Source organism: Neobacillus sp. PVCKKU3, assembly GCF_058323225.1.
Genome location: NZ_JBLVQN010000045.1, coordinates 1 through 50,463 on the forward strand (window position 1 = coordinate 1; position 50,463 = coordinate 50,463).

A 50,463-nucleotide genomic window follows, 5' to 3' on the forward strand; every position below is an offset into this window, starting at 1 on the left:
TTTTTTTAAAGAGGAGGTCAAATATGAGTATAAGTTTTATAATTACGATACTCCTAATTGGATTTGTAGGATCATTTATTTCTGGAATGTTAGGAATAGGCGGTGCCATCATCAACTTTCCAATGTTGTTATATATTCCTGTCATGTTAGGAGTAGGTCATTTTACAGCACACGAAGTTTCAGGAATTACCGCAATCCAAGTGTTCTTCGCCACCATCGGCGGGGTCTTCGCTTACCGTAAAAGTGGATTTCTGAATAAAAAATTGATTGCCTACATGGGTATTAGCATATTAATTGGAAGTTTTATTGGAGGATTCGGCTCCACACATATGACTGAAAGCGGAATTAATATCGTTTATGGGGTTTTAGCACTGATTGCCGTTATTATGATGTTTGTTCCGAAAAAAGGGATTGATAATATTCCTTTGGAACAAGTTAAATTTAACAAATGGCTATGCAGCACTATTTGCATTTATCGTAGGGATTGGGGCAGGTATTGTAGGGGCAGGAGGAGCCTTTCTGTTAGTTCCGATTATGCTTGTGGTGCTAAAGATTCCTACAAGAATGACTATTGCCTCTTCTTTAGCAATTACGCTCATTTCATCGATTGGAGCCGTTTCGGGAAAAATCTCTACGGGGCAAGTGGAAATCCTCCCTTCACTCATCATGGTAGTTGCCAGCTTAATTGCTTCACCATTAGGAGCGAATGCTGGTAAAAAGATCAATACGAAAGTTCTGCAAATCATTATGGGGTTCTTAATATTCGCTACGGCAGTGAAGACATGGATGAATATTTTATAAACTGAGGTACTATTTAAGAGATATGTAATTTGAGTTCTGGAGAATTAAAGCATATAATTCCAATAGAAATAAACTGAATGAAATGGAGTATTGATATGAAATTATACAATTCTATTTTAGAACTGATTGGTCATACCCCAATTGTAAAGTTAAATCATTTACCCAATCAGGAAGGTGCTTCTGTTTATGTTAAATTGGAATCCTTTAACCCAGGAGGAAGTGTAAAAGACCGTGCTGCTTTTAACATGATTATGCAAGCAGAAAAAGATGGGAAAATTATTCCTGGCAAAACCGTCATCATTGAGCCGACCTCTGGTAATACGGGAATCGGTTTAGCCATGGTGTGTGCCGCAAGGAAGTATCGTTGTATTATTACAATGCCAAGTAATGCCACAGAAGAGAGAATTAAAATTTTAAAAGCATATGGTGCAGAAGTGCATTTAACTCCTTCGGAAAAAGGCATGCGTGGAGCGATTGAAGAGGCTTATCAAATTGCAGAAAATATTCCTGCCCACTTTATTCCGATGCAATTTGAAAACCCTGCCAATTCAGATGCTCATCGTGATACTACAGCGATTGAAATTTATGAATCATTTCAAGGGAATTTAGATGCTTTTGTTTGTACGGCTGGAACAGGCGGAACCGTTACTGGCACTGGTGAAGTGTTAAAAGAAAAAATACCAAATTTAAAGATTTATGTCGTTGAACCTGCCGGGTCTCCTGTTTTATCGGGAGGTTGTCCAGGGCCGCATAAAATCCCAGGTACAGGTCCTGGATTCATTCCTAAAATTCTAAATCAATCCGTTTATGATAAGATTTTATTAATTGAAGATAAAGACGCACAGAACATTGCACGCCGTGTAGCTGCCGAAGAAGGAATTTTAGTCGGAGCCTCCGGGGCAGCATCCATTTACTACGCTTTAGAAATTGCCAAAAAGCTTCCTTCTCAAGCAAATGTTTTAGCACTGGCGCCCGACACTGGTGAACGCTATTTATCATCTGACTTGTTCCCAATTTAAAAAGTGATATTGTCTGAAAAGCTGCTTCGGCAGCTTTTTTTTTTCTGCGAAGAAACACATAGCACTTAATGTCTATTAAAATTAATCCTTGTATATCTATAGGAATTTAAATATATTAGACGAGGAAGATAATGGTGCTTTAAAAGGTTGGTTGAAAAAAGGATAAAAAAACGAAGGTAGCGATAATCCGGCTACCTTCTATTTTAAATTTTATTAGCTTGCATTACTTTCAATATATGTCTCAAAAGCGGGATGAAATTCTTTTTTATAATGATTGTCAGGACACGATTTAATGACAACAGATTTTAATATATTTGAATGTTGAGTTTCCAACACTTTATGGCATTTAGGACAATGTTCAATAAAAAGACGTTTTAAAAAATGCATACCCAGCCTCCTATTCCTCTAATTCCTATGTTTATACTATGAATTATAAACTTTTTTCGTAAATTTTCAACAGGTTTAAATCTAGAAACAAAATTACAGTTGACAACATACCCTGTTGGGTATAATATATAACTTGTCAATGCTTGAATAAACGCTTGTTAATTCCAAACAGAAAACTGCAGTCAGAGGGAGGTAAAACCGGGGAAAAGAGCATGAAAGATATACTAAAAGGAAGCTGTTGATTTGCTAGTAAAAAGTCGATAAAGATGGGTTGACACCCACTTTTATTTTTAATATGATTATACCCGCTGGGGTAATCGAAAAATTCCCCAAATATACAAGGAGGAAACAAAAATGGAATATGTAAATTATCTTATCATTGCGGTGCTGTTGTACTTTGTGATCAAACGCTTTTTGCCAACAAAAGGTGTTAACAATATTTCTACAACAGAATTAAAAGCTGAATTAAATGACAATAGCAAACAATTTGTTGATGTCCGCACACCAGGCGAGTTTAAAGGAAACCATATTAAAGGTTTTAAAAATATCCCTCTTCAGCAGCTTGCGCAAAAAGCAGACAAAGAACTTTCAATGGATAAGGAAGTTGTTGTTATTTGCCAAAGTGGGATGAGAAGCGGGCAGGCTAGTAAGGTTCTTAAAAATATGGGCTATAAAGTAACGAATGTCAGAGGCGGCATGAGTGCTTGGTCTTAAACACTTAAACTAAATTGAAGGAGGACTATTAAATGAAACAAATGACAGTAAAAGAAGTTGAAACATTATTAAACGAAGGAAAGAAATTAAATATTATAGATGTACGTGAAGTGGATGAGGTTGCAGCTGGTAAAATTCCAGGTGCCGTAAACATTCCATTAGGATTAGTTGAATTCCGTATGCATGAATTAGATAAATCAAAAGAGTATATTATGGTATGCCGCTCAGGTGGCAGAAGCGGTCGTGCTACACAGTTTCTTGAAAGCTATGGATTTAACGTGATCAACATGGCTGGTGGAATGCTTGCGTGGGAAGGGAAAGTAGAATAAATTTTTTTAACTATAATAATACCATAGGGGGTAAAGGGAAATGGCAGTAAAGGTGATGACTTCACAAGAAGTTACGAAAAGAGTTTTTAATAAAGAAGAATTGTTTATTTTGGATGTACGTAATGAAAGTGATTTTAACGATTGGAAAATCGAAGGTGAAAACTTTGCGTATGTAAATATTCCTTATTTTGAATTGCTTGATGGAGTGGAAGAAATCCTTGATCAAATCCCAACTGATAAAGAAGTTTTAGTGGTTTGTGCAAAAGAAGGATCATCAGTGATGGTAGCAGAAATGCTCTCAGATGCCGGTTTAAATGTGTCATACCTTGAAGGTGGAATGAAAGCTTGGAGTGAACATTTAGAACCTGTTAAAGTGGGCGACCTAAATGATGGCGGCGAAATTTATCAATTTGTTCGAATCGGAAAAGGTTGTTTATCCTATATGGTGGTATCAAACGGCGAAGCAGCACTAATCGATGCAACACGTATGACCGAAATCTATCTTGATTTTGCTGAAAGCATCGGTGCCAATATTACACACGTATTTGATACGCACCTCCATGCAGACCATATTTCAGGAGGGCGTCAAATCGCCGAAAAAACAGGTGCCACTTATTGGCTGCCTCCAAAAGATGCCACAGAAGTAACATATGATTACCAACCATTAGAAAACGGAAATAAAGTAACAATTGGAAATACTATTATTAATATTCACGCATTGTACTCTCCAGGTCACACGATCGGATCTACTTCCTTTGTAGTGGATGAAAAGTTTTTGCTATCAGGCGACATCTTATTCATTGATTCCATCGGAAGACCTGACCTTGCAGGTTTGGCGGAAGACTGGGTTGGAGATTTAAGAGAAACTCTTTATAAACGTTACAGAGAATTATCAGAAGAGCTCATCGTCCTTCCAGCACACTTTATGATTATTGAAGAATTAAACGATAACGGCAGTGTTGCTGAAAAATTAGGAACATTGTTTGCCAAGAATCATGGTCTAAATATTGAAGACGAAAATGAATTCAGAAAAATGGTAACGGAAAACCTGCCTCCTCAGCCAAATGCGTATCAAGAAATTCGCCAAACCAACATGGGGAAAATCAATCCAGACATCGACAAGCAACGTGAAATGGAAATTGGACCTAACCGCTGTGCAGTTCGATAAAGTTGGATTAAAAACGTTAAACAAAAGGGAACCAGTTTAGGTTCCTTTTATTTTAAGAGTCTGTTAATATTCATTGTTGGTTTTCGTATAGGTACGAGAATTCACAAGCGGAGAATTTCCGGCTATTGTATAAAGAGGATGCTTAACAAGCAAATATAAGGGAAGAAATTCCGATTAACTGCTCTAAATAAGACAAAATCCAGAGATTTGGATCATATAAACGGAAAAACTTCCTTTATTTTTAAGGAAATAAGGGTATTTCCCAATTTAAACGGAATTTCTCCGTTTATTTTTCAAAACACAGTAAAATCAACATTCAGCTATAACAGAGCCTATTTAAAAGGAGGACACCATGGATATTAGCTTTATCATCACGATCTTCCTAATTGGATTTGTTGGATCATTTATTTCAGGAATGTTGGGTATTGGTGGTGCGATCATCAATTTCCCAATGTTATTGTACATTCCCGTTTTACTGGGAGTAGGTCATTTTACAGCCCATGAAGTATCAGGGATTACGGCCATCCAAGTGTTTTTTGCGACAATTGGGGGTGTCTTGGTATACCGTAAAGGAGGATTCCTAAATAAAACGTTAATTGCCTACATGGGAATCAGTATTTTGATTGGAAGCTTTATTGGAGGCTTTGGATCCACTCATATGCCGGAAAGCGGAATTAATATAGTTTATGGAATTTTAGCATTGATTGCCGTCATCATGATGTTTGTTCCAAAACGAGGAATTGATGATATTCCTTTAGAACAAGTAAAATTCAATAAATGGCTTGCAGCCTTCTTCGCCTTTGTCGTCGGAATAGGTGCAGGTATCGTTGGTGCGGGGGGCGCATTTCTGCTCGTCCCCATCATGCTGACTGTTTTAAAAATACCGACTAGAATGACCATTGCTTCTTCCTTGGCCATTACACTTATTTCATCCATTGGAGCTGTTACCGGAAAACTTACAACAGGGCAAGTCGCCATTCTGCCTTCCATTATCATGGTTGTTGCCAGTTTAATTGCTTCTCCAATTGGCGCGAATGTTGGAAAAAGAGTAAATACGAAAGTTTTGCAAATTGTTATGGGCCTTTTAATATTAGCTACCGCAATAAAAACATGGATGGAAATTTTATAAGCTTTTATTAGCAGTGAATGAATTACTTGAAATGGCAGTTAAGCATGGCTTCATTATAAGCCGTGCTTTTTTACATTCTAAAAAATGACATTATTTTGAAAAAACTATGTAGACAAATTATAGTAAATTTAAAGTATAATATGTAATATTACTACTAGAATTTTTGGACGGTCTGTGAAAGGTTACAAAGATGAGTATAATAAAGGATTTTTTGCTGCAGCTGACTCTTACAGTCATTCCCATATTTATTTACTCTACCTTTATTATGGAAAAGGTAAAGAGCGAAAAAAATAAACAAGTCATCATGACCATTCTGTGGGGGATTTCAATAGTACTATGCATGTCCTTTCCCGTAAGTTTTGGTCAAAATGCCAGGTTGGAGTTAAGAATTATCCCCCTTCTTATAGGAAGCCTATACGGAGGATTTTGGTCGAGTATTTTCCTCTCAGGCCTAATCATACTGTATCGACTTAGTTTCGGAATCAGCGTGGGTTTTTATAATACCGTGCTTGTCTTATTATTATTTCTTCCGGTTATCATGTTTTTTCAAAAGTCGTTCAAAAGGGCGAAAAAAGATAACAGGGTTAAAATTGCAGTGGGCCTTTCCTTTTACTACTGTTTAATTGGCCTTACAGTTTTTGGAATGTTAAGAGGTTTTACGTTTGAACATCTAAAAGTACAGATGATTCATTTGATTTTTGCAGTCGTATTTACCTGGTCCTTCACTTTGTTAATTGAAAAAATCAGGGAGATCCACCAGTTGCGGCTAGAGATGCAAGACTCAGAGAAATTGCGAGTGATCAGTGAGTTAACAAGTGTTTTCGCTCATGAAATTAGAAATCCGATGCAGGTGACTCGTGGTTTCCTGCAGCTTCTAGACGAGCCCGATTTGGCTCAAAAGAAGAAGGAATACATTCAACTATCCATTGAAGAGTTAGATCGAGCGAATGAAATTATTAATGATTTCTTATCTTTTGGAAAACCATCCAACCATAAAGAAGTAAGAGTCGATGTAGGGAACCAATTACATCGTGTGGTTAATCTTATTCACAGTTACGCCCTTGGCCATAATGTTGTGATAAGAACAGATATTTTTGAAAACGGTTGGGTTTATGCTAATCCTCAAAAATTAGACCAGTCCTTGATTAATATTTTGAAAAACGCAATCGAGTCGATGCCAAACGGTGGAATGGTGTGGATTTCGTGTGCTTCAAATGAAGATGGCTATTTTAAAATTAGTATTAAGGATCAAGGAATCGGGATGAGCCAAGAGCAAATCGACCGCCTTGGATCTCCGTATTATTCCTTAAAAGAAAGCGGAACGGGACTCGGAATGATGGTAAGCTATCAAATTATCCGTTCGTTTAAAGGTAAGGTCCAAGTGAAAAGCGAAAAAGGAGTGGGGACCGAATTTCTTATTCTTTTGCCTCTGCTAACCTAAGTGCTTGTTACATAATAATAGACTGCCCAAACCTATTGTCGTCATGACCATAGGTTTTTTATTTTGAAAAAATAAATATTTCAAATTCGAGATACTTAACTTGACGATAATTTAACCAGAAGTTATCATGACTACATAAAGTAAAACGAGTTACTAAAAATTACCTAATAAATAAAGATAACCTAAATTTCTATACCAGGGTTAACGGTTTTTCTACCAACAGATGCAAACGAAACAGATAGTGCATGGGCATATGCTCTTCAGCAAACAGAAAGACCTGTTGCATTAAACCTCAGCCGGCAAAACTTACCAGTGTTTAATGAAATAAAAGCAAATCTAGAGAAGCTTTCTAGGGGAGCTTATGTATTAGAAGAAACAAATGCCACACCAGATGTCATTTTAATTGGACCGGTTCCGAAGCATCTTTGGCCGTAAACGTAAAACAGAATTTGAAAAGGATAATTGCGAAAAGTGTCTTAAAACATTCTTGAGTGGACCATTAAAGAAATGGAAAAATTATTATTCAACACAGGAGGAGAACATAATAAAGGTAGGACATATTGGTTTATGAAAAATGGGACTTAACTGAGGGCAAAATTCGCAATGTCTTTATTAATGCGTTACCGTTGTTTAGCTAATGATACATTTTCAGGTAAAGTTGTAGCCGCATTAAGAAATGAATTTGGCGTACACGCTGTCGTAAAGAATTAAAATAAACGAATTTTTTAACAATAGGAGGAAAACAAAAATGAAATTTTTTATTGATACTGCAAACTTAGATGAGATTAAAAAAGCGTATAAAATTGGAGTTCTTTCAGGTGTTACAACCAACCCTTCATTGGTAGCAAAAGAAGGAGTTAAATTTGAAGACCGAATTGCTGAAATCCTAAATGCCGTTCCAGAAGTGGAGTCAGTTTCTGCCGAGGTAACACCTAATGCTTTAACTGCTGACCAAATGATTGCAGAAGCAGACGAGCTTATTAAAATTAACGGCGGCGATAAGAATATCACCATCAAGCTTCCAATGACCCTTGATGGACTAGAGGCTTGCCGCTATTTAACTAAAAAAGGTGTTAAAACCAACGTTACCTTGATTTTTAGTGTGAACCAGGCATTGTTGGCGGCACGTGCAGGTGCTACTTATGTTTCACCATTCTTAGGACGTTTAGATGATATTAATGAAGATGGTGTACAACTTGTCGCAAAAATCGCAGAGATGTTCCGGATTCAAAATCTAGATGCGCAAATCATTGCTGCATCCGTGCGTCATCCAGACCATGTTACCCGTGTAGCGATGGCAGGAGCTCATATTGCAACGATTCCATTCAAGGTCATTGAGCAATTGTCAAAACATCCGTTGACCGATCAAGGACTTGAAAAATTTGCTGCTGACTGGAAGACTGTATAAAAAGCTTTAAAAGCTAAGGGCCTTGTTAATGGGAGAAATCCTCTTGACCAGCCGGGTGTAGAGGTATACAAGAAAAATATGTTCGCGCTTCTAGGAAAACCAGGTTATGAAGCAGAAAGAGAAAAATTACAAAAACGTATTTCTAAATAATAGTAAATGAAAGCAACCTTGTTTCAAATAAGGTTGCTTTTTCGTTACCTATCATATCTGCTACCACTTGTTTAAAAATTTGTGAGTACGAAAGCTTTCTAAAATTTAGAATGTAAAATAAAAAAAAAGAAATAATAGGAGGTGTATCAATATGGGCTTTCTATCCAAATTATTTGGAAATCATCAGAAAAGGAGAATAAAAAAATGACAAATGTTAAACTAGCAGTTATTTATTACAGCATGGGTGGAACAAACTATCAATTAGCAAGATGGGCAGAAGAAGGTGCTAAAGAAGCAGGAGCCGAAGTAAAAGTATTAAAAGTACCTGAACTTGCTCCGCAATCCGCTATCGAGGGGAATCCGGTTTGGAAAGCTACAGTTGAAAAAACAAAAGATGTACCAGAGGTTAAATTAGACGACTTAGAATGGGCAGATGCAATTATATTCAGCGTACCAACTAGATTTGGTAATATGCCATCACAAATGAAACAATTCCTAGATACTACAGGTGGACTTTGGTTTAATGGAAAACTTGTAAATAAAGTTGTTAGTGCAATGTCATCAGCGCAAAATGCTCACGGCGGTCAAGAGGCAACTATTTTATCACTATATACAACGATGTATCATTGGGGTGCAATTGTGGCTGCTCCTGGGTATACTGATCCGGTTACATTTGGAGCTGGTGGAAACCCATATGGAACAAGTGTTACTGTTGGTCAAGATGGAAAAATGATTGAAGATGTTCAAGCAGCTGTAAAACATCAAGCAAAGCGTACTGTTACAGTGGCAGAATGGGTAAAAAAAGCAAATCAATAAACGGAATTAATATAAAATTAAGAGAGCTAATCAAAGAAAGAGAGGATTGGCTCTCTTTTTTTATTAGCCCAGGGTTAATAGAAGCGGTGCAAATTTACTGTTTAACAAGTGTGGCAATAACATATAAAATAGAAGAACCCTTGCCATAGCAAGGGTTTCTTTAGCGTCCCGAAGAGGATTCGAACCTCCGACCTACAGTTTAGGAAACTGTTGCTCTATCCTGCTGAGCTATCGGGACATATAAATTTGTGGAACGTTTATAATTATAATTCGAACAGCGAAAAAGGTCAATAAAGAAGTTTAGCGAATTGGTAGTTCCTTAATTTTTTTGGTGTTTCCGTTTCCTTTTTCCCGGAAAATTAACCAGACGATAAGACTTAGCGAGATTAACAGCCCTTCAAGCGATAAAATATAGTATGGATATGGCCCCAAGACGTCTAATAAACTTGCTGTTTTCGGTTTGTGGCTTAAATACATATAATTTCCGCCGACAAGTTTATTGATCCACATGATGATTGGCATCAACACATTTAAGAAAACAAAAAGCTTTACGACAGACCAAATAGTGGGGCGGTAGCCCTTAACCCAAGTGAAATAGAACACTACCCAGATGTCCATCAAATGCGTGTAAAAGAAATGAAAGAAACGAAAATGCGGGAAGTCAAAGTTTAAGGCTGGGGTGAAAATGGCCTGTGACGCACCCAAAAGTGCTGTGAACAATAAAATTTCGTATATGATTTTCTTTCTAGTTAGTAACAAAAGTACAGTCAAAATTAAGCTGATGCTGCAAAGTTCTAATGGAATGGCGTGACTAACGTCCCAGTCTCTGTTTATATACATCCAGAAATGATAGGTCAGTTCAATTAAAATTAACGAGAAAGCTGCCCCAATTTCTACTTTTCTCCATTTGTTTTTGTCGAAAAATTTTTCCCGATTTACAAAGATTGAAGTGGATCCTGCTAGTAAGATGGCAATGATCATCCAATGACTGATCGAGAACATTTCAAAATCAAAGTCTTTATAGCTGCCCCCGAACCAATCCAACGATACCATCTCCTTTTGCCATTGGTTTTTTAATACTTCTAAGTATATTATGACCATTTTATATTCTGCATGTAAGGACCTATCGGTTTGCAAATTATTATAAAAATTTACAATAATATTTCTGAATTTGTATCGTAGGACTTACATATTATGAAAATTGAAAACGTTACCAAAGTTGCGGGAATTAAGTACCTTTTGACTACTGGAAAATTTTGATATGTTTGAATAGTACGATTTTATTAGGAGGGATGCTCTTGTTAAAAGTATTATCTAAAACGGGTCTAACATTGGCATTGGCGGGAAGTATCGCATTGGCAGGATACCAGCCGGGCGGGGAAGCAAAACAGGCTTCTAGTACATATAGTTTAAGTTTGGCGCATTATGTAGGTGCGGCTCCGGAACTAGCTGAAAAAGCTAAGAAGCTGGGAAAAGATCTTTCAAAGGTTGACCCTGCGGAAAAACTGGCGAATCAAGGGGCAAAATTCCAGCAGGCTGGTGACAATCATGTTGCCTACCGTGACGCAAAAGGTGATGTGCCAGTACTTGTTATTCTAGCTAAATATAAAGATGGGGACGAGCCGATTGGGGACCTGCAAGGACAAGTGCCAGCGCATTACTATGAGGATTTGATTTTTGGTAATGAGTATAACCCTTATGAATTAGATTATTTCAAACAATATGCGGAATTTAATGGTGTGAAAGCACCGACCAATCGCACGATGCAAAATGCCTATAAGGAATCCAGTAATGATAGAATCAATCTTGTCCATGACGGTTCTGAAATGGTTTGGGTTGAACTGCCTAAAGGTGCTTCCTATTATTTAGATCAGGAAGGTACGTATGCTGAAAGTGGTAAATACGTTTTAGGTAACGTAAACGGTGATGCCCACACAGGTGAATTTATCCGTGACCTGTTGAAGGCTGCTGATGACCAAATTGATTTTTCAAAGTACGCTGTAAAGGGAGAGGTTCCAAATGTATTCGTTATCCATGAAGGAACGGGTGCGGAGTGGAGCGCTGACCCTGCTCAATTCTGGTCACATAAATGGAGTCTATTAAGTGCGTTGTATTATGGCAAATACTATGAAACTGGTAAACCTGCGGATGTTTATGCTGGGATGAGCCAGGCTGCATGGATTAATAAGACGGTTGCAGAGGATATGACATATGATGGAGTTATCGTCAATAACTACAACATTCAGCCAGCTATCGGCGGGAACGTCGCTGGATTTAACGAAGCTACTGGTGGTTACGACGAAGCATCGAAAACGGGTCCATATCCTGCTACTGCCGGGGTTTATGCCCATGAATTCGGTCACGCTTTAGGATTGCCGGATTTCTATGATACAGCATACTCATCTGAAGGAGTAGGAAACTATTCCATGATGGCAGGTGGCTCTTGGATGCGTTATCCTGATAGTGGGGCTTATTCCGGAAACTCGCCGACCCATTTTGATCCTTTTTCAAAAGTTTTCTTAGGATGGGCTGAGCCTAAAGTGGTAGCACCAGGGGATGGCGTTCAGGAAATTACATTACCGCCAATTAATAAGGCGAGTGCGACAGACGGCATCGTTAAAATGGAAGTCCCAGGTTCCAATGGAACTGAATATTTCTTGTTTGAAAATGTTCAGCAGGACGGCTTTAACAAAGGGCTAATCCGCCAGGGTGCAGATTCCCATGGTTTGGTTGCATGGCATGTTGATGAAAATATCATCAGCCTCTATCAGACTGCCGGTTTCCGTCCGAATAACGTAGAAAACTGGATGAACAAACGCTTCCAATACAACCAGTCAACGAAAGCCAGCGACGGTACAGTTGTTACTCACTATGGATTATCTGTCGTGCAGGCGGACGGAAAATATGACTTAGAGAAAAATAAAAACCGTGGTGATGCAGGGGACTTCTTTAAGACCGGTTCCAAGATTACCCCAACTACGTCCAATGTCCATACTGGTTCATATTATTTCTGGAAGGGCAATAGCGCAACACCGGCCGATTCTGGAATCCATGTAACCGATATTAAAGAGAATGGTGATGGTTCCATTACCGCGAAGTTCTTCTATAGTACGAATGAAGGTACAAAATAATAGAAAAAAGAGGAAACCTGGGCAATTTTTTTAGCTCAGGTTTCTTGCGTTTTTCATAATATTAGTTTATTAAAAAACAAGCTAATAAATTTTAAGATTTTGAAAATGTAGACTACAAAAATCAGGTGAAGTTCCTAATAAAGGGTATTGAAGCCCGAACCAGAAGAAAATCCACCGGTTCGGTAGCCAATAAAGGGTATTGGAGCCCGAACCCAAGAAAAATCCACCGGTTCGGTAGCCAATAAAGGGTATTGGAGCCCGAACCCAAGAAAAATCCACCGGTTCGGTAGCCAATAAAGGGTATTGGAGCCTGAACCCAAGAAAAATCCACCGGTTCGGTAGTCAATAAAGGGTATTGGAGCCCGAACCCAAGCAAAATCCACTGGTTCGGTAGCCAATAAAGGGTATTGGAGCCCGAACCCAAGCAAAATCCACCGGTCCGGTAGCCAATAAAGGGTATTGAAGCCCGAACCAGAAGAAAATCCACCGGTTCGGTAGCCAATAAAGGGTATTGGAGCCCGAACCCAAGAAAAATCCGCCAGTTCGGTAGCCAATAAAGGGTATTGAAGCCTGAACCCAAGAAAAATCTACCGGTCCGGTAACCAAGATAGTTTTTTCTACCAACAAAAAATCCCCCCAATTATGATATAATTGTTTGTCGAAGATAATCGAAAGTTTTTAAACGGTGGAGGAAATTATGACAGCATACACGCCGATGATACAGCAATATTTAGCAGTTAAGGCAGATTACAAGGATGCCTTTTTATTTTTTCGCTTAGGCGACTTTTATGAAATGTTTTTCGAGGATGCCATTAATGCATCCCAGGAATTAGAGATAACCTTAACCAGCCGCGAAGGCGGTACAGAGGAACGAATTCCGATGTGCGGCGTTCCTTACCATTCAGCGGCCAATTATATTGAACAATTAGTTGCAAAGGGCTACAAGGTGGCGATTTGCGAACAAACCGAGGATCCGAAACAGGCCAAAGGGGTCGTGCGCCGGGAAGTGGTCCAGCTAATCACCCCGGGTACGGTGATGGACGGCAAAGGGTTAACAGATAAAGAGAATAACTATATTGCCTCGGTTACCGCTTTCGACGATACCACATACGGACTAGCATATAACGATATTTCCACAGGTGAAAGCAGAGTAACTCTACTGACTAATTTTGATGAGGTACTGAACGAACTGGCTGTTTTGGGCGCTAAGGAAGTCGTGGTTGCAAGTAATTTTGACGGCGAACTTCAGAAGAAGATGCGCGAACGAGATGTACTGGCCATTTCTTTTGAGGATAATAGTTCAATAGAGATGAATTTTGCCAACCTGCTCGAGGATTTAAATCAGGATAAATTGAAGCAGACGGCAGCAAGGCTGTTTCACTATCTATACCGCTCGCAAAAGAGGAGCCTTGACCATCTTCAGCCTGTCACAACCTATCAAATCCATCAATTTATGAAAATTGATTACTATTCGAAGCGCAACTTGGAATTAACCGAGACGATTCGCTCGAAAGGGAAGAAAGGTTCCTTATTATGGCTGTTGGATGAAACGATGACAGCAATGGGCGGCAGGACATTAAAGCATTGGATTGACCGGCCGTTGATTGACCGTGAACAAATAGAGCATCGCCATACATTGGTGGAAGTTCTCATGAACCATTATTTTGAGCGTCAGGAGCTTCGTGAAAAATTAAAGGAAGTTTATGATTTGGAACGTTTGGCGGGCCGAGTTGCATTTGGTAATGTAAACGCCCGTGATTTGGTGCAATTAAAGTATTCGCTCCTGCAGGTACCATTTTTAAAAGAAATTCTTCTCAACATGCAGGATTCGAGAGTGAATGAAATTGCTGAAAAATTGGATCCGTGTGAGGAAGTTACCGATTTATTAGAGCAGGCGATTGTCGAGAATCCGCCGCTTTCGTTAAAAGAGGGAAATATCATCCTGGACGGCTATAATGACCAGCTTGACCAGTATCGTGATGCCAGCCGCAACGGCAAAACGTGGATTGCCCAGCTGGAGCGGGAAGAGCGCGAGAAAACCGGTATCAAGTCCTTAAAGGTCGGTTACAACCGTGTGTTTGGCTATTATATAGAAGTAACAAGAGCGAACCTTCATCTTTTGGAGGAAGGCCGGTATGAGCGGAAGCAGACCTTAACAAATGCGGAACGCTTTATTACACCTGAATTAAAGGAAAAAGAAGCGTTAATTTTACAAGCGGAAGAAAAAATTGGCGAGCTTGAATACGAATTGTTTACGGAAATCCGTGAAACGGTGAAGGAATACATTCCACGTCTGCAAGCTTTGGCGAAAACCGTGAGTGGGCTGGATGTGCTGCAATGTTTTGCCCAGGTGAGCGAAGACCGCCGCTATGTCAAACCGCAGTTTTCATCAGAACGTCGGGTTGTCGTGAAGGACGGCCGCCACCCTGTGGTTGAAAAGGTGTTAAATACTCAGGAATATGTGCCGAACGACTGTTTTATGGACAGCGACCGTGAAGTGCTGCTGATTACCGGTCCAAATATGTCCGGTAAAAGTACGTATATGCGCCAGATTGCCTTGACAGCTATCTTAGCACAAATCGGCTGTTATGTACCGGCTTCAGAAGCAGTGCTGCCGATTTTTGACCAAGTCTTTACCCGCATCGGGGCAGCGGATGATCTGATTTCCGGACAAAGTACCTTTATGGTGGAAATGCTTGAAGCGAAGAATGCCATCGCCAATGCGACGCAAAACAGCTTGATTTTATTCGATGAAATCGGCCGCGGGACGTCCACTTATGACGGGATGGCACTAGCACAGGCAATCATCGAGTATATTCATACTCGTATCGGGGCGAAAACCCTATTTTCTACGCACTATCACGAATTGACGGTATTGGAAGAAGAGCTTTCCAAACTGAAAAATATCCATGTCAGCGCGATTGAGCATCATGGCAAGGTTGTCTTTTTACACAAAATTAAGGAAGGTCCAGCGGATAAGAGCTATGGAATTCATGTGGCTCAGCTGGCTGAGCTTCCGGCTGAATTAATTGCAAGGGCAAATGAGATTTTGACTGCTTTTGAACAGCAGCCAGGGGGACCTGGGGAAGTGAAAGAACAACGAGTGGTCGAGGCTGCTCCGGCTGCAGTTCAGGAATCAAAAGCAGCGGCGGCTAATCAACTGGTTCCAGATCATCTCACCCAGCTCTCGTTCTTTGATGAACCGAAGGAAACGAAGAAACCAGAGCTTTCTACCAAAGAAAAGAAGGTTCTTGATAAAATTAAGGAACTGGATTTATTGGATGTGACACCTCTCCAGGCGATTAACGTGTTGTTCGAACTGCAGAAAAAATTAAAGTAGTTTTTTTAGGAGGCGGAATGCATGGGGAAGATTATCCAGCTAGATGATGCCCTGTCTAATAAAATAGCGGCGGGTGAAGTAGTCGAACGCCCCGCCTCTGTTGTCAAAGAATTGGTCGAAAACGCCATTGATGCCGGCAGTACGGTGGTTGAGATTGAGGTCGAAGAAGCGGGACTTGCGAAAATCCGCATCACCGATAATGGCAATGGAATTGAAGAGGATGACGTTTTGCTCGCTTTTCAGCGCCATGCCACGTCAAAAATAAAAAATGAAAATGACCTGTTCCGGATTCGGACATTAGGTTTCCGCGGTGAGGCCCTGCCGAGTATCGCCTCTGTTTCGAGACTTGAGCTGAAAACTTCAACCGGTGAAGGTGCCGGGAATCGCGTGGTGATCGAGGGCGGTAAGGTTGAAACTTTTGAAAAAGCTTCAAGTAGACGGGGAACGGATATTACCATCACTGATTTGTTTTTCAACACGCCTGCTCGCCTGAAATACATGAAGACGATTCACACAGAGCTAGGGAATATCACCGATGTCGTCAACCGCTTGGCCCTTTCTCATCCAGAGGTGGCGTTCCGCTTGATTCACAATGAGCGGAAGCTCCTGCAAACGAACGGAAACGGCGATGTCCGCCAGGTTCTTGCCTCCATTTACGGGATGAGCATCGCCAAACAGCTGGTGCCGATTTCGGGTACCTCGCTGGATTATAAAGTGAGTGGATTTGCTTCCATGCCTGAGGTGACAAGGGCTTCAAGGAACTATATCTCGACGATGATTAACGGCCGGTTTATTAAAAATTATTCACTGGCTAAGGCTATTACCGAAGGGTACCATACGCTGTTGCCGATTGGACGGTATCCAATCGTGCTTCTCAATATCGAGATGGATCCGCTGCTCGTGGATGTGAACGTTCATCCGTCGAAAATGGAGGTCCGCTTTAGTAAAGAAGCAGAGATGAACGAACTAGTTACTTCTATTATAAAAAATGCATTTAAATCGAAGGTGCTGATTCCTACAGCCTATACGAAAAGAGAGGAACCTAAGACGGAGCAAACGGCTTTAGCGCTTGATGAGGGAACCTCTCCTGCTCGTTCTTCCTCTTCCTCTGGCTTTGGCGGGGAGCGGCCGACTGCTATTGCTGAGTCGTTTTTTACAAAAATGAAAGAAGAACCCGTGCGGGAAACTGACTTTTCGAATAGGAAAGAGGAATTCGTCCCGCAACCTGAAGTTGGAATACCTTTTTTTAGGGAAATGGAAAAAGTTAAACCGACTAGTGACAGGGAATATGATTCATTTGAAGATGAGGAAATTCCTCAACACGAGCCCGAGGATTACCCTGAAGTGGAGCCAGCTGTAGAGACAGAGAGCAGGGTCCCACGGATGTATCCGATCGGGCAAATGCACGGAACGTATATTTTTGCACAAAATGAAAATGGCTTATATATCATCGATCAGCATGCTGCGCAAGAACGGCTTAAGTATGAGTATTTCCGAGAAAAAGTCGGTCGGGTTGCTCCGGAGCTGCAGGAGATGCTGGTCCCGTTGACTTTTGAATATTCAACAGATGATTATATTAAAATTACCGAGCATAAGGATGAGCTTGAAAAGGTCGGTGTTTTCCTCGAAGAGTTCGGTATCAATAGTTTCATTGTCCGCTCCCATCCTCAATGGCTGCCAAAGGGGCAGGAGAAGGAAATCATTGAGGAAATGGTTGAGCAGCTGTTATTAATGAAAAAAGTGGATATTAAAAAACTTCGCGAGGAAGCGGCTATCATGATGAGCTGTAAAGCCTCCATCAAAGCGAACCGCCATTTGCGGGATGATGAGATCCAAGCGCTTCTCGACGATCTGCGAAAGGCGTCCGATCCGTTCACCTGCCCGCATGGCAGGCCGATTATCGTACATTACTCTGTGTACGAGATGGAGAAAATGTTTAAACGTGTGATGTAGACTTAATTAGCTTAGTTGCGAAACGGGACATATGGCCCTAGATACGGAAACGCCGGTGGATATCCGTAGAGCGTTGGAATCAAATGATACTGGTGATGTCCAACGTGGATGTAATTATGATTCTGGATGGGTTGGTTCCAGGGACCAACCATAGGTGCATGGACACCTGAGTAAATTGCCCAGTTTGGTCCGGTTATGATATGGGTCATGCTATCACCAACTTTTTGGATTTTTACATTATATGTTTTAAGATTTTGAATGTCTGCTTAAGAAGGCAGCGAAAGTCCAATTCGCGAACGAATTGGGCTTTTTATTTTGTTTTAAATAGGCATTTAGGGGTTCGTTGATTAATAAAGTGTTCTAATTTTGCCTGTGGTGCGAAATTTGGTGGGTTCCTGGTAAGAATAGAAGAGTTATTTTGCCCGTGGACCAGTTTCAGATGGGATAATGGTAAAAATAGTGGCGCTATATTGCCCGAGAGCCAGTGTCGGATAGAGAAACGGTAAAAATAGGGCGATTTATTTTGCCCGGGGGCCAGAATTAGGTGGGGTGACGGGCAAAATAGGGGCGTTATATTGCTTGAGAACCAGTAGAGGATGGGGTAACGGTAAAAATAGGGGCGTTATATTGCCCAAGAGCCAGTGTCGAATAGGGTAACAGTAAAAATAGGTCCGTTATATTGCCCGGGGGCGATTATTAGATGGATGAACGGTAAAAATAGAGCAGTTATTTTGCCTGAGAACTGTCTCTAAAATGAAAATAGGTAAAATAACCCTAGTTGCCGATTCCTAATGAAACAGTAAACTCAAAGGGATTGCGAAAATTGCAACAAAATAACCTTAAAACGTATTGGAATGATTTAACATTGGTGAAATAATAATATTGTAAGGATTGACCATTTGAAAAAATGGGGGTATTGCCTTGATTGCCTTTAGTCTATTAAGTATATTTTTACCTGCAGTTTTGCTTATTTTTATTGTTGTTTCTGTAGTGAAATACAAAGACAAGGGGGGAGAGGCTGTGATTCGCCATCTTTATACGTATTTGGTGTTATTTGCAACCCTGATGATGGTCATCGGAGGCGGGATCTCGATTTTTATGGCAGCCGCTGATTTGATTAGTCCGCCGGGCTATTATCAAAGCTATGAAGATTTTAAAATGATGAAAGAAAGCGGTAAGATTCCGAACGAAAATGGAGAGAAATTGTCAGAGAAAGAACTACGTGCTAACTACGAACAGGCCGTCGAAGACCAAAAGAACCAAACACGAGAGCAAGCCAAAAACCAAATTATCAAAAGCCTAGGATTCATCATCATTCCGCTGCCGATTTTTCTATATTTTAATAGTTTGAGAAAAAAACAGAGTGATATTTAAATAAAAAAGCCGCATTCTCCTGCGAATTTAGGAGAGAATGCGACTTTTTTTGGTGAAAAACTAAAATTGCCATTTTAAAACTAACTTCTAGTTTGAGGTATCAAATATATCAGCGAATTTTTCCAACATATCAGCGAATTGCAGATTATATCAGCGAATTTCGCAATATATCAGCGAATCCAATTTTTCAATCCAAAAATACCCCTATTTCACCGCAACCTGAATCTTACTCATATACTGCAATGCCTTCCCGGTGCCGATGGCGACTGACTCAAGCGGACTAGGTGCCAGCTGGACAGGTACAAAAATTTCGCTGCTCAGCCATGCCTCCATCCCGTTCATAAGCGCACCGCCGCCTGTGATAATCACACCTCGATCGACGATATCTCCGCTCAACTCGGCCGGGCTGTCTTCAAGTGTGGCACGGATGACCTCTAAAATATGCAATAGTGATTCCTTCATCGCACTACGAATTTCGTAGGATGAAAGTTTAATAGTTTTTGGCAGACCAGTCAGTAAGTCACGTCCACGGACATCCATGAACTTTTCTTCATGGTCGATTAACGCAAAACCGATTTCCATTTTCACATTTTCTGCCGTTCTTTCACCGATTAACACATTGTATTCCTTGCGAACATGCTGAATAATATCATCATCAAGACGGTCGCCTCCGATTTTAATGGAATGGAAAGCAACCACGCCTCCGAAGGAAATAATCGCAACCTCTGTGTTGCCGCCGCCGATATCGACAACCACATTGGCAACCGGCTCGTCGATTGGCATGCCTGCCCCAATCGCAGCAGCAACTGGCTCTTCAATCAAAGTAATCTTTTTGGCTCCGGCGTTCCTCACGGCATCCTGAATTGCCCTTCTCTCAACACTTGTCGAACCGGACGGAATGCAGACCACGACATTTGGCTTTCGCATTGCAAAACCAATCTTTTTAGATGCCATTTTCATGATTTGTTTAAGCATTTCTGTTGTGACATCAAAGTCAGCAATGACACCATCTTTTAACGGGCGGACTGCCACGATTTTCTCTGGCGTTTTCCCTATCATTTCTTTCGCTTCTGTACCGACAGCAACGATATTTTTCGTTACGGTATCTATAGCCACAACGGATGGCTCGTTTACGGCAATTCCCTTATTTTTGCTATAAACCAATGTATTTGCAGTACCTAAATCAATTCCAATATCAAAAGTAGATAACATTCTATTCACCTAATTTCTAATTTTTCTTCATCCAATGACAAAATACGATTAATTTTTACAAAATATCCTACGTATTAGCCTACCATGAATCTGGGGGTGGAAAGCGTTTTGTAAAATAACCGTTATCTTTTTGTAAATAGACGAAATGTAATTCTTACAATTGAAATATAAATTCCTCTTCAAAAAGTGCATAGAAAAGAATATTATTGTATATACTTATTTGATGTTCAACTGCTTTTTAAAATTATGATACGATAAAGGAGAAACGCCCCTATCAGGCGTCGATTGTAAAAAGTGATAAGGCAGTGTGAAAAGATTGGAATTAAATCAGAAATTATTAGTGATCATCGGACCAACCGCTGTGGGAAAAACAAAGCTGAGCATTGAAATGGCTAAATGTTTCAATGGCGAAATCATCAGTGGGGATTCGATGCAAATTTACCGCGGCATGGATATTGGAACGGCGAAAATCAGGAAAGATGAAATGGAAGGGATTCCGCATCATTTAATTGATATAAAGGATCCGGATGAAAATTTTTCCGTTGCTGAATTTCAAACCCTTGTTCGAGCTAAAATAAAGGAGATTGCCGAAAAAGGGAAACTCCCCATCATTGTTGGCGGGACAGGGCTTTATGTTCAATCTGTCATCTATGATTATCAATTTTCCGATGCTTCTGGAGATGACGAATTCCGCAGGCAGCTCGAGGAACGGGCGAATAGAGAAGGGAATGAGGCTCTCTATAAGGAACTCTCCGAGGTTGACCCGGAAAGTGCCGCTGAGATTCATCCTAATAATCTCAGAAGGGTGATTCGTGCTCTAGAAATCTTCCATCTTACAGGAAAAACCAGACAGGAATTTCAAAAATCTCAAGCGCCGGACCTGCTTTACCAAACCGCCCTTGTCGGATTAACGATGGACCGTGATAAACTTTATGAGCGAATCAATGCCCGCGTCGATTTAATGATGCAGGAAGGGCTATTGGACGAAGTAAAGGGACTGTACGAACAGGGTTTGCGCGACTGCCAATCTATTCAGGCGATTGGTTATAAAGAGATTTATGACTATCTTGATGGTAAAATATCATTAGAGCAAGCTGCCGAGAACCTAAAGCAAAACTCGCGGCGTTATGCCAAACGGCAGCTTACATGGTTCCGCAACAAGATGGAGGTTGAATGGTTTGATGTGACAAATGTGAACAATTTCGCAAAAAAAATCATGGAAATTTCACAATATGTTGAAGGAAAGCTTCAAGTAAAATCGAATACATATTAGTAGAGATAAAAGAGGAGGATATACAAAATGAAAACAACCATCAATATTCAGGACCAATTTTTAAACCAATGCCGGAAAGACAATACCAATGTGACGGTATTCCTTTTGAACGGCTTCCAGTTAAGAGGCTGTATCAAAGGCTTTGATAATTTTACGGTTTTGTTTGAATCAGAGGGGAAACAGCAATTGGTTTATAAGCATGCCATTTCAACCTTTGCACCGCAAAGAAATGTGCAGTTGGACTTGGAAAATCAATAAATCTTCACCCGTGGGCCCATACAATTTGGGCTCTTTTTTTTTATTTTTATCAAAAGAAAACTTTTTTAATGAATTTCCCGAACGGTGAATACAAATAGAATGAAGGATTATGATTTTCTTGAAATAACTCACCGCAAACAAGAAAGGCATACATTCCTGCAAGCTAATTTACGTATCCTGGTTGCGTTTAGGAGAGGTGAAGGCTTTGGATCAACCGATTCGTATGAAAAGCAATGGCCAAATAAGCGTTTCTCTCAACTCCCAAAAAAGAAAAACAGTAACGAAGACGTTAACTGATTTTCAAGTTGCTCCAAAGGTTATTCCCCCTGAGCATTCCGCCTTAAAGGAAATCGAAGAGGAACTTGGTGCTTTGGTTGGCATGGAAGAAATGAAACGAACGATAAAGGAAATTTATGCATGGATTTATGTCAATAAAAAGCGCGAAGAAATGGGTCTCAAAGCAAAAAAGCAAGCTCTTCATATGATGTTTAAAGGTAATCCGGGAACGGGGAAAACCACAGTCGCACGGCTGATTGGCAAGCTTTTCCAAAAAATGAACGTGCTAACGAAGGGACATTTAATCGAAGCGGAGCGGGCTGACCTCGTTGGGGAGTATATCGGCCATACAGCACAAAAGACGAGGGACTTGGTAAAGAAAGCTCATGGCGGGATATTGTTTATTGACGAAGCTTATTCCTTAGGACGCGGCGGCGAAAAGGATTTTGGCAAAGAAGCAATTGATACTCTCGTGAAGCATATGGAGGATAAACAACATGAGTTTGTCCTCATTCTAGCCGGCTACTCACGAGAAATGGATTACTTTCTATCGTTAAATCCAGGGCTTCATTCCCGTTTTCCATTAGTGATCGATTTCCCGGATTACAATATTGAACAATTAATGCAAATCGGGGCGAAGATGCTGGTTGAAAGGGAATATTCGTTAAGTCATGAGGCAGAAAAGAAAATTAAGGATCATTTAATATGGGTAAAGTCTGTCTTAAGTCCCAATCATTTTTCCAATGGGAGATACGTCCGCAACATCATTGAAAAATCGATTCGGGCCCAGGCGATGAGGCTGTTATTGCAAAACAGTTATGACCGGCACGAATTGATGACAATCCGCAGCAATGACTTGGTGTTTGATGAGGATGGTTAAATAAAAAAATCGACGAGGGCTATCCCCGTCGATTTTTTATTGTCTAGCTGCAAAAGTAATGCTTCGTGAGCATAAGCTACGCACGACTAAAAGCGATAGCTTTTAGGAGGAGCCCCTGGTCAAGGCGCTTCAGCTTTTTTTAGTTCATCCGCTGTAAGCCGTGTGTCGGCAGCTTCCAGTCGTATGTGTAGGAAAGGACACGAAGCGCTGTCACGATAATGAACAATGTATACAATTCCCAAGATTGTGTGGCTATTTTAAGCCCGATGAGGAGCCCGGCAAGAATCGCCCAGACTGCATAGATCTCAGAACGCAGCACAATCGGCTTTCTTCTTGCCAATAAATCTCGGATGATACCGCCGCCGCTTCCTGTTAAAACGGCTGCAACAATCACCGCGCTTAGCGGGTGATTCATATTTGCTGCATAAATGGCACCTTGGATAGCAAATGCAGACAGCCCGATGGCATCGGTGAAATTTCCCCACTTTTGCCAGTGTTTTAAAAGATTAGTTGGAAATAAGAATACGGCCGTAATCGATAATATAGCAACCTGAAAAAATAACCCCTGTTCCCAAATAGCTGAAACCGGTACACCTATTAAAAGATTGCGAATCGCCCCGCCGCCAAAAGCGGTGACAATCCCCAAAATATAAACTCCTAAAATATCATATTTTTCTTCCATGGCCACAATCGCGCCGCTGACCGCAAAAGCGATAGTGCCAATCATGCTTAATACTTCCCATGTCATTTCGTTCCGCTTCTCTCTGATGTATATTTCTTTTTATAAACAATAAAAATTTTATCACGATACTCCAAAATTACAATAAAAAAGTATTGGGAAAATTAGAGTATCGGAGTGTTTTTTGTTAAGATGGAAATTAGAGCTTTAACGGAAAGGAAGGATGCCGTTTGGAACAAAGAGAAACAAAGGAAAAAGCCATTCTGGTCGGCTGCCAAATCGATGATGACGACCTAAGGTTTCAATATTCAATGGATGAGTTAGGGTCCTTAACGGAAACGGCACAAGGAGAAGTATTGGCTTCACTTGTCCAAAAGAGAGACCGTCTTCATCCAGCAACGTACATAGGTAAAGGAAAAGTGGAAGAATTATCAGCGCTTGTGGCCGAATTGGAGGCTGACTTGGTCATTTTTAATGATGAGCTTTCTCCAAGTCAGAAACGGAATTTAGCTTCCGCAATTGAGGCGCGTATCATTGACCGCACCCAGCTGATTTTAGATATTTTTGCACAAAGAGCCCGTTCTAAAGAAGGTAAGCTTCAGGTAGAGCTTGCCCAGTTACAATATATTCTGCCGCGTTTGGCTGGACAGGGTACGGCATTGTCACGTCTTGGCGGGGGAATCGGAACAAGAGGCCCAGGGGAAACGAAACTGGAGTCAGACCGCCGTCACATCCGCCGCCGTATCGATGACATCAAAGGCCAGCTTTCGGTGGTCGTGCAGCATCGCGAGCGTTACCGCGAACGCAGGAAGAAAAATAAAGCTTTTCAGGTTGCGATTGTCGGTTATACGAATGCTGGGAAATCGACGCTTTTTAACCGGCTTTCAGAGGCGGATTCATATGAAGAAAACCAGTTGTTCGCCACGCTCGACCCAATGACTCGAAAGCTGATTTTGCCAAGCGGCTTCTTGTCTTTAATTACTGACACCGTTGGATTCATTCAGGACTTACCGACCGCACTGATTGCCGCCTTTCGCTCAACTCTCGAAGAGGTAAAGGAAGCTGACCTATTGCTTCATGTCGTCGATATGTCGAATCCGGACTATTTTCAGCATGAAAAAACGGTTAATAAACTTCTTGAAGACTTGGATGTCAAAGATATCCCGCAATTGACCGTTTATAATAAACGGGATATCAAGCATCCTGATTTTGTTCCGACCGCTGACACGCCGACAGTGTTCATCAGCGCTTATAATGAGGAAGACCGTCATGCGTTAAAGGTAAAAATCGAGCAGCTTGTCGTGGGCATGATGGAACCATATGAAGTAATGGTGCCTTCTACAGAAGGAAAGCTCTTGTCGCAATTAAAAAATGATACGATTCTCAGGGAACTTACGTTTGATGAAGAAACTCAAGACTACCGCTGCAAAGGGTATTCCCTAAAGGATCATCAAATAACAGGCCAATTACAGAAATTCAATGATTAAAGGGAGTTAACAGCATGTTTCAACACTTGAAAAATGGGGAAAAGCTTCAGCCGATTGTAAAGGAAGTCGAAAAACAAATTGCTGAAGTCCATAAGACTATAGAGGAACGCATTGAATCCAATCAGTACCGAGTTTTACAAAGCTTTCAAAAGCACCGGGTAAGTGATTCTCACTTTATTCCTTCTACTGGTTATGGTTACGACGATATCGGCCGCGATACGTTGGAATTAGTGTATGCAGATGTTTTCGGCGGCGAGGCCGGGCTAGTTCGCCCACAGATTATTTCGGGGACTCATGCCATTTCAATTGCGTTGTTTGGTGTGCTTCGCCCCGGCGATGAACTTTTGTATATTACAGGAAAACCTTATGATACCCTTGAGGAAATCGTCGGAATCCGCGGGAATGGAGTAGGTTCCCTAAAGGAATTTGGAATTTCCTATGACAGCGTTGCATTGACCGATGAAGGCGGGATTGATTGGGAAGGAATCGCTCGAAAAATCAAACCAAATACGAAAATGATTGGCATCCAGCGTTCCAAAGGCTACGCGGTCCGACCATCGTTTACGGTTGATGAGATTGGCGAAATGATTAGTTTCGTCAAGGAAATCAAGCAGGATGTCGTCGTATTTGTTGATAACTGCTATGGGGAATTTGTAGAAGAGGTGGAGCCTTGCCATGTCGGGGCTGATTTAATGGCCGGCTCCTTGATTAAGAATCCAGGCGGCGGCCTTGCTAAAACCGGCGGCTATATCGTTGGGAAAAAACAGTGGGTGGAAGCCTGTTCTTATCGGATGACATCTCCGGGAATCGGTGCCGAGGCTGGGGCTTCTCTTTATAGTTTGCAGGAAATGTATCAGGGCTTTTTCTTGGCGCCACATGTGGTCGGGCAGGCTTTGAAGGGTGCTGTTTTTAGCGCTGCCATGCTAGAGCGGCTAGGGATGAATTCTTCTCCACGTTGGGATGCGCGGCGGACGGATCTAATCCAATCTGTTCAGTTTGATGACCGGGATAAAATGGTCGCTTTCTGCCAGGCCATCCAATTCGCCTCACCGGTGAATTCTTATGTGACTCCGCATCCAAGCTACATGCCTGGCTATGAGGATGATGTCATTATGGCCGCAGGAACCTTCATTCAAGGTGCAAGTATTGAACTGACAGCAGACGGCCCAATCCGCCCTCCATATGTCGCTTATGTGCAAGGCGGCTTAACCTATGCCCACGTGAAAATGGCTGTATGTTTAGCTTTGGATCATTTGGTTGAAAAAGGGTTACTGGATTTGGAATAGGGAAAATTGTATAGGACTTATATGAGCCCGAACGCTCGAAAGAAAGGTTGATTGGGTAGTATATGGGTCTTATATGAGCCCGAACGCTTGAAAGGATGGCTGGTTGGGAAGCATATAGGACTTATATGAGCCCGAACTTTTGAAAGAATGGCTGGAACGGTAGTATATGGGGCTTATATGAGCCCCGAATTCTTGAAAAATCACCGGTTGGGTAGGGTAAAGCCTTATCTGTGGGCAGATTGGCGAATTAGGCGGCTTCATAAGACCCGAAGCAAAGAAGATATTACCAATTCAGTCGTTATGAACGCTTCATAACACCCGAATCAAAAAGAAAAATCCCAATTCAGTCGTTATGGAGGCCTCATAACGCCCGAAACAAAGAAGATAATACCTGTTCAGTCGTTATGAGCGGCTTCATAACGCCCGAAGCAAAGAGGGCAACCCCAATTCAGTCGTTATGACCGCTCCATAACTCCTCTACCAGAGAAATCCGATTGGGTTCGGTCGTTATCAATGAATCATCACTCCTCTTGCCAGGGTTTACAGTCAAAAATTACGATTATAAGAAACTATTAAAAAACCATGTTAGATTATCTTACATATCATTGACATATTTCCTAACACCAAATATAATACAAATATAAATTAGCAAAAGGGAGGAGAAAATTGGTGAGTGGAAAAGAAATTCGCCGATCAATGCCATTGTTTCCCATCGGTACAGTGATGCAGCTGACCGAACTTACCGCCAGGCAAATTCGCTACTATGAAGAACACCAATTGATATCTCCGGCACGTACGGAGGGAAACAGGCGACTTTACAGCCTAAATGACATTGACAGGCTGTTGGAAATAAAAGACTTAATTGACCAGGGAATCAATATGGCTGGCATTAAGCAGTTATTATTGGTCAAAGAACAGCAAGAGTCGCTGCTTGAACAGCAAGCGAAAAGTGCAAAGCGCGAGGTTACCGATGATGAGCTGAGGAAACTTCTTCGCAATGAACTGATGCATTCAAACAGACTGAATCGTTCGTCATTGAGACAAGGAGATCTTTCACGCTTTTTTCATTAATTTTTAATAAAATTGGAGGAATTGCAAATGCCGAAGTACACAAAAGAAGATATTCAACGCTTGGCTAAAGAAGAAAACGTTAAATTTATCCGCCTTCAGTTTACTGACATTCTTGGAACCATCAAAAACGTGGAAATTCCAATCAGCCAGTTAGAAAAGGCGCTTGATAACAAAATGATGTTTGACGGCTCCTCTATTGAAGGATTCGTACGTATTGAAGAATCTGATATGTACCTATATCCAGACTTAAACACTTGGGTAGTATTCCCTTGGACTGCTGAAAAAGGAAAAGTTGCCCGCCTAATCTGTGATATTTACAATTCTAACGGAACACCATTCTCCGGTGACCCGCGCAGCAACTTAAAGCGTGTATTAAAAGAAATGGAAGAGCTTGGCTTCACTGATTTCAACCTTGGACCTGAGCCGGAATTCTTCCTATTTAAATTAGACCAAAAAGGCGAGCCAACTTTGGAATTGAACGACCAAGGTGGATACTTTGACTTAGCTCCTACAGACCTTGGCGAAAACTGCCGCCGTGATATCGTACTTGAGCTTGAAGAAATGGGCTTTGAAATCGAAGCTTCCCACCACGAAGTGGCTCCAGGCCAGCACGAAATCGATTTTAAATATGCAGATGCTCTTACAGCATGTGACCAAATCCAAACTTTCAAGCTTGTTGTAAAAACCATTGCCCGCAAGCACGGTTTGCATGCAACCTTCATGCCAAAGCCATTATTCGGCGTAAACGGTTCAGGAATGCACTGTAACGTTTCCTTATTCAATAATGGTAAAAATGCATTCTTTGAGCCAACAGGCGACCTACAAATGAGCGATACTGCACGTCAATTTATCGCTGGTGTGCTAAAGCATGCACCATATTTCACAGCAGTTACCAACCCAACTGTTAACTCTTATAAGCGTTTGGTTCCAGGTTACGAGGCACCTTGTTATGTAGCATGGTCTGCACAAAACCGTTCACCGCTTGTTCGTATCCCTGCTTCTCGCGGCTTGAGCACACGGATTGAGGTTCGCAGCGTGGACCCTGCAGCAAACCCATACCTAGCATTGGCTGTTATTTTAAAAGCAGGTCTAGATGGTATCAAAAACAAATTAACTCCTCCAGCACCAGTTGACCGTAACATCTATGTTATGACGAAGGAAGAAAGAATCGAAGAAGGCATCATCGATCTTCCAGCAACATTGGCAGCAGCACTTGAGCTATTGAAATCAAACGAAGTTATCGTTTCTGGCTTAGGCGAGCATATCTTCGAACACTTCGTGGAAGCAAAAGAGATTGAATGGGATATGTTCCGTACTGTCGTTCACCCTTGGGAACGCGAACAATATATGAGCATGTATTAATATGATGAAAACCCCTGACGCTAGACGTTAGGGGTTTTTTGCTATTTTTTTGTTTGAGATGGGAAAGATAAAAAAAGAGAGCGTTTAATCTTAACTTTTTGGTCAGGGGTAGGAGACTATCCATTCAAAGTTAAAAAGGTAATCCCAATCCAATTAAATTAAAAAAAGCCCAATCAAAATACAGATTGGACTCTGGGAAATCTATTAACTAATGAATCTGCCGATAAACCCCAATAACTTTCCCCAAAATGGTAACATTGTTTAAAATGATTGGATCCATCGTAGAGTTTTCCGGCTGCAGGCGGATGTAGTCTTTCTCCTTGAAGAATCTCTTACAGGTAGCCTCGTCTTCTTCGGTCATCGCAACAACGATATCCCCGTTGTTAGCAGACGGCTGTTGCTTGACAATAACGTAATCCCCGTCAAGAATCCCTGCTTCAATCATACTTTCTCCCATGATTTCAAGCATAAAGACATTCTCGCTAGAAGGAGCAAGTCTTTCAGGAAGAGGAAAGTATTCCTCAACATTTTCAATGGCCGTAATCGGCAGTCCGGCAGTAACTTTACCGACAACTGGGACATTTACAACATGGTTTCGTGGGATATGAGCAGCTTCATCCGCTTCTAGGATTTCGATAGCCCTTGGTTTTGTTGGATCTCGTCTAATTAAACCCTTGCTTTCTAATCTGGCTAAATGCCCATGTACAGTAGAACTCGATGCCAGTCCGACTGCTTCGCCAATTTCCCGAACAGATGGCGGATATCCCTTTGTTTTCACTTCTCCTTTTATGAAATCAAGGATATCCTGCTGCCGCTTTGATACTTTTACCATGATAAATTACACCTCGCCTGGTTAATGTTGTCTTTATTATAACATGTTCGCATAATTTATACAAACATAAGTTCGAATAAAGCTTGACAACAAACAAACGTTCGGATTATAATCAAATCAAATAAAACGAACATACATTCTAATCAGGGGTGTTTTTAATGAAAAAAATATGGAACCAATACTCGTACGCTATTATTCTTCTATTATTAAGCTGCTCATTAGCATTTGTACTAGCATTTCAGCAAAGTCCGAAAAATCAGGATAAATATTTGAAAGTGACTGTAACAGACGGAGACACACTATGGGAAATTTCTCAAAAGTATGCAGGCGAGCATTCATTATCGAACAAGGAATTCGTCAACTGGGTGAAAAAACATAATCGCGATGTAGGGGATGAAATTTTTCCAGGTGAAGAAATTTTAATACCGGTTAGTAATGAGGCTCCCCCAGAAAGGGAATTAGCAAGTGCATTAGAGAAATAGGAAGGACCTAAAAAATGAACGCAATCATCTATTGCCGCGTAAGCACGAATAAGGAAACGCAGGAAACATCATTGAGACGCCAGGAAGACGAGCTTGTCCAGCTCGCCAACCGTTATCAATTCCATATCGATTCAATTATTAAAGAGCAGGCGAGCGGCTATGATTTCGACAGAGATGGTATCCTGCAGCTTTTAGAGCGCATTAAAGATAAGCAAGTCCAAGCTGTCCTGATCCAGGATGAAACAAGGCTCGGCCGAGGGAATGCCAAGATCGCCATCCTGCATTGCATTTTAAAAGAAGGAATTAAACTATACAGCATTTCGCATAATGGTGAATTGCAGCTTTCCGAATCGGATTCAATGGTGCTAAAAATCGTCAGCATGGTGGAAGAGTACCAGCGCAAGCTTCATAATGTAAAAATAAAACGCGGCATGAAGCGGGCAGTTGAACAAGGCTATAAGCCGGAAAAAAATTTAAAGAATCTAGGCGAACATTCGGGCCGGGATAAAATTGAAGTGCCTGTCCTAGAAATCGTCAGGTTGAGAAAAAATGGCCTGACCTTTTCAGAAATTGCCGCAACATTAAGGGGCTTTGGTTATAACATTTCGAAAGCCACTGTACATAGAAGATACCAGGAATTCATTGAAGAGCAGGAGGAATAAACCTTCATCCTTGCCAGGTGAATTCTTTTCTAGTACAATCTTGTCTTAATGTTAGCAGTTTTTTTGGAAAGGAATGTACTTGAATGCTATCCAAGGAAAAAATGGCCAGAATCAACGAATTGGCAAGGAAAAAGAAAGCGACGGGTTTAACAGAAAAAGAAGCAAAAGAGCAGTCATCACTTAGAAGTGAATATTTAGCTACTTTTCGGTCGCAAATGCTGGATACCCTGACAAATACAAAAATAATTGATCCACTTGGGAATGACGTTACACCTGAGAAAATAAAAATCAGGAAAAAAAATAATCTTCATTAATGAATCTGGGAATACAATTTATTTGTATTCCTTTTTACATATACTGCGCTTACATGTGTCAAAATAAATAATAAAGTGAATTTTGCTGCAAAATAAGTAGTAATTTGTTGAATAAAAATCCACAGCACTATAATATTAAAGTTGTTTGTATTTTCCGAAGAAGGAAGGTTGTAAAAAGATGTTTAACACAATTGATGATTTATCTGTCACCACGATTCGTACGCTTTCAATTGATGCTATCGAGAAAGCAAACTCTGGACACCCTGGAATGCCGATGGGTGCCGCTCCAATGACTTATACATTATGGACAAGATTTATGAACCACAACCCAAAAAATCCACATTGGTTCAACCGTGACCGTTTCGTATTGTCCGCAGGTCATGGCTCTGCATTGCTATACAGCATGCTTCATTTATCCGGCTATAATTTATCCATGGATGATTTAAAGCAATTCCGTCAATGGGGAAGCAAAACTCCTGGACATCCTGAGTATGGTCATACTGAGGGAGTAGAAGCAACGACTGGTCCGCTTGGTCAAGGTATTGCAATGGCAGTGGGAATGGCTATGGCAGAACGTCATGTTGCTAGCGTTTATAACAAAGACAAATATGAACTTGTGAATCATTTTACATACAGTGTTTGTGGAGACGGCGACTTAATGGAAGGCGTATCTGCTGAGGCTGCATCACTTGCCGGCCACCTAAAGTTAGGTCGTTTAGTCGTATTATATGATTCAAATGATATTTCCTTGGACGGAGACTTGAATAAATCTTTCTCTGAAAGTGTGAAGGACCGCTTCCAATCTTACGGATGGCAATATCTTCGCGTTGAAGACGGCAACAATTTCGAAGAAATCGCTAAAGCACTTGAAGAAGCAAGAAATGATTTAGACAGACCAACCATGATTGAAGTAAGAACAGTGATCGGTTACGGTTCACCTAACCGTGCCGGCACATCTGGTGTTCATGGCTCACCACTTGGTGCAAATGAGCTAAAGCTTACCAAAGAAGCTTATAAGTGGACTTTCGAGGAAGACTTCCATGTTCCACAAGAAGTTTACGACAACTTCCAAAAGCTAATCGTTGAAAATGGTGAGAAAAAAGAAAAAGAGTGGAACGACATGTTCGCTCAGTATAAAAACGAATATCCAGAGTTGGCAAGCCAGCTAGAACAAGCATTAAATCATGAACTTCCAGAAGGCTGGGATAAGGATGTTCCGGTTTACACTGAAGGAAAAGGGCTTGCAACTCGTGCTTCTTCAGGTGAAGCCTTAAACGGCATCGCTAAAAACCTGCCGATTTTAATTGGCGGTTCTGCTGACCTTGCTGGTTCTAACAAAACAATGCTTAAAGGGACAACTGACTTCATGCCAGGCGCATATGAAGGCCGCAACATCTGGTTCGGTGTTCGTGAATTTGCTATGGGCGCTGCCATGAATGGTATTGCTCTGCATGGCGGGGTTAAAGTTTTTGGAGGAACATTCTTTGTATTCTCTGATTACCTTCGTCCGGCAATTCGCCTTGCCGCATTAATGGGGCTTCCTGTTACCTATGTATTTACACACGACAGTATCGCAGTTGGGGAAGATGGACCAACTCACGAACCAATCGAACAGCTTGCGGCATTACGCGCAATGCCAGGTCTGTCACTGATCCGTCCTGCTGATGCCAATGAAACAGCAGCAGCTTGGAAGCTTGCGGTTGAATCAACAAACAAGCCGACAGCTCTAGTATTAACTCGTCAGGACTTACCAACATTAAAAGACACAGATAAAAACGCATATGATGGAGTTTCTAAAGGAGCATATGTTGTTTCCCCAGCAGGAAATAATACTCCAGATGCCCTATTGCTAGCAGCTGGATCCGAAGTAAGCCTTGCAGTGGAAGCACAGAAAGCACTTGCTGGAGAAGGAATCCAGGTTTCTGTTGTCAGCATGCCATCATGGGATCGCTTCGAACAGCAATCTCAAGAATACAAAGAGTCTGTCCTTCCAAAGAGCGTGAAGAAGCGTCTTGCTCTGGAAGTCGGAGCATCCTTCGGCTGGCACAAATATGCTGGTGATGAAGGTGACGTATTGGCCATCGATCATTTTGGAGCATCTGCACCAGGTGAAAAAATCATGGAAGAATTCGGATTTAGTGTGCCAAACGTCGTGGCTCGTGTGAAAGCACTTTTACAAAAATAATCAAATGACGAGAGAGAGCGGGAATTTCGCTCTCTCTTTTTTATATGTCAGCTTCTAGCGAAATAAATAACTGATATAACACTCAAATTGCAAATCGACAAAATTAGTGAAAGTTTTTGCCGCGATAAGACAAATGTTTCCTGAGCGATTCTTTATAATAGATAAAAGGATTGTCAGCGGAGGAGAGGTTGGAATGAGGAAATATCAGCTTTATTTAATAGAAGATGAATTTGCCACCCATTACTTCGGACGAGAACGGTTGTTTTTTCAACTATTCCAAGAACATCAGCACGCACGGGGCGAGCTTCAATTTATTACAAAAAAACAAATTGCCTATATAACAAAGAAAATAGAAGTATTAAAAATCCATCAGCTGATTCAAAGACAGCTTGGAAAAATAAAGGGCTTTAAAGCAGACCATGGTGCATATACGATCGATCTTAGTGGAAAAATAAGTAGGGCAAAATTGGAAGTCTACCAGGATTTAATCTCGCTGGAGGCACATGGAAGCTATGAAGCGGAGACAGCGTTTTTTGAAGTGCTGAGAAAGTGTGAATCCTCCTTTTTGGCGATTGACCTAGAACATGAGCGGTTTGGCTGGTTAAAGCCAATTAAAGAAAGAAAATATGTCTAATTAAAATCGAATATTGTCTAATTTCGTTTTATTTAGTACACTGTTGTATGGTAGACAACATGAAGGAGGAAGTTATTATATGATGTACGTTCTAGTTGGTATACTGGCACTTGTCGCTGGTGTAGCACTAGGATTTTTCATTGCTCGCCGTTATATGATGAGCTATTTAAAGAAAAATCCGCCAATCAATGAGCAAATGCTTAAAACCATGATGATGCAAATGGGTATGAAGCCTTCACAAAAGAAGATCAACCAAATGATGCAAGCCATGAATAAGCAAACTGGCAAGTAACACGTTGATATATCAAGGTTAGTCAGATGGTTGAGAGCAATTTTTAAGAATCGGATAAGTTTACGACTTAATCCTTCATCATAAATTCTTATAAAATTGCTTAATCCTTCAATATTTCAACACAAAACCACTTTTCTATTTGGAAGCTTAACCAAAGGAAGGTGGTTTTTTTGTTATTAGAGGATGTAATTAAAGTCTTCGGGACAAGTTTAGAAGGTTCTTAATATTTAAATGGGGTTTTTTACAAACTGGCTTATTATTTTACTTTTTAGATGCTTGCTTTTGTTATCGAAGCGTGTTACACTAGTAAAGAATTATTTTTGTTCGGTGTAAAGGATAGTATAAGGAAAACTTTTCGTCTTGATGATCACTGAGAGCAAGGATAGTATTACATTGTGTGTTTACACATTTCAGGAGGCAACAAAAATGGAAAACGGTAAAGTAAAATGGTTTAACAGCGAAAAAGGTTTCGGATTCATCGAGCGCGAAGGTGGAGACGATGTATTCGTTCATTTCTCAGCTATCCAAGGCGAAGGTTTCAAAACTTTAGAAGAAGGTCAAGCAGTAACTTTCGATGTTGAGCAAGGACAACGCGGACCTCAAGCAGCTAACGTTCGTAAAGCTTAATTAAACCAAAAACAAAACAGGCTCTGTAAAGGGTCTGTTTTTTTTATGCATAAAAAAAAACCCCTATTCACGAATGAATAGGGTCATGAAAACAGTAAATCAAATGGTAAACCAAGTGTAACATATAATCTTGAAATTACCTAGTTTTTTCGGAAATTTGTTGATAAGTACACTCATCATAGCGTTGAGTGTCTTTTTTATTGCGTTAAAGCGTTAATTTCCTAATCTTCCTTATTTTAGAAAAATTTGATAAAATAAATCTTCGTCAGGCTAAATATTTTTTACCAGTAATGAACGGTACATGATTTTAATCCGTTTGGGGGAGGTCATATGAAGGTTTTTTTGGAGCTGGGCTGGTTTTTTAAACAAGAGAAAAAAGCATACATATCAGGGGTTTTCTTTTTACTAGTAGTGGCTTTGCTGCAGCTGGTTCCGCCAAAAGTCATCGGAATTGTGGCTGACCATATAAATGAAGGGACGATGACGAAAGGACAACTTACGGAGTGGGTTTTTGTGCTTGTTGCTGTCGGACTTGCTACCTACATCCTAAGATACTATTGGCGGATCATGATTTTTGGATCCTCAGTAAAGCTAAGCAAAATTCTAAGAAATCGTTTATATCATCATTTTACAAAAATGTCCCCTGCCTTTTATCAAAAAAGCAGGATTGGGGATTTAATGGCACATGCAACCAATGACCTTCAGGCTATCCAGCAGACTGCAGGGGCAGGGGTTTTGACTTTAGTAGATTCATTGTCAACCGGCGGTTTTGTTATTCTGACAATGGCCTTTACAATCAGCTGGAAATTAACGCTCATTTGTTTAATCCCGCTGCCGATTATGGCGATACTGACAAGCTGGTTTGGGACTATGCTGCACAGAAGCTTTCATAAAGCCCAGGAAGCTTTTTCATCGTTAAATGATAAAACGCAGGAAAGCATTACAGGAATAAAGGTCATCAAGACATTCGGCCAGGAACAAGAGGATATTGAAGACTTCAGAAAACAATCAGATGATGTCGTTAAGAAAAATATTGTCGTCGCCAAAATCGATTCCCTCTACGACCCGACTATTTCCATCATCGTTGGAATTTCCTTTTTCCTATCCATTGTATTCGGTGCCAAGTATGTGCTGAATGGCGAGTTAACGATTGGTGAATTAATATCTTTTACTACCTATTTAGGTTTATTAATCTGGCCGATGCTGGCATTCGGATGGCTATTTAACATTGTGGAGCGCGGCCGGGCTTCCTATGACCGTGTTGCAAAGCTCCTTGGCGAAAAGGTCGAAATAACCGATCATGAACAAGCGACGGACTTGGTACCATGTGGTGATGTAGAATATCGAATCCATGAATTTACGTATCCGGGCGAATTACAGCCCATTCTTAAAGATATTCAGTTTAGATTAAACAAAGGGGAAACTTTAGGGATCGTTGGAAAAACAGGCGCGGGAAAAACAACACTATTAAAACTCTTGATTCGCGAGTTTGAAGGTTACAAGGGGGAAATCCTCTTTGGCGGTAGGGCTTTGCAAGATTATAAACTGGAAAAATTAAGAGAAGCCATTGGTTATGTACCGCAGGATCATTTCTTATTCTCTGCTACAGTTGCTGAGAACATTGCCTTCACGAATCCATCAGCACACCGTGAAGAAATTGAAATGGCAGCAAAATTAGCGAATATCCATGAAGATATTCTCCAGTTTACGGACGGATATAGAACAATTGTCGGCGAGCGGGGAGTATCGTTATCAGGCGGACAAAAACAGAGAATTTCGATTGCCCGGGCACTCCTGATGAATCCAGAACTGCTGGTGCTGGATGATTCCTTATCAGCTGTTGATGCAAAAACGGAGGAAGCGATTCTTTCCGCGCTTAAGGAAAATCGTGAAGGGAAGACAACCATGATTACGTCCCACCGATTAAGCGCCATTCAGCACGCCAACCTCATCCTGGTTTTGGAAGACGGAAAAGTCATTGAACGAGGCACACATGAGGAATTGATGGAGCAGAATGGCTGGTATCAGGAAATGTATTTACACCAGCAGCTAGAAGAGCTGGTCGAGCATGGGGGACATTAATATGGAAGAAAAAGTTCAATTATCGGAACGCGAACAAAGAAAAGTCTTATTCCGTCTCCTTTCCTATACAAAACCACATAAAAAGACGATTATGCTTGCCTTCGTCCTGCTGCTGTTAACAACAGTGGGGGATATTGTTCTGCCGATTCTGGTCAAAATCTTCCTGGACGATTATTTGACACCGGGGAATCTTGAGTTTAAGCCGTTGTTGCTGCTTGGCTCTTTGTATATGGGAATCCAGATTGTGAAAGCTATTCTCTTATTTTTTCAATTGGTAAAATTTCAGGAGATAGCCTTATATATCATCCAGCAGCTTCGAATCGATGTTTTTTCAAAAGTGCAGGCATTAGGATTGAAGTATTTTGATAAAACACCTGCGGGGAGTATTGTCTCACGGGTTACCAATGATACGGAAGCGATTAAAGACATGTTTGTCACGGTGCTGGCAACTTTTATTCAGAGCGGTTTTTTGCTGTTTGGTATTTTCATAGCCATGTTTATCTTAAACGTGAAGCTAGCCTTGATGTGTGTGATTATTATTCCGATTCTTATTTTTGTCATGGCTCTATACAGAAAGATGAGCTCGCGATTTTACTTGGATATGCGGGAGCGGCTCAGCCAGTTGAATGCCAAATTGAGCGAATCACTTCAGGGTATGGCCATTATACAGGTCTTTCGGCAAGAGAAGCGCCTGCGAAATGAATTTGGAGACATCAATGAAAAGCACTATAACGCGGGAATGAAAAATATAAAAATAGACGGCTTGCTGTTAAGGCCCGCTATTGATTTAATTTATATTTTTGCCTTAATCATCGTATTAAGTTACTTTGGGATTACTTCTTTTGATACTAGTGTGAAAATAGGTGTTATTTACGCCTTTATCAATTATCTGGATCGTTTCTTTGAACCGGTGAATCAGATGATGATGCGCCTGTCATTATATCAGCAGGCGATTGTGGCAGGATCTCGAGTATTTAAATTGCTCGATGAAGACAGCTTGGCACCTGCCCAGAAAGAGGAAGGTGCAAGCCAGATTGAAAAAGGAAAAGTAGAATTTAAGAATGTGAGTTTTTCCTATGACGGAAAACGCGATGTCTTAAAAAATATTTCCTTTGCTGCTAACCCAGGTGAGACGGTTGCGTTAGTCGGGCATACGGGAAGCGGGAAAAGCTCTATCATCAATCTAATGATGCGGTTTTACGAATTTGACCGCGGTGAAATCTTAGTCGACGGGGAATCCATCCGTAACTATTCAAAGGCTGAGATACGCAAGAAGCTAGGCCTAGTCCTTCAGGATCCGTTCTTGTTTTACGGGACGGTAAAGGATAATATTCGTCTTCATAATATCGACTTGACTGACGAGCAAATTGAAGAGGCTGCCCGGTTTGTTCAGGCCAATACGTTTATTGAAAAGCTTGAGGATGGCTATCAGCATAAGGTGGTCGAGCGAGGCGCCACTTTCTCAAGTGGTCAGCGGCAGTTAATTGCCTTTGCAAGAACGATTGCGGCGAATCCGAAAGTTTTGGTTCTTGACGAAGCGACTGCCAATATTGATACAGAGACGGAGGAAGCAATCCAGACGGCCCTGTCAAAAATGCGTAAAGGCCGGACTACCATCGCAATTGCCCACCGTCTATCCACCATTCAGGATGCCGATTTAATCCTAGTCCTGCATCAAGGCGAAATTGTAGAGCGTGGGAACCATCAGGAGCTTCTGGCGCAAAGGGGACTCTATCATAAAATGTTCCTGCTGCAAAACGGGATGGTAGAAAAAATGGAGGATGTCATCAACTAGAAGAGTAAACAAATAAAAGAAGCCTGGGCAGCCAGGCTTCTTTTATTTGTATGTTTATTGAGCAACAAATGATGATGGGACTTTTGCTATATATGCTCGATTATATTCATTTATTAAGTGGTCGAGCTCCTGACTGTAGCGAATGGCAATAGAGGAGGTTAAACCGTTTTTGGTCGCAACTTTATAAAGTTCAGCACGCTTTTTTTCAATTAAAGTAACTATATCTTGTTTAACCACGGCTGATATCCTTTCTGGAAAAGTCCCGAAATTTTACTTAAAGGTCTGACTTCTAAACTATTAAATGGAAACTGTTTTACTAGTATAACCTAAGTTGTAAATTATTTCAAAGATAATTTGTAAATAAATATCCATCTAATTGACGATATTTGCTTAGTTCAATGATAGACACAAAATATTCATGATAATCATTATCTTTTAGCCTTAAGTTTTGTTAGAATGAAAGGGTATCGACTATGGTAGGAGTGTTAATATGGCAGATGTAAATTTATTTTTAGCGCTGGGGGCAGGGTTTTTAAGCTTCATTTCTCCATGCTGCTTACCGCTTTATCCTGCGTTCTTGTCGTATATTACGGGGATGTCAGTGGGTGAATTAAAAAGCGAAAATGCGATGCTGACGAAACGGAGCCTATTACATACATTATTTTTCCTGATTGGTTTTTCCGTTATTTTTATTGCGATTGGTTTTGGTACATCATTCGTTGGCAGCTTCTTTCAGGAATACAAGGATTTAATCCGGCAGCTAGGCGCCATATTTATCGTTTTCTTCGGATTAGTAATTGTCGGCATTTTAAATCCCGAATTTTTGATGAGGGATCGCCGCTTTGAATTTAAAAACCGTCCATCCGGTTATATTGGATCGATATTAATTGGGATGGCGTTCGCAGCTGGATGGACCCCTTGTACTGGTCCGATTCTGTCATCGGTTATTCTGCTTTCTGCGTCCAATCCAGGTTCAGGCGTTTTATACATGACGGCCTATTCGCTAGGCTTTGCGATTCCGTTCTTCATTTTATCATTCTTTGTCGGCCGGATGAATTGGATCAAGAAACACAGCGTTAAAATTATGAAAATAGGCGGCACCTTAATGATTATCATGGGGGTTATGCTTTTCTTTGACTGGATGACAAAAATTATTCAAATCGTATCCCCACTTTTCGGCGGGTTTACAGGATTCTAATGACTTCATGAAACCATTTTTGATTTTGTTAAAAATGGTTTCCTTTTTTTGTATAGGTTTCCTTGTGCATTCAATTTTTCCACGAGGATAACAGTAAAAATCTTTATCCATTTTCATAAATATGAAGTATAATGGGAAAGTAAATTATAGGGTAAGGAATGAATCCAATGAATTACGTTGTTCTTTCAACTATCGGCGCTGTCTTTATGGGCTTCTTAGCATTTTTTGTACGGATGAAAGCTGCCGCAAAGCCAACCAATGTCAAAAAAATTATCTTACCGCCAGTATTTATGTCGAGCGGGGCATTAATGTATGTGGTTCCTCAATTTAGATTAACACCAATGGAAATACTCGAGGCTGTTGTGGTGGGAATGTTTTTCTCGATATTCCTCATTAAAACATCGAAGTTCGAGATTCGTGACAATGATATTTATTTGAAGAGGTCAAAAGCGTTTGTATTTATATTAGTCGGGCTGTTACTGATTCGGATCGTTTTGAAATCCATTCTAAGCAGCACCATTGACGTCGGCCAATTAAGCGGTATGTTCTTCCTGCTGGCGTTTAGTATGATTGTGCCTTGGCGTGTTGCGATGTATCGATCTTATAAGAAGCTTTATAAGGAACTTCATGGGATAAAATTTTTGTAATTTATGGAACACTGGCTTTTAAGGGCCGGTGTTTTTCTATTTTAATAGAGGTCTATGTGTCTGAAAAGGGTAATGAGGTGAAGGCATGGTCACGTAGATGAGTTCTACGTGACCAAAAAGGGTGAAGGTTTCAAGGAAAGGTTACGTAGAAGAGGTCTACGTGCCCGAAAAGGGTGAAGGTGATAAGGAAAGATCACTTAGAAAGGTTCTACGTGCCCGAAAAGGGTGAGGAGGCGAAGGAAAGGTCACGTAGGAAAGTTCTACGTACCCGAAATGGATGAAAGTGTGAAGGAATGGTCACGTAGAAGGTTCTTCGTGTCTGAAAAGGTAAATGTGGTCGGAAATGGTTACGTATAAAAACAAAAAACCGTTCCTAAGAACGGCCTAAAATAAATGCTCATATGGAGCAACATCAATTTTATTTTCAAATAGCTTTTTCCGTAAGAACTTGTGATCCCGTTTAGGAGTGGCCTGGATATAGCCGCGGATGACCAATTCTTCGGTTATCCTTGGAGCCTTTTCATTAAGGGCAATCTCGCCGATTTTTCCCGCAATTTTGTGCCGTGCTACATCACGGAATAATTCTGGAACAGGGCTGACTAAATCCTCAAGCAGCGATTTTTCCTCAGGCCCCCATAAATGGCGGGTTTCATTAACGTAATGCTCCTCCCAATCCATAACTGATTTCCCATCTTCTTTTGGCATCTTTTTTAAGAACTTTCGAAACATAAAATATCCACCAATAGAAAATGACCCTATTAAAAAAAATGTCCAAAAAAGGATAAACCACAAAAACCAACCTTGAAGTTGAAACATGTTATTTCACCTACATAAACGTTATATTCAACCTTCATTATAGACGGTTTTTAAGGGAATTGACAAGTTATCATAAAACGCCGATAATGGAAAAATCTATTTGATAAGCTATTTGTTAAAGTTCCTTCTATTTAAAAAGTTGTCGAAAAAATGACAATGGGGTTCAATTTATTGAATAATACTATATTTCAATGTAATATAGTAATACGAACAAGGTAATTAAAAAGGTTTACCTATATTACGGGGATGGATGGGGTACTGGTGTCCTCCACAGTCTTCAAAACTGCTTGAGACCTGCGTGCCAGGTCTGGTGGGTTCGATTCCCACGCATTCCCGCCAAATTAACATTTTCAAAGTAACACTGAAAAAGTGTTCACACATATTCCCAAACCGATTTCGACCAGGCTCACGAAAGACTGTGTTAGGCTGATTATGAAAAAACGTTTTTAGACTGATACATAAAACCGTTCAACCTCTTACGTAATTTTTATTATGGAAGGGGTTTTTTATTTTGCGTCAAAGACAATTTAAGACGGGTGAAACGTGAAGCAAAATCAGTAAATGTGGTTGCTTATGCTTTTTCCATTTCGGAGATGTTTGAGCAATTCATGTTAATCAAAAAAGGAGAGGGATTAGCCAAAAGAATGATTAAGAAATATTATAATAACTTTCAATACTTCATGGAGTACATTGGTCGTGTATTATTATCAGCAAGAGAAATGACCACCGAGGTTTTTACTGGTTGGATTAGTTACATGTGTGAAGAACTGGATTACTCTCCTGCAACCGTAAATATACAGGTTAGAATAGTGAGGTCATTTTTACGATACATCTAAGAAGATAATCATTGGATTTAAGAACCTATTCACAAACGCCTTAAGCCGATCAAAGCACCTATTGATAATGTTGAAGCTTTTATTCTCGAGGTGTTTAAACGGTTAATTGGTGCAATTGATGAATCAACGGACACTGGGTTTAGAACTAAAGTTATTTTAATGTATTATTAGATACAATGGTTCGGATATCGGAATTAGTCGATATTAAAAGAAAAAATGTATACCATTCAGTTAAAAGCGGCAAATACGAAAATAAGTATTGCCCGCAATGATCCAATATCGGCAAAAACAGCGAAATTACTAAGTGAGTATATAGCTGTAACAGATGATTTTGAAAATGAATATGTGTTTTTAACTTATGAAGGAAAACACATGAGTGAGGCTACTGTAAGGGATAACATGAGGCTTTATGGATATGTTGCATGTATAAATAACAAACGATGCAGTCCGCACACTTTGGGCATACAGTCGCACTGTTCTATATTCTTAAAGGTGGCGATCCATTCAGTTTGTAAAGAATACTCGGTCATTCCTGTATGAATATGGTACGGAGATATGTGCAAATGACAAACATGGATATTCAGAATTAGCATAATATCCATTCACCACTAAATTATGTATTCAATAAAAAGTAAAAAACAAACGTTTAGAAATATGAGGGAGCAGTAACATGGCTGTGGATAGAACAAATCAAACAACTTCAAGGTAAACATGCCATCAAATAGAAGAAACTTTACTGTACCTATGAAAACTAGATGATAGTAAAGCCTCCCGAGGACTACCGTTATACAAAAGAAGACCTTGAATATCTCGAAGTTATGCAAACCATTAAAGATGAGATTCGGGTTTATGAAGAAATGTATGGTGATGTGGTATGAAACACATGAAACTTGATACCGTTTTGGGACATGGGACTTAGAAAGGTACAGCAAAAGAAATTATAAATGAATATGAACATAAGAAGCAACGAGAACGCAAGGAATGGGAGAAGCTATTTGAGGAAGGACAGCCCTCTGAATGGAAAAAAAACACAAACAATGCAATTGTAGTGTTTCATAGAATTAGATACGGGCATGTTGAAAGGGAGAACTCTTAATTGAGGGTCTCCTTTTTTTATGTATGTTGGAACGAATGATTAAATAGATCTTCTATTTGACCTTATAACTAACCTTACTTATGTAGTAGTATCAACTAAACTTACAGACTCAGGTTAATTCAAAAAGGGATTAATAAAAAATATGGCGAATATTATAAAAAGAGGAAAATTTTTAAATTTAGGGTAATTTGAATGTTAGCTAGTCCAAATAAAATTGCTATTAACAAGATTAAGGGGTGAAGATATGGGTGGAAGAGATGGGGCAAGAGGTTATTTATATCAATCTATCGTAACGGTAATAGACTCATTATCAGACCAATTATGGGAGAAAGTGACACTTGAGCCAGCTACAAATGATGAGAAAATTGACATGCTGTGGGAATACCCTGAATGTGTAAAAAAGGTCACACAGGTTAAATCCACTAAAGGTTCAATTGGGAGCGGGAAAATCAAAGAAATCCTAAACTCAATGATTAAAGATGAGCCGGATGCTGAAGAGTATGAATTGGTCATAGTTGGAAAAATTTCAAAAGGAGCTGAAATTTTAAAGGAACAACTCGACCAAGCAGTTTTTTCAGCGGAAGATTCCATTTTCGAAGGTTTAAGAGGATATCTAAATAAAATAAAGATTAGGGTAGAAGATTTTTCTATATCATCTATGGAGTCAACTATCTATAAGCATGTGGACAAATTTTTCTTTGCCAATTCTCCAAGTATAATAAATCCTGATGTTAAAGAAATTTACGTAAAAGCACTAATTTGTCAATTTATTACCTTTTCCACTGAGGGTCGAACCCTTACGAGAGAGGATCTAAATAAAGTCGTTACTCTTAAAGGGGATAATAATAATTGGAGGTATTTGGACATTGAGTCAATCGTGCATTACACTGTTTATTTAGTGGATAGGTTTCATGATGCAAATCTTGAAGAAAAAATGAAAATCATTAAGATGTTCGGACAGTTAGAAGAAGTTTTTTGCAGCAGAGAAGGCGAACAGTCTGATATTTATAATAAGGCTATGGTTTTTAAAAACAATCATCTCACAATCTACAGGAACCTCGAGGATTTAAGTATTGAAGAAGGAAAAGCTTATTTAGATAACTTAGGAACCGATGGGATATACATATACACTGTCAGAGAAATTCTTATTATAATTGCTTCCATGCTAGCAATCTTATCTCCTTCCTATCGAACTAAAGGTAAAAATGGAGAGATTATGATGAAGGACATTGATGACATTGATAATGAAGCAATTATGCGGTTTGATAAACGGTTCTCTAAAAGAGAGTTTATGATAGAGGCAATAAGAAGAGGTTATATGCAATCTTATTATGATGGTATTTGGCATAATCCCCCTTCGTTACCTGTTTGGTAGAGTACAACTATAAAGATAAGTACGTAACTCTGAGCATTACTAGTTATTAAAAAATCCTTCCTTCGGAGATTTCCTTCACTTTAGGAGCATTGCTCTTAACAAACACTATCACAAAATAGCATTAATTATTATACGGATTTCACCTCCATTTTCCACACATGTCGGTGTAATAGAAAATCACTAACCGACTCGTTTTTGAAGTGAAGAACAGAGATGTAAAAAACTAATAAATGCTGTAGTTTTTAAAAGCAGGTTTCAGAATTCGGTTTAGTTATTAATTGTCTTAGTAGGCATGAACAAAGAATTAGAAATGACATAGATAATGGTGTAGGTATTTTAGAGTATTTAGTACCTTTGGAAAGAACTGATATAGAACCTTTTGAAATAACAAAAACTGAGAACGAGCAAATTATCAAGTCAAGAATTGGTCAATTTGCTTTTAAAAAGGCACTTTTAGTGATTGATAAAAAATGTAAGTTATGCGGTATTTCAGATGAAAGATTCTTAGTAGCAAATCATATAAAACCATGGAGCAGCTCCAATAATCTAGAGAGGCTAGATGTCAATAATGGCTTGCTTTTATGTCCAAATCATGATGCTTTATTTGATTAGGGGTACATAAGTTTTAATGATAGCGGTTTGATTTTGATTTCTGATAGTTTGGATATGGAAACAAAGGTGTTTCTAAATATCAATGAATATTTGAAAATTGAAATGAGTGAGGTTCAAATACAATATATGAAATGGCATAGGGAAAATCTCTTTGCAGTTAGAAGAGAGAAAAATAAATATTAAAACAGGGAGAGTAGCCATGACACCTAAATTTGATTGGACTAAAATACATACTAAGACAAATGAAGCGTTAGAGGATGAATTTAAAAACATTAGGAATATCGTTATCAATAATGACCCTAAATATTTAATCCCAGAACTAACTCTATATTATTATATTTCCTTAAACAAGGGATTGATAGATGCGGGATATTTTGAATATTTATGTGGGTTAATAATCTCCGTAGGACAAAAAGAAGATTACAAAAATCAATTCTCTTCTGATTCTATGGGAAATTTGATTAAAAGTCTAAATAATTTTTTTGAGAATTGGATATTTTCGAATCTAGCTCGTAAGGTTAAAGATCTTGAGGATGGGAAAGAAAAGGATAAACAATTTCTTATTGCCTCAATTGCTACAGACTATGTATTAAATGGTGGAGAAACAAATTATGAACTTCTAAAAAGCCAAGTAATTGATTTATTTGATTCATCTAAGGATTGGTTGGAGGAAAATGAAGGATTTAATATCATACAAGCTTTCCAAATTATTGAGGCAATTATGGTTTTATATAAACAAAGGTTAACCAAGTTTAAAGATGACACTCTTACTTCAGCACGAAACTTTATGAATTTAAAGCACCATCTTATTTGTCAGAAAAATTCTCATAGTGAGGAAGAACTGGAGTTTAAAAGATTATATGAGGATGAAGAGAGTAGAAAGGATTTATTAGCTTATTTTGTAAACAATGAATATAAAAATGCAGAAAAAAAAATTCTTTTGATAACAGTTGACGAATTGATTGAATATACACCTGAGATTAATCAAACAGCACTAAACTATTTCATTCAGAGATTTTCATCGTCTATTGGTGGAGAACAGTCCCCAAACTTTAAATATCCAACTGATAATAATCCTTTTAGGGAAAAACCAATATTAAAATTTGGTGATAAGTTTATTATTCCAAATATCTTGAGTCTAGTTTGGGCAATGCAAAATGAAATAGAGAGCGATATATTGGCGGACGACCAATACAGGGAAATATATACGGATAAAAAGGGAAAGTATCTTGAAGAACAGGTCAATAAAGTGTTTGGACAGATTTTACCAGAGTCTCAAATATATAGTTCTTTATATTATGATGTTGTTGAGGATGGCGAAGAGAAGAGATGTGAGTTGGATCATTTAATTATATACGATTCAAATATCTTTTTAATTGAATCAAAAAGTGGTAGGTTTTCAAAACCTGCTAGAAGAGGGGCTTTTCTTAGATTCCAATCAAATATTGAGGATAATATTGAGAAAGCTTTTGAACAAGCAAGTAGAACAAGAAAGTATATTCAAGAAAACGACAATCCGATTTTTACCGACCGAAATGGAAGAGAAATTTTTACATTAAAGAATAAAGAAGATTATTTTAATTTGTTTCTGATTAATACAACACTTGATAATTTTGGGGAAGCTGCAACCAAATTACATGAGCTAAGTAACATTGGGGTGTATAGGTATAAGGAATATCCTTGGTCAGTGAATTTAAATGATTTAAAGAAGATAGCAGAATTTATTGAATTTCCGAGTCAATTTCTTCACTATGTGCATAGACGATTAAAAGTAAATAATCGTATTCAGGTAAAGTCAGTTGTTAATTCCTCAAGTGAACTTGATTTATTTTACAACTATCTTGTACAAAATTTGTTTTTTGATGACATAACAGGCAACGATATAATTATATTAGAGACGGGTGGAGAAGCCTTTCTAAATGATTATCTCAGTAATCCCGAAAAAATAGAAAAACCGAAACAAATACTTTCTGAAGAAATTAGTACAATTATTAAAAGGTTAGAACAAAACAAAGAATTTGGGCATTCTTATATCATAATGAAATTATTAGAACTTAATTCAGAAGCTAGACAGAAATTAGAAAATTCTATTCATGAAGTACTTAAAAAGTCAAATGAACATAGTGGGAAAAATGTAGAAGTAATACTTCCAACAGAATCAATGTCAGATATTAATTATTCAGAGTTTGGAATTAGCATTATTGCTTGTAATTCATCTTTTTTAAATCATGAGAACTGGTTAGTACGGTGTTACGCACGAATGTATGAACATAAAAGCTCTAATTGGTTAGGACTTTTAAAATACACTGACCTTGACTCTGGTAAAAAAATAGACTTAGTTTTAATGTTGGCTCGAAAAGAGCCACTTGATCATGATCAAGTTTATGAAGAAATCCTCAATCAAATCGGTAGGACAAAATAATATTAAGTAAAAAATGAGGTGTTTTAAGAGTTTATTTCCGTTTTAAAAAATGAAAAAACCAATATATGAGGGGAGAAAAGAGGTGCTTGTAACCTTCTTTTTTTCTCTCTCCTATTGATCCCACGTTCATTTCCATATGGAGGACACCTCATCATATGTATCATGATGAAATTTCGATTTAATTCATTTTTACTGAATTAAGATGTGCAACAAGTAATGAGTTCGATTCCCACGCATTCCCGCCACTAAGTCAATTGTATCAAGGGTATTAGCAGATATACTTTGATTAAGTTTATACATATTCCTTCACAGTTTTACAACTATCTACTGCAAGACTGTAGAGGACTTTCCTTCAACCTCCGAATAATTTTTTATCGGAGGTTATTTCTATGCAAACGAATGAAAAGTTTAAACTGGTAAGGTAAGAGAAGGTAGCAAAAAGAAAACAAATAATGATATAAATATCCAGAAATTGCTTCTAAAATGAAACCTAAGCATTAATTTTTCTGTATAATATAGGAAGATGGTATTAAGGAGGTTTCCACTGTGGCATACCAACTTGAAGCAGCGCTTGAGAAAAAATTACATAAGCAACTTGTTAATTTAGGCTACAAAGCGGTTAGCATTCCAGACTATGATGCACTATTAGCCAATTTCAAGCAACAGCTCAATGCATTCAATGAACATAAGTTAAATGGGCAACCATTATCTGATATAGAATTTAAGAGAATTCTTACCTTAATAGAAGGCAAAAGCATATACGAATCGGGAAAAATCTTACGTGATAAGCTCCTGATTGAGCGTGAAGATGGTACGCAATTATATGTAGAGCTGCTTAACACAAAAGAATGGTGTAAAAACCTTTTTCAAGTCACGACTCAAACAACGGTGACTGGTAAATACACAAACCGTTATGATGTGACGATCCTCATTAACGGTTTGCCGCTTGTTCAAATTGAATTAAAAAGACGAGGGCTGGACTTTAAAGAGGCTTTCAATCAAATCCAACGCTATCGTCGTCATACATTTCCAGGCTTGTATCGCTTCCTGCAAATTTTTGTTGTCAGTAATGGTGTCGATACAAAGTACTTTTCCAACTCTGACTATGACATTCAATTTGGATTCACATTCTTCTGGAGTGATGAGAGGAATGAACTGATTACCAACTTACAAGATTTCGCCGGTGCATTCATGAAGCCTTGCCATCTTGCGAAAATGATTGGTCGTTATATGGTCATTAATGATAGTGACAAGGCTTTAATGGTCATGCGGCCTTACCAAGTATATGCAGTTGAAGCACTTGTCCAGCGGGCAACCGAAACCAACAACAACGGCTACATTTGGCATACAACCGGTTCTGGTAAGACACTTACTTCTTTCAAAACTGGGCAAATTTTAGCTGATGAGGAAAGTATTAAAAAGGTATTCTTCCTTGTGGACCGCCAAGATCTGGATAGCCAAACAATTGCAGAGTTCAACAAGTTCCAAAAAGGAGCGGTTGACCGCACCGACAAAACCGAAATACTAATAGAACAAATACAAAATCCAATGAAGCGATTTATCGTGACAACGATTCAAAAAATGAACAATGCGATTAAAAATCCTAAATATGCAAAAGTGATGGAGCCCTACAAACAAGAGCATGTGGTGTTTATCATTGATGAATGTCATCGAAGCCAATTTGGAGATATGCGCAAAGAAATCGATCATCATTTCAAAAATGCACAGTACTTTGGCTTTACGGGAACGCCACGCTTTGCCGAGAACAAGAGCCAAGATGGACGGACAACAGCCGACCTATTTGAAAAATGCTTGCATCATTACTTAATTAAAGATGCGATTCGTGATGGGAATGTACTTGGTTTTTCAGTAGAATATATTCGTACCTTCAATGCCAAGATTGATGAAAATGACAAAACAAAGGTACAGGCTATCAATACAGATGAGGTATGGCATGATGAACAACGCTTAAACCTTGTTGCCGACCATATCCTGGAAAATCATATACGCCGATCAAAAAGTAAAGGCTATTGTGCCATGTTTGCGGTAGATTCGATTCCAACTCTAATCAAGTACTATGACATCTTGAAAAACAAGAACCACGAATTAAAAATTGCTGGCATTTATTCATATGGACAAAATGAGGAAAGTTCTGGAACAGAAGAGCATTCTCGAGAAGCATTAGACCGGATGATTACGGATTATAACAAAATGTTCGACACAGACTTTTCTACAGAAACATGGGACCGTTATTTTTCTGATGTATCGAAAAAAGTGAAAAATGCCCAAATCGATATTTTGTTGGTTGTAAAAATGTTCTTAACTGGATTCGATAGTAAGCCCCTCAATACACTCTATGTTGATAAGAACATGGTGTATCACGACTTGTTGCAAGCTTATAGCCGGACAAATCGTGTAGAGAAAGCAACGAAGCCATACGGAAATATTGTTTGCTATCGAAATTTAAAAGACAATACGGATGATGCCATTAAGTTATTCTCCCGAACAGACAATGTTGACACTGTTCTAATGGGTAGCTACGATGAATACTTGAAGGCGTTCAAAGAGGCTGTGAAAAATTTACGAAACATCGCCGTCATCCCAGAAGAAGT

Annotated in this window: 44 protein-coding genes, 2 tRNA genes and 4 pseudogenes; 42 read left to right on the forward strand and 8 right to left on the reverse strand. The window is 39.6% G+C overall.

What is annotated here, in order from left to right; all coding sequences use genetic code 11:
- Positions 1-23 precede the first annotated feature (23 nt).
- From ACNQGS_RS23775 to wrbA, 12 genes and pseudogenes are all read left to right on the forward strand, one after another.
- A pseudogene (locus ACNQGS_RS23775) lies at positions 24-801 on the forward strand (sulfite exporter TauE/SafE family protein).
- Positions 802-896: 95 nt separating this feature from the next.
- Positions 897-1,820, forward strand: a complete 924-nt coding sequence (gene cysK / locus ACNQGS_RS23780; RefSeq protein ID WP_491489488.1) for a cysteine synthase A — start codon at positions 897-899, stop codon at positions 1,818-1,820.
- A gap of 741 nt (positions 1,821-2,561) precedes the next feature.
- Entirely contained in the window at positions 2,562-2,921 is a 360-nt protein-coding gene (locus tag ACNQGS_RS23785; RefSeq protein WP_491489489.1) for a rhodanese-like domain-containing protein, read from the forward strand.
- A gap of 32 nt (positions 2,922-2,953) precedes the next feature.
- A complete protein-coding gene (locus tag ACNQGS_RS23790) occupies positions 2,954-3,250 on the forward strand; it encodes a rhodanese-like domain-containing protein (RefSeq protein ID WP_491489490.1) in 297 nt (98 codons plus the stop codon).
- Positions 3,251-3,290: 40 nt separating this feature from the next.
- Positions 3,291-4,418 carry an MBL fold metallo-hydrolase gene (locus tag ACNQGS_RS23795; protein WP_491489491.1) on the forward strand — a complete coding sequence of 376 codons (1,128 nt, stop codon included), beginning with the start codon at positions 3,291-3,293 and terminating at the stop codon, positions 4,416-4,418.
- A 352-nt stretch (positions 4,419-4,770) separates the two neighbouring features.
- Positions 4,771-5,547, forward strand: a complete 777-nt coding sequence (locus ACNQGS_RS23800) for a sulfite exporter TauE/SafE family protein (protein WP_491489492.1) — start codon at positions 4,771-4,773, stop codon at positions 5,545-5,547.
- 190 nt (positions 5,548-5,737) lie between these two features.
- On the forward strand, positions 5,738-6,988 hold the full coding sequence (locus tag ACNQGS_RS23805; protein WP_491489493.1) for an ATP-binding protein: 1,251 nt from the start codon (positions 5,738-5,740) through the stop codon (positions 6,986-6,988).
- A 189-nt stretch (positions 6,989-7,177) separates the two neighbouring features.
- Positions 7,178-7,443, forward strand: a pseudogene (locus ACNQGS_RS23810) (transketolase-like TK C-terminal-containing protein); the annotation flags it as partial.
- Positions 7,444-7,588: 145 nt separating this feature from the next.
- Positions 7,589-7,699: pseudogene (locus tag ACNQGS_RS23815) on the forward strand (phosphogluconate dehydrogenase (NAD(+)-dependent, decarboxylating)); the annotation flags it as partial.
- A 37-nt stretch (positions 7,700-7,736) separates the two neighbouring features.
- Positions 7,737-8,396: a fructose-6-phosphate aldolase gene (gene fsa, locus ACNQGS_RS23820; RefSeq protein WP_213140697.1), complete on the forward strand. Its 660-nt coding sequence runs from the start codon at positions 7,737-7,739 to the stop codon at positions 8,394-8,396.
- Positions 8,397-8,546 (forward strand): annotated as a pseudogene (locus ACNQGS_RS23825) (glucose-6-phosphate isomerase); the annotation flags it as partial.
- 204 nt (positions 8,547-8,750) lie between these two features.
- Entirely contained in the window at positions 8,751-9,362 is a 612-nt protein-coding gene (gene wrbA / locus ACNQGS_RS23830) for an NAD(P)H:quinone oxidoreductase (protein WP_491489495.1), read from the forward strand.
- A gap of 164 nt (positions 9,363-9,526) precedes the next feature.
- Here wrbA and ACNQGS_RS23835 read toward each other — a convergent pair.
- Both ACNQGS_RS23835 and ACNQGS_RS23840 read right to left on the reverse strand, forming a co-directional pair.
- Positions 9,527-9,600, reverse strand: a tRNA-Arg gene (locus ACNQGS_RS23835).
- Positions 9,601-9,662: 62 nt separating this feature from the next.
- A complete protein-coding gene (locus ACNQGS_RS23840) occupies positions 9,663-10,406 on the reverse strand; it encodes a YwaF family protein (RefSeq protein WP_491489496.1) in 744 nt (247 codons plus the stop codon).
- Between the two features lie 248 nt (positions 10,407-10,654).
- On the opposite strand from ACNQGS_RS23840, the gene ACNQGS_RS23845 reads away from it, so the two are divergent.
- Positions 10,655-12,493 (forward strand): M6 family metalloprotease domain-containing protein, encoded by a 1,839-nt coding sequence (locus ACNQGS_RS23845; protein ID WP_491489522.1) that lies wholly within the window; start codon positions 10,655-10,657, stop codon positions 12,491-12,493.
- 342 nt (positions 12,494-12,835) lie between these two features.
- Here ACNQGS_RS23845 and ACNQGS_RS23850 read toward each other — a convergent pair whose 3' ends face one another.
- On the reverse strand, positions 12,836-13,117 hold the full coding sequence (locus ACNQGS_RS23850; RefSeq protein ID WP_491489497.1) for a hypothetical protein: 282 nt from the start codon (positions 13,115-13,117) through the stop codon (positions 12,836-12,838).
- A 73-nt stretch (positions 13,118-13,190) separates the two neighbouring features.
- Here ACNQGS_RS23850 and mutS point away from each other — a divergent pair, with 73 nt between their 5' ends.
- From mutS to ACNQGS_RS23865, 3 genes are all read left to right on the forward strand, one after another.
- Positions 13,191-15,833, forward strand: a complete 2,643-nt coding sequence (mutS, locus tag ACNQGS_RS23855; protein ID WP_491489498.1) for a DNA mismatch repair protein MutS — start codon at positions 13,191-13,193, stop codon at positions 15,831-15,833.
- A gap of 21 nt (positions 15,834-15,854) precedes the next feature.
- The gene (gene mutL / locus ACNQGS_RS23860; RefSeq protein WP_491489499.1) at positions 15,855-17,786 is read left to right on the forward strand and encodes a DNA mismatch repair endonuclease MutL; all 1,932 of its coding nucleotides are present in this window, start codon (positions 15,855-15,857) and stop codon (positions 17,784-17,786) included.
- 1,020 nt (positions 17,787-18,806) lie between these two features.
- Positions 18,807-19,160, forward strand: a complete 354-nt coding sequence (locus tag ACNQGS_RS23865; protein WP_491489501.1) for a hypothetical protein — start codon at positions 18,807-18,809, stop codon at positions 19,158-19,160.
- Positions 19,161-19,364: 204 nt separating this feature from the next.
- Here the strand turns inward: ACNQGS_RS23865 and mreBH are convergent, their stop codons facing one another.
- Positions 19,365-20,372: a rod-share determining protein MreBH gene (gene mreBH, locus ACNQGS_RS23870; RefSeq protein WP_491489523.1), complete on the reverse strand. Its 1,008-nt coding sequence runs from the start codon at positions 20,370-20,372 to the stop codon at positions 19,365-19,367.
- Between the two features lie 316 nt (positions 20,373-20,688).
- Here mreBH and miaA point away from each other — a divergent pair, with 316 nt between their 5' ends.
- The 3 genes from miaA to spoVK all read left to right on the forward strand — a co-directional run bounded on the left by miaA (position 20,689) and on the right by spoVK (position 23,059).
- Positions 20,689-21,645 carry a tRNA (adenosine(37)-N6)-dimethylallyltransferase MiaA gene (gene miaA, locus ACNQGS_RS23875; protein ID WP_491489524.1) on the forward strand — a complete coding sequence of 319 codons (957 nt, stop codon included), beginning with the start codon at positions 20,689-20,691 and terminating at the stop codon, positions 21,643-21,645.
- 27 nt (positions 21,646-21,672) lie between these two features.
- Positions 21,673-21,903 (forward strand): RNA chaperone Hfq, encoded by a 231-nt coding sequence (hfq, locus tag ACNQGS_RS23880; protein WP_213140673.1) that lies wholly within the window; start codon positions 21,673-21,675, stop codon positions 21,901-21,903.
- A 205-nt stretch (positions 21,904-22,108) separates the two neighbouring features.
- Positions 22,109-23,059 carry a stage V sporulation protein K gene (gene spoVK / locus ACNQGS_RS23885; RefSeq protein WP_491489502.1) on the forward strand — a complete coding sequence of 317 codons (951 nt, stop codon included), beginning with the start codon at positions 22,109-22,111 and terminating at the stop codon, positions 23,057-23,059.
- Positions 23,060-23,198: 139 nt separating this feature from the next.
- On the opposite strand, the gene ACNQGS_RS23890 is transcribed toward spoVK, so the two are convergent.
- A complete protein-coding gene (locus tag ACNQGS_RS23890) occupies positions 23,199-23,807 on the reverse strand; it encodes a trimeric intracellular cation channel family protein (RefSeq protein ID WP_213140672.1) in 609 nt (202 codons plus the stop codon).
- A gap of 161 nt (positions 23,808-23,968) precedes the next feature.
- On the opposite strand from ACNQGS_RS23890, the gene hflX reads away from it, so the two are divergent.
- From hflX to glnA, 4 genes are all read left to right on the forward strand, one after another.
- The gene (gene hflX, locus ACNQGS_RS23895) at positions 23,969-25,225 is read left to right on the forward strand and encodes a GTPase HflX (RefSeq protein WP_491489503.1); all 1,257 of its coding nucleotides are present in this window, start codon (positions 23,969-23,971) and stop codon (positions 25,223-25,225) included.
- 14 nt (positions 25,226-25,239) lie between these two features.
- Positions 25,240-26,511, forward strand: coding sequence for a methionine gamma-lyase family protein (locus ACNQGS_RS23900; RefSeq protein ID WP_491489504.1), 1,272 nt, complete (start codon positions 25,240-25,242; stop codon positions 26,509-26,511).
- A gap of 696 nt (positions 26,512-27,207) precedes the next feature.
- Entirely contained in the window at positions 27,208-27,582 is a 375-nt protein-coding gene (locus ACNQGS_RS23905; protein WP_213141293.1) for a MerR family transcriptional regulator, read from the forward strand.
- Positions 27,583-27,609: 27 nt separating this feature from the next.
- The gene (gene glnA / locus ACNQGS_RS23910) at positions 27,610-28,944 is read left to right on the forward strand and encodes a type I glutamate--ammonia ligase (protein ID WP_491489505.1); all 1,335 of its coding nucleotides are present in this window, start codon (positions 27,610-27,612) and stop codon (positions 28,942-28,944) included.
- Between the two features lie 208 nt (positions 28,945-29,152).
- Here the strand turns inward: glnA and lexA are convergent, their stop codons facing one another.
- Positions 29,153-29,776, reverse strand: coding sequence for a transcriptional repressor LexA (gene lexA / locus ACNQGS_RS23915; protein ID WP_213140668.1), 624 nt, complete (start codon positions 29,774-29,776; stop codon positions 29,153-29,155).
- A 158-nt stretch (positions 29,777-29,934) separates the two neighbouring features.
- On the opposite strand from lexA, the gene yneA reads away from it, so the two are divergent.
- The 9 genes from yneA (at position 29,935) to ACNQGS_RS23960 (ending at position 38,849) form a co-directional block, all read left to right on the forward strand.
- Positions 29,935-30,258, forward strand: a complete 324-nt coding sequence (gene yneA / locus ACNQGS_RS23920; protein WP_491489506.1) for a cell division suppressor protein YneA — start codon at positions 29,935-29,937, stop codon at positions 30,256-30,258.
- A 14-nt stretch (positions 30,259-30,272) separates the two neighbouring features.
- Positions 30,273-30,920, forward strand: coding sequence for a YneB family resolvase-like protein (locus ACNQGS_RS23925; protein ID WP_491489507.1), 648 nt, complete (start codon positions 30,273-30,275; stop codon positions 30,918-30,920).
- An 83-nt stretch (positions 30,921-31,003) separates the two neighbouring features.
- Entirely contained in the window at positions 31,004-31,234 is a 231-nt protein-coding gene (locus tag ACNQGS_RS23930; RefSeq protein WP_491489508.1) for a DUF896 domain-containing protein, read from the forward strand.
- 178 nt (positions 31,235-31,412) lie between these two features.
- On the forward strand, positions 31,413-33,419 hold the full coding sequence (gene tkt / locus ACNQGS_RS23935) for a transketolase (protein WP_491489509.1): 2,007 nt from the start codon (positions 31,413-31,415) through the stop codon (positions 33,417-33,419).
- Positions 33,420-33,612: 193 nt separating this feature from the next.
- Positions 33,613-34,053 carry a sporulation inhibitor of replication protein SirA gene (gene sirA / locus ACNQGS_RS23940; RefSeq protein ID WP_213140663.1) on the forward strand — a complete coding sequence of 147 codons (441 nt, stop codon included), beginning with the start codon at positions 33,613-33,615 and terminating at the stop codon, positions 34,051-34,053.
- A 79-nt stretch (positions 34,054-34,132) separates the two neighbouring features.
- Complete coding sequence (locus ACNQGS_RS23945) at positions 34,133-34,345, forward strand: YneF family protein (protein ID WP_213116217.1); 213 nt, start codon at positions 34,133-34,135, stop codon at positions 34,343-34,345.
- 426 nt (positions 34,346-34,771) lie between these two features.
- Positions 34,772-34,972, forward strand: a complete 201-nt coding sequence (locus tag ACNQGS_RS23950) for a cold-shock protein (protein ID WP_213116216.1) — start codon at positions 34,772-34,774, stop codon at positions 34,970-34,972.
- 330 nt (positions 34,973-35,302) lie between these two features.
- Entirely contained in the window at positions 35,303-37,054 is a 1,752-nt protein-coding gene (locus tag ACNQGS_RS23955) for an ABC transporter transmembrane domain-containing protein (protein WP_491489510.1), read from the forward strand.
- A gap of 1 nt (position 37,055) precedes the next feature.
- A complete protein-coding gene (locus ACNQGS_RS23960; RefSeq protein WP_491489511.1) occupies positions 37,056-38,849 on the forward strand; it encodes an ABC transporter ATP-binding protein in 1,794 nt (597 codons plus the stop codon).
- Between the two features lie 54 nt (positions 38,850-38,903).
- Here ACNQGS_RS23960 and ACNQGS_RS23965 read toward each other — a convergent pair whose 3' ends face one another.
- Positions 38,904-39,086 (reverse strand): Spo0E family sporulation regulatory protein-aspartic acid phosphatase, encoded by a 183-nt coding sequence (locus tag ACNQGS_RS23965; RefSeq protein WP_491489512.1) that lies wholly within the window; start codon positions 39,084-39,086, stop codon positions 38,904-38,906.
- Positions 39,087-39,339: 253 nt separating this feature from the next.
- Between ACNQGS_RS23965 and ACNQGS_RS23970 the strand changes: the two genes are divergently transcribed.
- Together ACNQGS_RS23970 and ACNQGS_RS23975 are read left to right on the forward strand one after the other, a co-directional pair.
- Positions 39,340-40,047, forward strand: coding sequence for a cytochrome c biogenesis CcdA family protein (locus ACNQGS_RS23970; RefSeq protein ID WP_491489513.1), 708 nt, complete (start codon positions 39,340-39,342; stop codon positions 40,045-40,047).
- 167 nt (positions 40,048-40,214) lie between these two features.
- Positions 40,215-40,694 (forward strand): CcdC family protein, encoded by a 480-nt coding sequence (locus ACNQGS_RS23975; protein WP_491489525.1) that lies wholly within the window; start codon positions 40,215-40,217, stop codon positions 40,692-40,694.
- 384 nt (positions 40,695-41,078) lie between these two features.
- On the opposite strand, the gene ACNQGS_RS23980 is transcribed toward ACNQGS_RS23975, so the two are convergent.
- Positions 41,079-41,510 carry a DUF2621 domain-containing protein gene (locus ACNQGS_RS23980; RefSeq protein WP_491489514.1) on the reverse strand — a complete coding sequence of 144 codons (432 nt, stop codon included), beginning with the start codon at positions 41,508-41,510 and terminating at the stop codon, positions 41,079-41,081.
- Between the two features lie 242 nt (positions 41,511-41,752).
- On the opposite strand from ACNQGS_RS23980, the gene ACNQGS_RS23985 reads away from it, so the two are divergent.
- The 8 genes from ACNQGS_RS23985 to ACNQGS_RS24020 all read left to right on the forward strand — a co-directional run.
- A tRNA-Sec gene (locus ACNQGS_RS23985) sits at positions 41,753-41,849 on the forward strand.
- A gap of 197 nt (positions 41,850-42,046) precedes the next feature.
- On the forward strand, positions 42,047-42,346 hold the full coding sequence (locus tag ACNQGS_RS23990; protein ID WP_491489515.1) for a hypothetical protein: 300 nt from the start codon (positions 42,047-42,049) through the stop codon (positions 42,344-42,346).
- A gap of 216 nt (positions 42,347-42,562) precedes the next feature.
- Positions 42,563-42,886, forward strand: a complete 324-nt coding sequence (locus tag ACNQGS_RS23995; RefSeq protein ID WP_491489516.1) for a hypothetical protein — start codon at positions 42,563-42,565, stop codon at positions 42,884-42,886.
- A gap of 215 nt (positions 42,887-43,101) precedes the next feature.
- The gene (locus tag ACNQGS_RS24000) at positions 43,102-43,224 is read left to right on the forward strand and encodes a hypothetical protein (protein WP_491489517.1); all 123 of its coding nucleotides are present in this window, start codon (positions 43,102-43,104) and stop codon (positions 43,222-43,224) included.
- Positions 43,225-43,686: 462 nt separating this feature from the next.
- Positions 43,687-44,817: a hypothetical protein gene (locus tag ACNQGS_RS24005; protein WP_491489518.1), complete on the forward strand. Its 1,131-nt coding sequence runs from the start codon at positions 43,687-43,689 to the stop codon at positions 44,815-44,817.
- A gap of 354 nt (positions 44,818-45,171) precedes the next feature.
- Positions 45,172-45,429, forward strand: a complete 258-nt coding sequence (locus ACNQGS_RS24010; protein ID WP_491489519.1) for an HNH endonuclease — start codon at positions 45,172-45,174, stop codon at positions 45,427-45,429.
- A 151-nt stretch (positions 45,430-45,580) separates the two neighbouring features.
- A complete protein-coding gene (locus ACNQGS_RS24015; RefSeq protein ID WP_491489520.1) occupies positions 45,581-47,851 on the forward strand; it encodes a nuclease-related domain-containing protein in 2,271 nt (756 codons plus the stop codon).
- A 546-nt stretch (positions 47,852-48,397) separates the two neighbouring features.
- Positions 48,398-50,463, forward strand: a 2,066-nt coding sequence (locus tag ACNQGS_RS24020; RefSeq protein WP_491489521.1) for a type I restriction endonuclease subunit R, incomplete at its 3' end; no start/stop codon positions are given.

Coding starts and splice junctions, on each gene's coding strand:
- hfq (WP_213140673.1), top strand. CDS start 21,673: ATGAAAACAACCATCAATATTCAGGACCAATTTTTAAACCAATGCCGG.
- glnA (WP_491489505.1), top strand. CDS start 27,610: ATGCCGAAGTACACAAAAGAAGATATTCAACGCTTGGCTAAAGAAGAA.
- ACNQGS_RS23845 (WP_491489522.1), top strand. CDS start 10,655: ATGCTCTTGTTAAAAGTATTATCTAAAACGGGTCTAACATTGGCATTG.
- tkt (WP_491489509.1), top strand. CDS start 31,413: ATGTTTAACACAATTGATGATTTATCTGTCACCACGATTCGTACGCTT.
- ACNQGS_RS24005 (WP_491489518.1), top strand. CDS start 43,687: ATGGGTGGAAGAGATGGGGCAAGAGGTTATTTATATCAATCTATCGTA.
- ACNQGS_RS23945 (WP_213116217.1), top strand. CDS start 34,133: ATGATGTACGTTCTAGTTGGTATACTGGCACTTGTCGCTGGTGTAGCA.
- ACNQGS_RS23890 (WP_213140672.1), bottom strand. CDS start 23,807: ATGACATGGGAAGTATTAAGCATGATTGGCACTATCGCTTTTGCGGTC.
- ACNQGS_RS23795 (WP_491489491.1), top strand. CDS start 3,291: ATGGCAGTAAAGGTGATGACTTCACAAGAAGTTACGAAAAGAGTTTTT.
- ACNQGS_RS23980 (WP_491489514.1), bottom strand. CDS start 41,510: ATGTTTCAACTTCAAGGTTGGTTTTTGTGGTTTATCCTTTTTTGGACA.
- ACNQGS_RS23960 (WP_491489511.1), top strand. CDS start 37,056: ATGGAAGAAAAAGTTCAATTATCGGAACGCGAACAAAGAAAAGTCTTA.
- mutL (WP_491489499.1), top strand. CDS start 15,855: ATGGGGAAGATTATCCAGCTAGATGATGCCCTGTCTAATAAAATAGCG.
- ACNQGS_RS23800 (WP_491489492.1), top strand. CDS start 4,771: ATGGATATTAGCTTTATCATCACGATCTTCCTAATTGGATTTGTTGGA.
- ACNQGS_RS23900 (WP_491489504.1), top strand. CDS start 25,240: ATGTTTCAACACTTGAAAAATGGGGAAAAGCTTCAGCCGATTGTAAAG.
- sirA (WP_213140663.1), top strand. CDS start 33,613: ATGAGGAAATATCAGCTTTATTTAATAGAAGATGAATTTGCCACCCAT.
- ACNQGS_RS23975 (WP_491489525.1), top strand. CDS start 40,215: ATGAATTACGTTGTTCTTTCAACTATCGGCGCTGTCTTTATGGGCTTC.
- lexA (WP_213140668.1), bottom strand. CDS start 29,776: ATGGTAAAAGTATCAAAGCGGCAGCAGGATATCCTTGATTTCATAAAA.
- ACNQGS_RS23790 (WP_491489490.1), top strand. CDS start 2,954: ATGAAACAAATGACAGTAAAAGAAGTTGAAACATTATTAAACGAAGGA.
- cysK (WP_491489488.1), top strand. CDS start 897: ATGAAATTATACAATTCTATTTTAGAACTGATTGGTCATACCCCAATT.
- ACNQGS_RS23950 (WP_213116216.1), top strand. CDS start 34,772: ATGGAAAACGGTAAAGTAAAATGGTTTAACAGCGAAAAAGGTTTCGGA.
- fsa (WP_213140697.1), top strand. CDS start 7,737: ATGAAATTTTTTATTGATACTGCAAACTTAGATGAGATTAAAAAAGCG.
- ACNQGS_RS23925 (WP_491489507.1), top strand. CDS start 30,273: ATGAACGCAATCATCTATTGCCGCGTAAGCACGAATAAGGAAACGCAG.
- ACNQGS_RS24000 (WP_491489517.1), top strand. CDS start 43,102: ATGATAGTAAAGCCTCCCGAGGACTACCGTTATACAAAAGAAGACCTT.
- mreBH (WP_491489523.1), bottom strand. CDS start 20,372: ATGTTATCTACTTTTGATATTGGAATTGATTTAGGTACTGCAAATACA.
- ACNQGS_RS23785 (WP_491489489.1), top strand. CDS start 2,562: ATGGAATATGTAAATTATCTTATCATTGCGGTGCTGTTGTACTTTGTG.
- yneA (WP_491489506.1), top strand. CDS start 29,935: ATGAAAAAAATATGGAACCAATACTCGTACGCTATTATTCTTCTATTA.
- ACNQGS_RS23805 (WP_491489493.1), top strand. CDS start 5,738: ATGAGTATAATAAAGGATTTTTTGCTGCAGCTGACTCTTACAGTCATT.
- ACNQGS_RS23955 (WP_491489510.1), top strand. CDS start 35,303: ATGAAGGTTTTTTTGGAGCTGGGCTGGTTTTTTAAACAAGAGAAAAAA.
- mutS (WP_491489498.1), top strand. CDS start 13,191: ATGACAGCATACACGCCGATGATACAGCAATATTTAGCAGTTAAGGCA.
- ACNQGS_RS23995 (WP_491489516.1), top strand. CDS start 42,563: ATGTATACCATTCAGTTAAAAGCGGCAAATACGAAAATAAGTATTGCC.
- ACNQGS_RS23930 (WP_491489508.1), top strand. CDS start 31,004: ATGCTATCCAAGGAAAAAATGGCCAGAATCAACGAATTGGCAAGGAAA.
- ACNQGS_RS23905 (WP_213141293.1), top strand. CDS start 27,208: ATGCCATTGTTTCCCATCGGTACAGTGATGCAGCTGACCGAACTTACC.
- wrbA (WP_491489495.1), top strand. CDS start 8,751: ATGACAAATGTTAAACTAGCAGTTATTTATTACAGCATGGGTGGAACA.
- ACNQGS_RS23970 (WP_491489513.1), top strand. CDS start 39,340: ATGGCAGATGTAAATTTATTTTTAGCGCTGGGGGCAGGGTTTTTAAGC.